Below are 57,671 nucleotides of genomic sequence, written 5' to 3'. Positions count from 1 at the left end.
GGCAAGTCGCTCTGCATCGAATTCTTGAACTTCGCCTTGCTCAAACGCAAAACGGAAAGTCGCGTGGCAAAAATCCCGAAGGAGAGCTTCGATCCGCGCACCCTCATCTGCGTCGACTTCCGGCTGCACGGGATCGGTTACACCATCAAGAGATCGCTCGAAGAGGCGGAGCACCCGCGGATCATCGTCGACGGGCGCGAGACGGTCTACGCGAAGCTCAAGGATGCGACCGATTTCCTGACGGGAAGGCTGTTCCCCGACCAGGATGAGCAGGTCGGGTTCCGGGAGATCCTGGGGCCGCTGATCCGGGACGAGCGATCCGAGTTCAAGTCGATTGTAGGCTGCTTCGACACCAAGGCCCGGATACCGGACAACTACGCGCCGCACCTCATGCTCCTCGGCATCGACCTCGGCATCTACCGTGCCGTCAAGGGCATACAGAAGGAACTCGACGCCATCGCCGTCGAGGAGGCTCGCATCAAGGACAGCGTGAGGCTCGTTCGCCAGAAGGACCTGGATGACGCCCGGTCCGACCTCAACGCCCTCGACGAGGAGGTCGAGACGATCCGGCAAGGCATCGATGCCCTGGAGAACGCCCCGGCCTACGACATCGTGAAGGGCGAGATCCTCGATATCGAAGACCGGATGTCGGACCTGCGCCGCAGCAAGGACGTGCTGGTCCAGCGCGCTGCGAACCTGGCGCCGATCGCCCTGGAACCCGGCATAGACAGCGGCGAGATCCGCGACTTCTACGACCAGCTTCGTGCCGGCCTGGGAACCAGCATCGTCCGCGAACTCACGGAGGTGATGACTTTCAAATCCAAGATCGAGCAGTTCCAGCGTCACCTGCTGGACGAGAAGTCGAGGGTGGTGGACGTCGAGATCCGGAACCTCAACAAGCAGCTCGCAGAACTCGATAGGCGGTACGCAAAGCTGGTGGCGGTTCTCGACCAGAAAGGGCAGCTGCGCAACCTACGCCAGACCTATGCCTCCTTCCAGGCGAAGAGCGATGAACTTGGACAGCTCAAGAGCTTCCTCGGCCGTTACGACCAACTGCTGATCGAACGTCAGGCCAAGAAGTCCGAGATCGAGGCCGAAAGGCTGGCATTGCAGGCCAGCATCTCTGCCGCCGGGGACCGGCTGCGGTCCTTCGAGCGGACGATCCTCACCATTCATCACTTCATCCAGGGCAACCGCAAGGCTTCCTTCGAGGTGCGAACCACCCCCAGGAAACACGTCGTCGATATCGTTCTGCGGATCGACGATGACGGCAGTCATAGCGTGGAGAGGGAAAAGGTGTTTATCTACGACATCGCGCTGCTGCTGAACGATTATACTAAATCCCGCCACCCCGGGCTGCTGGTTCACGATAACATCTTCGACGTCGACGACGACACCCTGCGCAAAAGCCTGGAGTTCATCCTCACTCGGGCAAGACTCGACGAGAACCAGCAGTACATCCTGACACTCAATGTCGACCGCATCGAGCATGCACGGGAGGAGGTATGGTATCATGAGCTTGAGCAGAGCGTCGTGGCATCTTTCACCAAAAGCAATCGCTTTCTCAAGGCGCACTACCAGGAGGTTGGCCGGGAGTGATCGTTCGGACCAGGACCCTCCTCGCCGCAAGGCCCATCGATCAGGATCCAAGCGCACGTGCGCAGGCCGATGGACATGATGCTTCAGGGTTGAGCGATGGAACCACGCCAAGCGTCGCCGCACCGGTCGAGGATGTCGAGGGTCGACCGGCTTCAGCGTCAGGACGGCCATGTCGCCTGCAGCGAACGCGCTCCAGCCTGATGCGAGGCGCTCCTCAAGCCTTGACCTTCCCACCATGGGAAGCCCCATCTGGAGGTGACGCCGTCATAGGGAGAGCGTCATGCATCGTTTCAAGGTCGACCAGATGGGCTGCGGAGGTTGCGTCAAGTCCGTGACCCGGGCCATCATCGACATCGAGCCGGAGGCCCAGGTCGCGGTGGACCTCGGGGCCAAGCTCGTGACCGTGTCCGGCGCCGTCGGGCCGGCAGGCCACATCGCACGGGCCGTCACCGCCGCCGGCTACCCGGCCGAGCAGGTACGCGCGACCGCGTGATGGGACGCGCCGGCAACCAAATGCGGATGCAGGCATTCTCGTCCAGGGTGTGACTTCGTCGCGGCATTCAAGATCGGGGTTGGCGACCGGGATGGCCTTCAAGCGGCATGTGGTGCGTTCGATGGCGGCGATGATCCTGGCGATCATCGCCTACGTCGCGCCGTCCGCTGTCGAGGCTCACGATGGCCATGTCCACTGCGGTCACAATCGGCGCGCGGCGGCAATGGTCGATGCGAAGGCACCGCTTGCTGGGCTGGCCCTCGCAACCTCGCTGCACGTCCCAGGGCTCACGGGAAGGTTTCCCGGTGCGCCGCGTTTCTTCGGGACGATGCCGGTTCGGCCGACGGCCTCGCTCAAAGCCGCCGATTCCGACGAGGGTTGCTGCCCCGGCGCCTGCAAGCGCTGCCGCTGCGGGACGGCCGTTTGTGGCACCCTCGGTATTCCCGCCGCCCCGACATCCTTGTCGGCCCCCCTCTTCAAGGCCGTCGTGATGGTCCCGGACGACGTCGCGGGGCACGAGGGCGCAGGGCCCGAGGCGCTTCGCAAGCCGCCACGAACCGTCGCGTGAGGCGTTGCGCGCCTGAGGCGCGCAACGCCTGAGATGCGCCCACGGCCACGACCTGCGCCCGCTTCCTCGCCGTCGAGACCGATCCCCTGTCGATCTGTCCAATCGCCGCCTCAAGAGCGGCGGCGCCGCTTCGGGTCGCCCCGGCGGGGCGCGCCGAACCGTGAGCTCGAAAGGGCGGCGTCCCATCGGGTCGTTCGTGATCGGGCGATCCCGGCGCGCCGGGACCGGTCCACGATGGCCGCGGGACCGTCTTTCCAAACGTGAACGTCACCGCGAAAGATTTTCGTCTTTCGCGTTGAACAAGATGTCAGTTCACCATCTTTATGACTGCGCTGTGCTGAGCAATAAAATCGCTTTTTGGCGTAAAGCTCAGTTTATCGAACAGTAAAAACTACCTGGATGGAGATTAAAAATGCATACGATTTCGAACGAGATGCAGTCCTGCGTCGATGAGTGTCTGCGCTGCTATCAGACCTGCATCGGCATGGCCTCGAACCACTGCCTTCCGGCCGGCGGCAAGCACGTCGAGCCGGCGCATTTCCGGCTGATGTTAGCCTGTGCGGAGACGTGCCGGACTTCGGCTCACTTGATGCTGATCGGCACCCCCGAGCACAAGCATACCTGCCGCGCCTGCGCAGAGGTGTGCGAGGCCTGCGCCAGGAGCTGCGAGCAGGTCGGCGACATGCGGGACTGCGTCGAGCAGTGCCGGCGATGCGCCGAGAGCTGCCGCAAGATGGCCGCCTGAGCCAATCGGGGCGGCCGGCGACGGCCGCCCCTTCCACCAGATGAGAGGAGGCAACCATGCTCGTTCGTTATCTTGTCCTTGCCGCGACCATGGCGTTCGCCGGCGCCGGAGCGGCCGTCGCGGCCGACCATGACCACGATCACGACCACGGCTCGATGCAATCCGCCGTGAGGCTGCCGGACGCGTGCAAGGCGGCCTCGGCGGGCAAGGAGGCGATGGTGAAGGACATGCAGGCGCACATGTCCCAGGCCATGCAGGGCATGGGCAGTCAGATGACCGAGACCCAGAAGGGCCTGCAGCGGGCGATGATGTCGATGAATGGCCCGATGATGCAGGGGATGATGGCGGGCGATCCCGACGTCGCGTGGGTCTGCGCGATGATCCCCCACCACCAGGGCGCCATCGACATGGCCCGAGCGGCGCTGAAGGGCGCCGACAACGCCGAGAGCAAGCGCCTCGCCGAGAAGACCATCGGCGAGCAGGAGAAGAGCATTCAGGAGCTCGTCGCCTGGCTCGACAAGAACGCGAAGAAGGAAGGCAACCGGTAAGGCGCCGCGCGCCGCCGGACCGTTCGCGGTCCGGCGGCCAGGCCCTCGGCCATACGGAAGGAGCGGTGATGAGCGACGCGTCGCAGGGACATCCTCACGCTGCGGGAGGCCACGCCCGTGCCGGCGGCCACGACCATTCCGCGCACGCGCACGGCCACGGGCACGACCACCGTGCGCACAGCCATGCCGCACCTGACTCGTCCGATGGCGCCTTCCGCGTGAGGGACCCGGTCTGCGGGATGACGGTGGACCCGCACGCGACGAAGCACCGGGCCGAGCACGACGGGCATCCGTACTATTTCTGTTCGAACGGCTGCCGGACCAAGTTCGAGGCCGACCCCGTCCGCTACGTCGACCCCGCCTCCGCCGCGGCGAAGTCCGACCCGGTGCCGGCGGGCTCGATCTACACCTGCCCGATGCACCCGGAGGTGCGCCAGGTCGGGCCAGGGGCTTGCCCGATCTGCGGGATGGCCCTGGAACCCGCGATGGTCGGTGCGGACGACGGTCCGAGCGAGGAGCTCGTCGACATGACGCGCCGGTTCTGGGCCGGGCTGGTGCTGACCGTTCCGGTGTTCGTGCTTGAGATGGGCGGCCACCTGCTCGGGTTGACCGACCGCCTCGGCCAGCAGACCTCGAACTGGATCCAGTTCGCGCTCGCCACCCCGGTCGTGGTCTGGGCCGGCTGGCCCTTCTTCGTTCGGGCCTGGCACTCCGTCCTGTCCCGGAACCTGAACATGTTCACCCTGGTCGCCCTCGGGACGGGCACGGCCTACCTCTACAGCGTGGTCGCGACGCTCGCCCCCGGGCTGTTCCCGGAGGCGCTGCGCGGGCGCGGCGGGGCGGTGCCGGCCTACTTCGAGGCGGCGGCGGTGATCACCGTGCTGGTGCTGCTCGGGCAGGTCCTGGAGCTGCGCGCCCGCGAGAGCACCGGCGGCGCGCTCCGGGCGCTCCTCGACCTCGCGCCGAAGACCGCCCGCCGCATCCGGCCGGACGGCGAGGACGAGGAGGTGCAACTCGATGCCATCGAGGTCGGCGACCGCCTGCGCGTGCGCCCCGGCGAGAAGGTCCCGGTCGACGGGACGGTGGTGGAGGGCCGCGGCTCCGTGGACGAGAGCCTCGTGACGGGGGAATCGATGCCGGTCGCCAAGGAGGCCGGCGCCCCCGTCATCGGCGGCAGCCTCAACCAGTCCGGCTCCCTCGTCGTCGAGGCGACCAAGGTCGGGCGCGATACCATGCTGGCCCGCATCGTCCAGATGGTGGCCGAGGCCCAGCGGAGCCGGGCCCCGATCCAGCGCCTCGCCGACCGGGTCGCGGGCTGGTTCGTGCCGGCGGTCATCGGCGTGGCGGTTGTCGCCTTCGCCGCCTGGATGGCCTTCGGGCCGGAGCCCCGCTTCACCTTCGCTCTGTTGGCCGCGGTCGCGGTGCTGATCATCGCCTGCCCGTGCGCGCTCGGCCTCGCCACGCCGATGTCGATCATGGTCGGCGTCGGCCGCGGCGCCGCGGCCGGGGTGCTCGTCAAGAACGCCGAGGCGCTGGAGCGGATGGAGCGGGTCACGACCCTGGTCATGGACAAGACCGGCACCCTGACCGAGGGCAAGCCGGCCGTGACCCGGATCGTGGCGGCGGCCGGCTTCGACGAGGACACGCTCCTGCGGCTCGCGGCGAGCGTCGAGCGGGCGAGCGAGCACCCGCTCGCCCTGGCCATCGTGGCGGCGGCCGGGAAGCGGGGGATCGCGACCGCCTCCGTCACGGATTTCGACAGCCCCACCGGCAAGGGCGCGCTCGGAACGGTCGAGGGCCGCCGCGTGGCGCTGGGCAACGCCGCCTTCCTTCGCGAGCAAGGGGTCGACGTATCCACCCATGACGCCGAAGCCGACGAGCTCCGGCGCGACGGCGCCACGGCGATCTTCGCCGGCGTCGACGGACGGGTCGCCGGCGTCATCGCCATCGCCGACCCGGTCAAGGCGACGACGGCCGAGGCGCTGGCGGCGCTCCGGACCGAGGGCATCCGGGTCGTGATGCTGACCGGCGACAACCGCACGACCGCCGAGGCGGTGGCGCGCCGGCTCGGCATCGAGGAGGTCGAGGCGGAGGTGTTGCCCGACCAGAAGGCCGCCGTGGTCGAGCGGCACAAGGCGGCCGGGCAGGTGGTCGCGATGGCCGGCGACGGCGTGAACGACGCCCCCGCGCTCGCCGCGGCCGACGTCGGGATCGCGATGGGGACGGGGACGGACGTGGCCATCGAGAGCGCCGGCCTGACGCTGCTCAAGGGCGACCTCGTCGGCATCGTGCGGGCGCGGCGGCTGTCGCGGGCGGTGATGGGCAACATCCGCCAGAACCTGTTCTTCGCCTTCGTCTACAACGCGGCCGGCGTGCCGGTGGCGGCCGGCGTCCTCTACCCGTTCCTCGGCATCCTGCTCTCGCCGATCGTCGCGGCGGCCGCGATGGCGCTGTCCTCGGTCAGCGTCATCGGCAATGCCCTGCGCCTGCGGGCGACCGACCTCGATCCCGCCCCGCCCCGCTAGGAGTGCCCGTGTTCCCCACTTGGCTCAACACGCTCGCGATCCTGTCCCTGCTCCTGGGGGCCGCCTGCTCGGCGCTGCTGTCGGTGCAGGTGATCCGGCACCCGCAGCACATGACGGTCATGAACGTCGTTTGGCCGGTGAGCGCGCTGTTCGGGACGCTCGTCGTCGTCTGGGCGTACTACCGCTATGGACGGCTAGCCACGATGGAGGCGCACCATCACGCCAAGGAGCGCGGCGAGAAGCCGCCGAACATGACGCAGACCCCGTTCCCGGTGATGGTCGGCAAGGGCGCGCTCCACTGCGGCAGCGGCTGCATGCTGGGCGACGTCGCCGCCGAGTGGCTCGCCTTCCTGGTGCCGGGCGTCGCCGTCTGGTTCGGATGGCACTCCCTATTCGAGGAGAAGATGTACGCGGTCTGGGTGCTGGACTTCGTCTTCGCCTACGCCCTCGGGATCGCGTTCCAATACTACGCCATCGTGCCGATGCGCGGGCTCTCGCCCGGCGAGGGCCTCGTGGCGGCGGTGAAGGCGGACACCGCATCGCTGATCGCCTGGCAGGTCGGCATGTACGGCCTCATGGCGCTGACGCAGTTCTGGCTCTACCCGCTCCTGGCGGGACGACAGGCCCCGGTGGACTCGGTCGAGTTCTGGTTCGCCATGCAGGCCGCGATGGTGGCGGGATTTCTGACCAGCTACCCGGTGAACTGGTGGCTCGTCGGCTCCGGCATCAAGGAGCGGATGTAGGCCGGGCGGCGCCTACCCGCGGATCACGAGGAGCCGGCAGAGGACGGCGCACGAGGTCGTGAGCATGCAGATCCAATAGCCGGCCTCGCTCGGGGCAGGGCGCGTTTCCGCTCCGGCGGCGGCGTGGCAGCACGGGCACCGCTTCGCGTCGGCGTGAATTGTGCGCCCGCGGCGTTCGCACCTCGATAGGAGCATGGGCTCCCTCCACTGTCCCTGGCCGAATCCCGCGCGTCGCCGCACGGCGGCGGCGCCCGTCGCGCAGGCCATCGGGAGCGCATCGCCGGTCCTGGGCACCTGCGTAGCGCGGCGGGCCCGGCCATCGAATTACGCCTTCGGTGGCCGGCGGGCTTACGTCGGTCCGGCGCCGGGGTGCGGCGACCCATCCCGGAGGTACGCGGCGCCTCCGTGGCGTAGGCGTAACGGATAACGTTAGGCGTACGCGTCACGCGACCGGGAGGGCTTCCCCCGGTTGGTTGGGGTCCTTCGGCCCGGGAGCCGGCTCCGGGATGCCGCTACACGGGTCCGGGTGACCGTTGGGCGCCTCCTCTACGCCGAACCGGGGTTCGCGGGCGGGACGCGACCGTTTGTTCACCGCTCGCGGCCATGATGCCGGTGACGGCTTGGGATGGCGGGCATGGTCACGCGAAACGGGGTCTGGAAGGCGGCGGATTGGAGACGGTCCAGGCCGGCGCCGCCCGGCGGCATCTAGGACCGGGTCTCGGTCCGGACGGTCCGGAGGGAACTCGGCTGGGGATCGTTCGGTGGGATCGGCCGCGCGCTTAGGAAGTGGAAGGACAGGGAGGATCAGGCTGTCCCGTAGATGCTGGGAAGCCGGCTGTGGCCTGCACTCAATCAGCTTAGCCGTGTGAAGGGCTGCTCAGGGGGACACGGACATCGGGCGTGCCACGAGAGCCAGGGCACGTAACCGCGCCTTTGCGGCTGTCTCGCCGTCAACGAGCTGAGAAGGCCAGCCGAACGGCGGATGGATCGAAGCGGCCGTAGCCACGGGGACCGCTCACAGACCTTTGCCGCCCCCTGGATGGTCCCCTCTGCGGTCGTTTGGCAGGCGATGATCTACCTGATGATCGAGGCACGGGATGAACTTCTCCGGGTTTCTCCATTTAATCCGGCGTACCTGCACCTGGAGAAGCGGGCCGTTGGATGAGCCTTCGCCTACAGCCGGCGCACGTCGCCACGAGCGCCAAGTCACCATCCCGGATCGGGTGGCCGACGCCTTTGCTCGCGTAGATCGGGCCGGAGAGGTGGCGCAGCTTCCGCAGGCTGTCCGATGAGGGCTGCCATTCCGTCCCACGACGTGTTCGAGGCCACTCCGAACCCGTACCTCCTGCTCGCCGCCGATAGCCCCACCTTCACGATCATCGGCGTCAACGAGGCCTACCTGCGCGCGACCATGACCGAGCGCGAGGCGATCACGGGCCGGTCGCTGTTCGAGGTCTTCCCGGACGATCCGGCCACGCCGAAGGCCTTCGGCGAACGCAACCTGCGCGCCTCGCTCGACCGTGCCATCCAGACCGGCCTGCCGGACCGCATGGCCGTGCAGCACTACAACATCCGGGGTCCGGACGGCGTGTTCGTGGAGCGGCACTGGCGACCGCTCTCCGTGCCGGTGACGGGCCCGGGTGGGGAGGTGCTGAGCCTGATCCACTACGTTGAGGATGTGACCTCAGACGTTGTAGGTACGCGCGACACCCAGACGGCGCTCACTGCCAGCGATGCCCGCTACCGCGCGATCGTGGAGAGTTCGACCGATTACGCGATGGTCGCCATGGACCTGTCCGGCACCATCACCACCTGGAACACAGGCGCCGAGCACGTCCTGGGCTGGCGTGCCGAGGAGATGGTCGGCCGCCCCAGCGAGACCTTCTTCACCGAGGAGGACCGCACCGCTGGCATCCCCGCGCAGGAAATGCGCGCGGCTCTCGAACAGGGGCGCGGCATCGACGAACGCTGGCACCTGCGCAAGGACGGCTCGCGGTTCTGGGCCAACGGCGAGCTGATGCCGCTCAAGGACGAGGCCGGCGCGGTGATCGGCTTCCTCAAGATCCTGCGTGACCGCACCAGCCAGCGTGAGGTCGAGCGGGCCCTGGCCGAGCAGACCGACATCCTGCGTTCCGTGACCGATCACGTCAGCGAAGCCGTGTTCCGGCTCGACCCTGACGGCACGATCCTGCTGGCCAACCCGCCGGCCGGTCGGCTGTTCGGCTGGCCCGCCGACGAGCTGGTGGGCCGGAACCTGCACGAGACGCTGCATCATCACCGGGAGGACGGCACCGCATTCCCGGCCGAGGAGTGCATCTTCGTGCGAGCCTTGCGGGAGGGAACGTCGATCGTCGCCGAGGAGACGGTCTTCTTCCGGCAGGATGGCACGCCGGTGCCGGTGACGTGCACCAACGCTCCCTTGCTCCGCGACGGAGAGGTGGTGGGCGCGGTCGTCACCGTCACCGACCTCACCGCGCGCAAGCGTGCCGCAGAGCAGCAGGACATCCTCAACCATGAGCTGTCGCATCGCCTGAAAAACACCCTGGCCATCGTGCAGTCCATCGCCACACAGACCCTCCGCGGGGTCACCGAACGGCACTTGGTCGAGGCGTTCGAGCGCCGGGTGCTCGCCCTGTCGCGCGCCCATGACGTGTTGGTTCAGAAGAGTTGGGCCGCCGCCCGAATGCGCAGCGTGATGGAGAGCGTGCTGGCGATGCAGGCGGACCTCGACCGCTTCGCGCTCGACGGCCCGGACCTGGACATCAGTCCGCAGGCGGCCCTGTCGCTGTCGCTGCTCCTGCACGAGATGGCGACCAACGCGCTCAAGTACGGGTCGCTGTCGGCCGGAGCCGGCAAGGTACGGATCAGCTGGCGCACCGAGACCGATCCATCGCCGACGCTGGTGTTGGACTGGGCCGAGACCGATGGGCCGCCGGTGGTACCGCCGAGCACCCGTGGCGGCTTCGGGTCGAAGCTGATCCGCATGGGCCTGCTGGGAACGCGGGTGGCCGCCCTCGATTACGCTCCTGTCGGCCTTCGCGCCGAGTTCCGCGCGCCGCTCGCTGAAGTGCTGGTTCATTAACCCCTATGGCTCAGTCCCAAGGCCCACGCCTGACTTACGTGCTTGTCGTCGAGGATGACCCGATCCTGATGATGTCGCTCGTCGACTTCGTCGAACAGGCGGGCTGCGAAGCCGTCGAGGCGACCAGCGTGACCGAGGCGCTCCAGATCCTGGAGAACCGCGCCGACATCCGCACGGTGTTCGCAGACCTGGACATGCGCGGCTCTACGATCGGCATGCAGATGGCCATGACGATCCGGGACCGCTGGCCGCCCATCGAGCTGCTCATGGTGTCCTCGCAGCCCTGGGACGCCGCTCGGATCCCGGAGCGAGGCGTGGTCCTCGGCAAGCCCTTCGACCGCCGCAGGATCGAGGCGGTGATCCGCAAGTTCGCCGCCTGAAGTGGTAGGGCGAACGTCGACTTCCCGGCCGGCCATCGCGCGGGCGGACCTACCGGAGGCCTTCGAGAGGCGGCTCGCGGTGATCGGACGGGGGTTGCTTGAGCTGGGCCGGGTCGAGGCGGACCGGGCGGGTCTGCAGGGGTTCGTCGCGGCCGAGGACCGCGGGGCCATGGCGAGGGCTACGCTCGACGAGGCCCTGGACCGGATCGACCTCCTGGAGGAGCGCGTCGCGGCGCTGCAGGCCAAGCTGGACCGCGTGCGTGTCGACGGCGCCCCGTCGACCGGGAGCGTGCCGCCCGCTTCCGCGGCGGGCGAGGCGGGCTCCGTTCCGCAAGGTCGGGCCCGCACCGGGTTCGTCGATACCGCGCACGGGCTGAAGCTGGCGCGAGCGGCGAACGACTTCCGGGGGCGTGTGCGGGACGCGGTCGCGGCGGCGGCGCGCCAACGCGGACCCATGGCGGTCCACCCCCTCCTGAGGGCTCTGCCGACCCGGCTGGAGGAGGGGGGCGAGCGGGCGGGCCACCCGCTCACGGAGGCGTTGGCTGCGCTATCCCCTCCTGCGCCTCATGGACGACCGTAAGGGCTGACCCTCGTCGGCGACCGGCTCGGGCTGGCCGAGCCCGAGCCCGACATCGCGGCGACGACCGGACCGCTTCCTGCCGATGCGGTCGCGGCGATGGCGAAACGGCCGTTCTGGCGCCGGTTCATGCGGGAGGTCCACGCCCTTCTCGTCATGGGCGGGGCGCTGTCGGCGGAGGGGATCCTCGGCGGCCTGGACGCGGAGCTGGACGCGGCGACCGGGCGGTTCCAGAGGATCACGCCCGGGCTGCTCCGGTGGAAGCTGCGCCAGCTTATAGCCGAGCGGAGGCCGTTCGCGGACCTCCCGGACGGACGCTTCGCCGTCCTCGCGGGCGAGGTACCCTGGGACGGCGAGAGCCCGGTCGGGGCCGGGCCGCGAGGTCCGGACGACGCCCCGCGGCCGCGGTTGGCGGCGAGCGGGGTCGACGCGGCGCGGCGGCCGACTGGCCCGGTTACCGTCCGGAGCAAAACGAGCGTTCCCGGCCGCCGAAGCGAGAACGGTCTCGCCGTTGCCGGTGTGTGCGCGGATTCGGCCGTGGTGGCTCGCGCCCGGCCGATCCAGTTGCGCGGGTGCGGCGTCGTCGTCCCGCCAACGTTCCGCTTCCGGGGCGGCGACGTCGGCCGGCCACTGCGATGGCGCCGGAATCGGTAGGGTCGGCTCCGTCGGACCGGTCACCGGGCTCAGCGCGGACGCCCGACGGGCTTGGCGATGGCGAGCATGCCCTTCAGGCCGCTCCCGAAACGGGCGATCGACTCCCTGTGTCCGCGCAGCTCGCTGTAGGGCAGGTAGCGCAGGTCGAGCTCGGCCACCCGCGAGAAGGCGGGCCGGGCGAACTGGGCGCGCACGTCATCCTCGCGGTTGTCGGGCGCCACCAGGAAGAAGTTGCGCGCCGCCCCGCCCTCGACCCCGAGCGCCAGGTCGAGCATCCGCACGATGCCCGAGTAGATGCTCGTCGTATGCTCGACCTCGAAGGCGGCCGCCACGTCGCCGCCCGCCTTGTCCAGCCAGATCACGTCGATGAGCCGGACCGTCTCGGCCGAGCCGTTCGCCGTCGCGCGCCCGGGCAGGCGGTCGAGGCAGCCGTCGGACAGGCGGCCCGAGCCGTAGGGGCGGTTGCCGTCGTTCGACGCGATCCAGACGTCGAAGCCGAGGGCGAGGCCGAGGTCGCGCAGCCAGCCCTGGACCTCGGTGTGGGTGTGGTCCGCCTCGCGCGCGGCCAGCGCCGCCTTGGAGGCCGTGGCGGCGGCCTCCGACCGCACGCGGTCGAGGTCCTCGCGCCAGCGGGCGAGCGCGGCGGCCCCGTCGCGCTCCGGCAGCGGGTATCGCCCGGACCCGACGTCGAACAGGAAGCCCGCGATGGCGCCGTAATCGTTGGAGAGCAGGCCGCGGTGGCCGGCGTTGAGGGCGACGATGCCCCGGCGCATCGCGAGGTACTCGTCCCACTTGCCGAGCTTCACGTTGGCGCCGGCGACGGCGTTGTAGCCCTTCACGATGGCCGTGTTGAACGGGGGCACGAGGGTGGGGTGCAGGAAGTACAGCAGGTTCGCCGCGGCCGGGCCCAGCCCCTTGATGCGGTGCCGGTCGAGCGCGTGGATGGCGGACAGCACCCCGTCCTCGGCGCTGCAGCACAGGCAGGCGTCGAGGAACCGCCCGAACGCGACCTGGTTCGTGCGGTCCTCGTAGATGTCGGGGATGCGCAGCTTCGGCTTCCAGAGGAAGGCGTGGTCGGCGCCCTTGAAGACCTGGCGCTGCTCCGCGATGGAGTGGACAACCGTCTCCAGCGACGAACCACGATAGGCGTTGCCGAATGCGTCGGCCCGGATCTCATCGATGACCGCCTGGAGGCCGCGCCGGATCGAGCGGAAGTTCTTGATGCGCTCCTCCCACAGGAACCAGGTCCGGTAGGAGGCGCCGGGGTCCTCGCGCCAATGCCGGATCAGGTTGCCGATCCAGGCGTCGTCCAAGGGGGCGCGTTCCGCGCCAGTGTCATTTATCAGGCGCATCGGCGCAGCATTCCCGAAATCCGGCTTCGGTCCGGAGCATACCATCCAAGCCACGGTTGCCGCTGTCATCGGGAAGTCTCACGGGCGCGGTTCACGCCGAGCGAAGCCGGGCGGCCTCCGCCACGGACTGGCCGTCGAGCCGATTGGATTCGAACGGCGCCTCCTTATTCGAGGTCACCGGCACCGACTGGCCGTCGAGCGTCCGCTAAAGGTCGCCGGCCATCCCACCGAACTCGTCCGCACGACCAGGGTCATGTGCCGTCGGCCTCGGCCCAATCCGCGCCGAGGAACAAGCCTGACGAAGTTGCGTGATGGTGTAGGCGCGGCTCCTGCCGCTGCGCCAACGGAGTGTGCGGGTTAAAGCGCTCGACAACAGATCGATGAGCTGCCGGCAGTATTCAGTCTCCTCCTCGGCCATGTCGCCGAACATGCGGGCACCGTCGAGCTGTTCGTTTTGCAGGTCGCGAGCGAAGTCATCGTAGCCTCGACCGTCCTCCTCCTCGTCGGCGACAGCCAACGCCAGCTCACGCCTGGTCAGGTTTGGGTTAGCGCGCATCGTATGGTGGATCTGAAACGTTCGAGTTGCCCGCGGCGTCACGGGGCAAGACTATCGACTGAGCATGGAGCGGCCACGACGAGCGAAGTGTTGTTCATCGCGGCGCCAATAAGTCCGGACGGCTAGCACATCAACGCTCACCTCAAGGCGGCACGTCCGAAGCAGCAACAGGTTGGGCCTCGCGATGATGCCAGTCCTGGGACAGATAAAGCGTGAACAACTTTTTAGTAGCATCGATCTCACGTGCGCCTATGTAGGCACGGCTGCCTTTCGCCCGTCCTTTTCAAGCTTGTGCGAGCGTCAGCCGCCGACTCGTGCGGTCTTAGCTCTGCTCGGATATGTGGATCGGATTTCCGCGCATGCTCAGTTTGCACGCCCTCCGCAATCCATATCTTTTTGGAACACCGGTCCTGTCAGAAGCCGCCGGCCTGGTCGATTGCTTCGTTCGAGAACCGCGCACATGGTCCAGGGACCTACAAGTCGCGGGCCTGTTCTTGTCTCTCGATCCCCCAATCTTCTGCGCCCAACCGCAACCGAGGCCGTTCGGGGCTGCAAGCTACCTCGCCGCGCGCTTTCCCGAGACGCCATTCGTTTTCCTTCATGCGGTCACCCACAGCCTGGAGCGGCCGACCTTCGCCTTATCAGTCGCTCAACAATACAGACGTTTTCGCAAAGCCCATCGCCGAGCGCGCCTGATCGTCATGGCGAACACGCCGGGGGAAGAAGAGTCGCTGCGCAGGTTCGGCGTCGACGTATACCTCGCGCCGCAGAACATGTTCGTTGACGAGACCATGTTCCACCCGATCGTCGACCGACCGCGGACGTACGATGCAATCTATAATGCGCAGCTCGTCCCGTTAAAGCGGCATGAATTGGCGCGGCTTGTGCCAAGCTGCGCCTATGTGACAAAACTGTTCGGTCGCTGGTCTCCAGATCTGAAGAAGGCACAGCTCCATAAATTCCTCCACGGGCTGCCCCGCGGTCACGTAATCATCAACGAAATCGAGGACGACAATGTCGTGTTCATGGATCACGTCCAAGTGAATGAAGCAATGGCGTCGGCTCACGTTGGCTTATGTCTCTCAAAGCTGGAGGGCGCCATGTACGCGAGCATCGAGTATCTTTTGGCCGGATTGCCTGTCGTTTCAACCCGCAGCAAAGGCGGACGCGATACGTTCTTTCACCCGGACACGACCTTGATCGTGGATGACAATCCTCGGGCAGTCCAAGAAGGCGTGGCTGCGATGAAGGCGCGCGCCATTCCGGCAGATTTCACGCGCTCTACAACCCTGCGCCTGATGACAATCGAACGAGAGCGCTTCAACACCTTCATCGATGGCTTGCGAGGAAAGCAGGTCGCGCGCACCGATCAACGCTGGTCTTTCAACTATTGCCCAAAACTTGCGCAACTCCGCACGATCTCCGACTTCGAAGCGCAACTTTCGCAAAAATTCACTGTCTGAAAATTGCGCTCGCCCTGACTGCAAGCCGCTTTTCACATCGGTGATACCAGTCCGTCCTAAGGGGGCGGATGACGCACGCAGACGGCCAGAGGCCTGCGGCGCATCACTATTAGCCCGACTTATTCATCGGGCATCGGCGTACGTTGCGTTTTGGGCTGATGGCGCGCGGGATCGCGCGTCTGTTCTGACGCGTGTGGATCGGGATTGTTCGGTCGGCGCTGGAGGAAGGGGAGCGGGTTCGTCGGGGCGTCGCAGCGCCGTCGTTCAGGCCGGTGCCGGGGCGAGCGCAGTCGCAAGATGGCGGATCAGGTCGGCTTCGGGACAGGCGGCGATGCGATCGCGCACGATCTCCGAACGCCCCTGACGCGTCTACGCGCGCGACTGGAACGCAGCCGAACGGGCGCGCACTCCCTGGCGGAGCTTGAGGAGGTGATCGACCAGAGCCTCGTCTGGCTCGATCAGACCCTGTCGATCATCACCGCCGTCCTGCGCATCGGCGAGATCCAGCATAAACATCGCTGTGCCGCATTTTCGCGAGTCGACGTGGCGCAAGTCCTGGCGGAGGCCGCCGAGCTTTATGAGCCGATCGCGGAGGACAAGAGCATCCGGATCTGCCTTGAGGTCACTCATCCGTTTCCGTTCCTCACCGGCGACCGCGCCCCCCTGTTCGAAGCCGTGACCAACCTCATTGACAACGCTGTCAAGTTCACACCGGCGTGCGGTTTGGTACGCCTTGAGGTGTCGCGGCGAGGCGCGATCTGCATCCTGGCCGTCGAGGATACGGGGCCCGGCATTCCTCCGGCGGAACGTGATCAGGTCTTTCGGCGGTTCTATCGCGCCGAGCCCGCACGTCACACCGTCGGCAACGGCCTCGGCCTTGGGCTCGTAGCCGCTATCGTCGAGTTGCAGGGTTCAGGCCGTCATCACCGATGCGCCCGGAGGTGGCTGCCGATTCGACATTCTCTGCCCGGCGACGATCGACCGGGGTGATCTTCCCACCGCCGCCGATATGTCCGCGTAGGTCAGCTCAGCTAAACTCTGGTTTAGTTTGGAACGGCTCTGATGTAGCGCCGGTTTTCGGCCTGTGTTGCTGCTGCCCTGGTGCGTGAGCAGAGCACAAACCTCTGCCATCAGCCGCGAGTCTTTTCATGCAATTTTTTCGCCTGCTCCCGGTCGTTCTGCTTGCCGGATCCGCCCTCTGCACGCCGGCCCTTGCACTGTCCGGAGCGACATCGGACTCCGGCGTGAGCACGGGTGCTGGCGGCCCGCGCACCGGGGTACGCTCGGCTCCCTCTTCGGCGCAGAACGCCATGACGGTGTTCTCGCGTATCGAGCTTGCACAGGCGAGCCAGACCGAACTGGGCGGCCAGAAGTCGCCAACCGAGCGACAGCAGGGGGCAGGCGGTCAGATCGGCGACATCCGTCAATCGTCGCAGACGCAGGTGACCAGCCAGCAACCGATCGGGCCCTTCCCGACGAACGAGATCAGCCAGCAGCCCTGGATCGATCTCGGGGCCGGCGAAGAGGGACACAAGAAGGACGTGGCTGCCCTGCAGCAGACCCTGACCGAGCTGCAGCAGCTCCAGCTTCAGACCAAGCAGGCGCACTGGAACGCATCCGGCACCCTATACTACCCCCTGCACCTCCTGCTGCAGGAGCACTACGAGGGCCTGTCGAAATACGCCGACACCATCGCGGAGCGGCTCCTGGCCGTCGGCGCCTCGGCGGACGGGCGGCCCAACACCATCGTGAAGACCTCCGGTGTGCCGGAGATCCCCGGCGGCTTCCTCGACGATGCCCAGATCCTGGTGTGGTTTACCAACGCCTACAAGCGGGTCGGCGAGGAGGTGAATACCGCCATCAAGGCCACCGAGAAGGTCGATCCCACCACCTCGAACCTGTTGCAAGAGGTTGAGCACGGGGTCGCCAAGTACCAGTGGCAGATGCGGGCCCAGCTCCAGCGCACGGGCACGGACCCGAATACCGGCTGGGATCTCAACAACAACAAGCCCGTCGAACTTCCGTCCCATGCCCCGGCGGGCAGCCCGAACCAGCGCTGACAAACAGGCAGCCCGGTCCTGCAAGCCAGGACCGGGCTGCCGTTCGTCACCGAACGCCTAAGCTAGGACGGCCCCATCCATGCGTGCCTTCATCGACCTGACCGAGCGCGAGTTGCTCGCCCTGGCGATCGCCAGCGAGGAGGAGGACGGCCGCATCTACGCCGACTTCGCCCATGAACTGCGAAGCGATTACCCCGACAGTGCCCAGATGTTCAGCGACATGGCCGATAAGGAGAACGAGCATCGCCGCAAACTGATCGACCTGTTCCAGTCCCGCTTCGACGCGCACATCCCGCTCGTGCGACGCCAGGACGTGCGGGGCTGGGTGCAGCGCAAGCCTGTCTGGCAGGTCCGCGCTCAAGGTATCGAGGCCGTGCGCCGCCACGTGCAGCAAATGGAGCACGACGCCGCGCGCTTCTATCAGCAGGCGGCAGCCCGCGCCTCGGATGCCGGCATACGCAAGCTGCTCGGTGACTTGGCCGCCGATGAGCTGCAGCACGAGCGAGCGGCCGAGGAGATCCAGCAAAAGCGCCTGCCCGGCGAAGTTCGGACGTCCGAGGATGAGGGCGCGCAACGCCGCTTCGTTCTGCAGGTGATCCAGCCCGGCCTTGTCGGTCTAATGGATGGCTCGGTCTCGACGCTCGCGCCGGTCTTTGCGGCGGCCTTCGCTACGCGTGATCCCTGGAACGCCTTCTTGGTCGGCTTAGCGGCTTCGCTAGGGGCGGGCATCAGTATGGGGTTTGCCGAGGCGCTGGCCGACGACGGCAAGCTGTCCGGTCGGGGCACTCCGCTGCTACGAGGTTTGGTGTGCGGCCTGATGACGATCGCTGGCGGCATCGGTCACACGCTGCCCTACCTCATCAACGATTTCGTGATGGCCACCGTCGCCGCAGGCGTCGTCGTGGTCATCGAGCTGTTGGCCATCGCCTGGGTGCAGTGGCGGTTCATGGAGACGCCGCCCTTCGCGGCTGCGGCCAAGGTCATGCTGGGAGGAACCCTCGTGCTCGCCACCGGCATCCTCATCGGCAACGCGTGAGGTTTCGCCATGCAACCTGTGAACCCTCGTGCGGACCGCTACGATGCCGTCACCATCGCGTTCCACTGGGCGACGGCTGTGTTGGTCGTGGCTCAGTGGATCGGGGCTCAGGTCATCGACCTGTTCCCGGCTGGTTCTCCCCGCGTCGACGCGCGCTCGGTGCACATCACCGGAGGATTGCTCCTGGCCGTGCTGCTCCTGATGAGGCTCGCTTGGCGCGCCACACGCGGGCGTCGCTTGCCGCTGCCGGATACCGGCGCCCTCAACCTGCTCGCAAAGGGCACGCACTGGGGACTCTATGCGCTGCTCGTGATGATGGTGCTCGTGGGCATGTTTCTCGTGTGGGTGCGCGGCGACAGCCTCTTCAACCTAGTCAGCATCCCCGCTTACGACCCTGGAAACCGCGTCCTGACCCACCAGGTGCAGGAACTGCACGGGACCATCGGCTGGATGATCTTGGCGCTGGCGGGCTTGCACGCCGCAGCGGCGCTGATTCACCGCTACGTCTGGAGAGACGCCGTGCTCGGCCGCATGCTGCCGGGGAGCTGGGCTCGCCGTCCGACGCCCGTCCTTTCCGCGGCCGGTGCGCAATCTCAGCCCGCGAGTCTTGCGACGGGCGCAGCGTCACAGGCCGGCCGAACGCCGCAGCGCCAGCCGTAGGACCGCTGACGCGAGCAGGAAAAGCCCACCTCCCTTTGCCGACGCCGATGCAGGCTTAGCCCGAAACCGGAGATCCGAATGGCTGCCGATCCAAACGCCCACAAGCTCGTACCCGCTCACATCGGTGACGCGAAGATCCTGCGCGGCCCAGGTGGTGAGACCCATCAAGTCGCCGGTGGTGACGTTCCGTTCCTGACCACGCAGCAGGGCGTTCCCGTTGCCGACGATCAGAACTCCCTGAAGGTCGGCGCCCGCGGCCCAACCCTGCTGGAGGATTTTCACCTTCGCGAGAAGCTCTTCCATTTCGACCACGAGCGCATTCCGGAGCGCGTCGTGCATGCTCGGGGCTTTGGCGCACACGGCTACTTCGAGACCACCGAGGCGCTGTCTGAGATCACGCGTGCCGATCTCTTCCAGCGTGTCGGCGAGCGTACACCTGTCTTCGTGCGCTTCTCCACGGTCGCCGGCAACAAGGGATCCTCCGACCTTGCGCGTGACGTGCGCGGCTTTGCCGTCAAGTTTTACACCAAGGAAGGCAATTGGGATCTCGTCGGCAACAACATCCCGGTCTTCTTCATCCAGGACGCGATCAGGTTCCCCGACATGGTGCATGCCGCCAAGCAGGAGCCGGACCGCGGCTTTCCGCAGGCACAGACGGCGCATGATAACTTTTGGGATTTCATCTCCTTGAGCCCGGAGGCCATGCATATGGCTCTCTGGATCATGTCCGACCGGACGATCCCGCGCTCCTTCCGCTTCATGGAAGGATTCGGGGTCCATACCTTCCAGCTGGTGGACGGGACGGGAAAATCCACGTTCGTCAAGTTCCACTGGAAACCGAAACTCGGCCTGCAGTCGGTGGTCTGGAATGAGGCCGTGAAAGTAAATGGAGCAGATCCCGACTATCACCGCCGTGATCTGTGGAATGCAATTGAGGCCGGTGATTTTCCCGAATGGGAGCTCGGCCTTCAGCTCTTCGACGAGGATTTCGCCAAGTCGTTCGATTTCGATGTCCTCGATGCCACGAAGCTCATTCCGGAAGAGCTCGTGCCAATCCAGCGCGTCGGACGGCTCGTCCTCGATCGAAACGTGGACAACTTCTTCGCCGAGACCGAGCAGGTGGCGTTCTGCACGCAGAACATCGTGCCCGGCATCGGTTTCACCAACGACCCGCTCCTACAGGGGCGTAACTTTTCTTATCTTGACACGCAGGTGAAGCGGCTGGGTGGCCCGAACTTCACGCACATCCCGATCAATGCGCCCAAGTGCCCGTTCCACACGTTCCAGCAGGATGGTCACATGGCCCTGCACAACCCGAAGGGCCGGGCAAATTACGAGCCGAATTCCTGGGGCGGGACGGCGGGCGGGCCCCGGGAGTCCCCAGATCGCGGCTTCCGCAGCGCTCCGGTCGAGGAGAGTGGCCACAAACTGCGCATCCGGGCCGAGCTGTTTGCCGACCATTACAGCCAGGCGCGGCAGTTCTACGTGAGTCAGACGCTGCCGGAGCAGACCCACATCAAGGATGCATTCGTGTTCGAACTAAGCAAGGTCGAGACACCCGCCATCCGTGCGAGGATGATCTCGCATCTACTGAATGTCGACGAGGAACTGGCCAGGAAGGTTGCCGACGGTCTTGGGCTGAAGACGCTGCCATCTGCGGCGGAACCGGCGCGTCCGGTTCGAAAGGACCTTCCGGCCTCGCCGGCCCTGAGCATCGTTCAGAACGGACCAAGGAGTCTCAAGGGACGCAAGGTGGGAGCTCTGGTCACGGACGGGGTCGATGCCGAACTGCTGAAGACCTTGCAGAAGGCTCTCGCGGCGGAGGGCGCAATGCTGGAACTCGTCGCGCCGACCGTCGGCGGTGTAACGGCGAGCGACGGTAGTACCGTTGCAACGCAGCAGAAGATCAACGGCGGTCCTTCGGTTCTGTACGATGCCGTGGCACTTCTACCCTCCGGAGCGGGCGGAACGCTGCTGGCGCAGGAGGCCACAGCGCGAGATTTCGTCAGCGATGCCTTCGCGCACGCCAAGTTCATCGCTTGGGTAGAGACCGCACAGCCGCTCTTCGAGAAGGCGGGTGTCACCGAGCTGGATGACGGTTGCATCGAGTTGAAAAGTCCCAGCGACATCACGGCGTTCGTTCTGCGGTGTGGCAAGCTGCGGTACTGGGAACGCGAGCCGGCGGTGCATGCCGGCTGTCCGTGACATCGGCAGCAGGCCCATCGGCAGCAGGCCGTCGCCCCCCCGAACCGGTCCCGTCCGTTCGTGAGACCATAGCTAGCGAGGGCCATAGCTGGGGCCGCGAGACACCCGCCCGAACGACCTTCGAAAATTGGCTACGGATCGAAACGCGAACGGGAGCACCGTAGGGTCGGACATGGCGGGCGTGGCGGGCTCGATCTGGTTTGGGGGCTTGGCGTCAGCACCCAATCCCTAAGCCCCATCAATGTCTTACGCTACGCTCGCCAACCAAGGTCCACTGCCCTCGTGAATAAGACGGGTTAGAACGACTCCAGTCTGCTCCGGAATGCGCTCAAGCTCCGCCGTGCTTGCTCACGAAGAACACAGCACGTGACCGGGGTGCACCTTGTTTGACCGGTCTGACGGTGGGGTGGAGCGATGCACTTCGGCTGAGCATCTCTCGGACAAGGGCATGCGCAGGCCGGGGTGCAGACGAATGGTGTTACAGCCTACCTTATGCCAGCCCGACGCCGCCGGGCGACACGTTCGCTCGCACCCGACGATCAAGCGACCGCGAAGGCCCGGGCCGGTAGGCGCGACATATTCGGGGAGGCGGCAACCATGCCGGCGATCTCGACCCGCAATGCATTCTTGCCCGACGCCTTCACCGCGTACATGACATGGTCGGCTGCCTTCAGCGCAAAGACCCAGTCGTGACGGCGTTCCGGTTGCAGGACCAGCGCACCGATGCTGGCCGTCGCAGGAACGGTCGCGGACCGGAGGTCATCCGTCAATCGCCGGTGCACGGCCTCAATCCTGGACTGCGCGGCCTCCAGCGTATCGGCTTCCAGCAGCAGCACGAACTCGTCGCCACCCAGCCGCCCAAGCCGTTCTCGGCCGTCGAGAGACGCTGCGGCGATGTCAGCGAACGCTCTCAGCACCGCGTCGCCCGCGGCATGCCCGCCCGTGTCGTTGACGACCTTGAAGTCGTCGATGTCAGCGAGCGCCAGTACGGTGACGCGTTGATCGCACGGCTCGGCCTCCAGAATCGTCCGCGCATGCTCCTCGAAGGCCGCCCTGTTCAGCGCACCCGTCAGTCCGTCGTGCCGGGCCGCGGTCCGCTCGCGGTCGTATGCCGAGCGCAGGGTGCAGACGGCCCAGACGACGAACGCGTTCGTGCCCAGGCGCAGGATGCCTTGGAGGACCGCAAGGACCGGCGGCAGCCCCGCGTCGCCGGCGTGCGGCGTGGACAGGTTCAGCACCGCCGCGGCGAGCGCGACGCTGCAGGCCTCGCGCGGACCGAGCCGCCAGCCCGCGAGGGTAATGAGCGGGATGAAGAGCGCCGCCGTTCCCGCCTCCGGGACGCCGCGGTCGGCGGCGGCGAGGACCAAGCAGGCCGCAACCAGCGCGGCCCACGTCCCTACCTTCCGCCACGCTTGGAGCGTGTCGAGCGGATCTCGTGTCGTCGCTTCTCTGCAGGGCATGGTTGCCGCTCCCGCTGGATCATCCTTGGCGGCACCCGCCATCGCGACACGACGATCGGAGCGAAATCTTAACGTAATCCTGGGCGCATCGGCCGAACGGCCCGGACCCGTGCCTTTTACCTGGCCTTTCGGATCCTCGCGCCGAGCCGTCCTGGAGGCCGCCCGCGACCGCCGTCCCGATTCCGGCCCGTGTTCGGGATCTCGCCTTGATCACCCGCCGGAACGGGCACGTCTCCGGCCGCGCTTGTTCGGCGGCGGGCGGCGGGCGGCTAGGCGAATGGTCGTCAAACCGCGATGCACCAACGCAGCGATGAAACGAAAGCCACGGCGTCGCTCAGGACGGATTTTGGAGCTATCCGACCGCTGACCGGCATGGTTCGCCGTTACGACTGGGCTTCGCGCTGCGAACACTGCCGGATCGCGGCGCCAGCCGGGCACTTGGAACCGCCACTGCCATCGGCTGGCTGCGCACGAGTGGGCCAAGGGCGGTTTCGTCACCGGACGGGCCCGTGACGGGCGAGCGCTTCCGCGCCTACGGGGCCGACACGCTGGTCCAGAGCCTGACGCGGCGACACACTCATCCTGGACAACCTCGGCGCTCACAAGGTCGCGGGCGTACGCGAGGCCATCGAGGCAGCCAAAGCCCGGCTCACGTACTCCCGCCATGCTCCCCTGAGTTCAAACCGATTGGATGTACCTGCGCGAAACCGGAAGCGCTCCTGCGCAGCGCGGCGGCCCATACCGACGGCGACCTCTGTGAGACGATCCACAAAGTCTTCGCTTCCAGGCGGAGAAGTACCGCAACCATTTCACGGCTGCTTCTCCGAGGATCATGCTTGTTCTTCCGGCTGATCGGGCCCTGCAGTTTCGGGCGCCTACGACATTGCGGTGTCGCTGATGATGACGATCAACACCGTCTTGGCAAGGCTGATCGCCCTGCGCTGGAGCTTGAACCCATCGTTCGTACTGGCATGCAATGGCTTCTTTCTGATTGTAAACCGAACCTTCTTCAGCGCTTGCACGCTGAAGCTATTCGAAGGCGTCCGGTTACCGCTGCCGGTGGCGGCAGGGGTGGCCTGCCTGATGCTGACCAGCCGGCACCCCACGTAGCCCCTGGTGGCGACCCGGGCCAACTACCGGCCTGGTCCAGTGGACCGCGAGGTTGTGGAAGAGCGTAGCGGTTATCATGGGCCACGACGGTTCGGGCATCGCCCGGTGGGCTATGACTACGGTCCGGTTTCATGCCCCTTCGCCTGACGTCGAGCAGTCGACTTTCCGGCTGTCGACGACTCGTTGCCTCCCGTGCCTTGAGGCCGGTTCAGGATCCACGCCGCCCTACGGCGACCCCCTGTCGGTTGACCGGTACCCGCGGAGCCAGCCCGAAATCCACCCTGTCACCCAGAACGCGGCGACCGGACATGATCCGCTGTAACGTTTGGCTGTCGGCCCCCCCCAGGCGGGCCTCGTCCTCCATGCGGCGCAGCCGCTCCACCATCAGGCCTACGGCTGCCCCGGAGACGTCTGCCTCTTCGGCCAGGGTCAGCACCAGCCACGTGATCTCGTCGTCCGCATTCTCGGTCATACGCATAACACGGGTTGAGGGAAAGGGCCGGCTGGCGGCCGGTGGCAGATAGGCATCGACGTCGCGGACCGCAGCGGGGCCACCCGGCAAGCCTGTGCGGCCAGATGCCCGGCCCGGTGGGGGGAACTCTGACCGCGAGCGAGCCGGGCCCGATGCTGCGTCCAAGGCCTACGCGGCGGACGTCTCCGCCAAGCCGAGGGACTCGACGAGGAAGGAGCGGGCACGGCTGACCCGGCTCTTCATGGTGCCGACCTGGCACCCCATCACCTCGGCCGCGGCCTCGTAGGTCATGCCCCGGGCCGCGACCAGCATCAGAGCCTCACGCTGCAACGGGGGCAATCCGCCGAGGTGCTCCCAGACAGCCCTGAGGTCGGAGCCGTGCTCCTGGGCGGCTGGCGCCGTCAGCTTCGCCGCCAGGGCACCGTCGGCATCCTCGACCTCGCGCCTGCGCTTGCGGCACTCCGTGTAGAAATGGTTGCGCAAGATGGTGCACAGCCAAGCCATCAGGTTCGTGCCGGACTGGAACCGGTGCTGGTTGGCCCACGCCTTCATCAGCGTCTCCTGCACGAGGTCCTCCGCCTGCGTCGCGTCGACCCCGAGCGATAGCGCGAAGGCCCGCAAGCCCGGAACGGCGCTCATGAGCCCGTCCCGGAAGGCGGCTCCGGCGGCCGCCGCCTCGCGCGAGAGGGCGCCGTCCAGACGGGAAAGCAGGTCGAGCATGCGGCCCGGGAGGTCGCCCGCTTCGAAGCCGGCGTAGGCTGCCCGCAACTCGGCGCCGATGTGGTCGCGCACCGACGCAGGCAAACCGCGAGCCGACCTCGCAGACGCGCCGACTTCGCCCGCGACGGGCCGGTGACAGTGTTTCCCGGAACGCATCGAAGAGCCTCCTCCTGACGCCTGCCGGCCTTTCTCGGAGCCGGCAATCGAGCCGGGACCTTCTGGCAACGCGTCGTTGAACGGAGACTGAGGCCGCCGTTCAGGTCGGCAACCGGCCGGGCGTCACGGACACGGCGCCGTGGGGATGGCTGCGCCCCCGGCTTCCGGCACGGCCGTCCCGCCGAGCGGGAAGGTGATGACGCAGAACAGGCCGGCGGCTGCGAAGTTGAGCTTGATCCCGCCCCCGAGTTCCTGCGCGAGGCCACGCTGTACCAGCCGCGGGCCGAACCCCCTCGTGTCGGCGGCGTGACGGGCGGGCCGCTGTTCTCGGCCAACTCGATCAGCAGGTGCGGCGCGCCCTCGATCCGCACCATCCTCCAGCGTACGGAGAGGCGCTTCTCCGGAACAGACGGCGCGCCATAAACCCCGTAGACGCCGAATTCGGCCGCGTGCACACGCCGGATCGCGACCACGAGCGTCGCGTCCCGCTTGACCCGAGCCGGCAGCCTGCCGGGATCGGCCCGTCGCGCGGCGTGGGCGTGGTACGTCGACGGGGCGAACGGCAGCACCCAGCAGATCGGCTCGACCCCGTAGGGCGCGCTGTGACCGTCGATGAAGGCGATCATCGCTTGGACTGGCGGTTGAGCTTCGAATGGGCAAAATACGCCGATGCCCTCCTCATGATCTCCTTAGCTTGCCGGAGTTCACGCACCTCCCGCTCCAGCACCTTGATCCGCTCGCGCTCTTCGCTCGCGGGACCGGCCCGCCTTGGTCCCTCTCGGCTTGCCGGATCCAGTTGCGCAGCGTCTCACCTGTGCAGCTGATCTTGGCGGCAATCGACCGGATCGCGAACCATCGCGAGCCGTGCTCGCTCCCGTGCTCCCGCACCAGCCGGACGGTCCGCTCGCGAACCTGAAGGGAGAAGGGCGGGGTATGCTTCGTCATGGCTATGGGCCCCACGACGGCCGGCGTGCTCGATCTGGGCGCGGACCGCTTCGGCCCCGGGATTTGCGCCCCCCGCTGCGAGCATCCCGCGCCGGTCAAGGTCCGGGCCGCCCGCCCGCGCGCAAGTGCGCGGGCCACGACGGGCCGCCGCGGTCGAACAGCGCCGTTCGAACGACGCTTCCATGCCCCGTCGTCGTCTCGTACTCATCACGTCCTCACGAAGCGGATCCGGCCGATCCCCCGCCGTGCCCTCCCTCGCCGAGGAAGCCGACCAGATCGGTCATCGCCGGATAGGCCGCCCGGCAGATCAGGGTCGTGGCTCGGCGCTCCTGGACGACCAGTCCGGTATGGATCAGACGGTGCAGATGATGGGAGAGCGTCGAGGCCGGCACGTCGACGCGCTGCTGGAGGGCACCGACCGGCAGACCGTCATGGCCCGCCCGGACGAGCGTACGGTACACCTTTAGGCGGGTCAGATTGCCGAGCGCCTCCAATTGTCGTGCCGCTAATTCGATCTCCATGGAATTAGCATGAAGAAGCGTAACGGGCCGCGCAACCCCTTACTCGATGCGTCGAGCACGACCGCACCGCTATCGGCATTCGGCGAGGCGCGTCGATGCCGGAGGGTGCGATCCTTCGCGACCGCGGCGGGGCTGCTTCGCGTTCGGAAGTCTCGCCCCATCAGCTCGGCGCGACGTCGTGAGGGTATCGGATCGACCGACATCGGCGCCGAGATCGGCCGCGAGCCGACGTGTGACCACGCCGCCCGGCTCCATACTCCGGCACGCCGGGCGGACCCGAACCGTCGCCGATTCCACCGTCTACCTCGGTCATTGGCGGCAAAGCGGCAATCCCGACGCGGCGATTCCGAGGCGCCCTCATGGGGACGGCTCGGGCCGCACACGACCGAGCGCTCTCCGCTCGCGGCCAATTTCCCCATTCCCCGGCTCTCGGATCATGCCCGGAAATCGCAACCCGTAACGGATTATGCGTAGCGATACCCGTCACAGGTGCCATACGGATTCCGGAACCCGGAAGGCTGATCCTTCGCCGGGCCGCGGCTCCCGCGGCGAAGCGGAAGCCGGCCTGTCCCGGCCCGCGTCGTCCGGACGCCGGTCGCGGGCCGCTCGGAAGAACGGTCACGTGTCGTCCCGCTCGCCGCCACCGTTCGGCGCCAGGCCGACGAGGACGCACGGGTCCAAGTCCCAGTCGTCGAACCCGGGATCGAGCAGGCCCACCCCGTCCGCCGACAAGGCGTAGAACGCCTCGTAGGCGTTCGCGTCCCGGCGCGGGGCCGCCGTCGGCGCCCGGTCGCGGGATAGGTCGCCCTGATTGATCCGGGCGTGCGAGGAGCCCGCCCCGGCGCGCACCCGGCGAGCGCTTCCGGAGCGACCGGGACGAGCGGTCCCGGGCGAGGCGACGCGCGGCCGGGGAGCCAACGAGACGCGGTTCGGCTTCGTGCGGTTGATCATCGCTCTGGTCCTTTTCGTCAGGCGCGAAGGCGGGCGGGTTGCGTGGCGCGGAGGCGAGCGGTCGCCACCGGCGTCGGGCGGGCTTTGCGGACGCGGTCGCCGGCGGCCTCGGCGGTGTCGACGGGCGCGTCCCGGAGAACCGGGTCGCCCAGGGCGGCGGCGCAGTCGAGGAGCCGCTCGTGCAGGGCACAGTCCCGGGCCGGCGCGAGCGGCGACATGAGCGCGGCCAGGTCACCCGCCTCGAAGCGCTCGGCGTCCGGATCCGCCGACACGGCGAGGAGGGTGGCGGCGAGCGCGACCGCCGCGTACCGCATGCCCTCGCCGAGATCGCCCGCGAGCAGCCGCATCTGTTCCAGCGGCGAGAGCCTCGGCAGCCGGAGCGGCAGGACGCGCGGGGCGATCCGCCAGGCCGGCTGGCCGAGCTCGCTGTCGCACCGAAGGTGCCACGCCCCCGACGCGGTCGCGTGCAGGGCCTGGGCCGCGGTCAGCCGGCACGCCGTGGCCACGACGCGCAGGTGTCCGGGTTCGCCCGGACCGCCCTCGCGAAGCAGGTCCGTCGGCAGGACGGCGATCACGTCGCGTTCCGACCGCGCCGCCAGGCCCGAGAGGATGGCCGCCGCGTCGCGGGGATCGGGGCGGAGCAGGTCGAACGAACCCGAGAGGCGTGCCAAGCCACAGGCCTGGGCGCCGTTGGCGCCGACGGCGACGACGGTCGGACGGGTGCCGGCGGCGGTCAGGCCGCCGGCCACCAGCGCTGCGGCCAGGAGGCCGGTGCGGTCGTTGGAATGGATGGTCGCGATCACGGCGTCCTCCTTTGGGCCGATGCATCGAGGGAATCCTGCCACCTTTATTTCTATAAATCTAGAAGTATCGAAATTACTGGTTATCGGATCCCTGGCCGCCCAAAGCGCACTGTCCATCGCGCCTCGCGCGGTCCCGCGCTCGTGCCGACCGCCGTCGGCGTCCCGCCCTCCTCGGGGGCCGGGTCGTGGGCACGGCGCCTTGTCGCGTCCGTCAGCGCCCGCGACATCCGCACCCGTCAATCCCTGAACGGACTGAGGCGTGGTCCCCCCTGGCGACCCGGCCGCCGGCTCGTCCCGGCATCGGTGCTGACCGGGCGACCGTCGCGCCGAACCGGCGGTCACGGCGGTCGGTCAAGGCCGGCTCTCAGGGGCGCAGCGGGTCATCTGCGCGACGACGGCATGGGGCGTGGGGATCCAAGCACCGGCCGGCTTCGACCGCAGGTCGCCGCTCGGGTCGCCGGGCGCGGTCCGGACGTGTCACACGGGGCCCCGTGCCGGTCGCGGAGAGCGGACCTCCGGCACCGTCACGCCGGTCCACCTCGCGCGTATGCGTAAGTAATCCGAGGCGCCCAAGACTGTACGCCACGACGCCGTTAACCATCCCGATAATATGGCTCTTGATGACAGGCAGAATATGCTGTTCATTTCCGCTCTTTTGCCTTAAGATTCACGGATCAATCACAACGTGTCCGACGTCGCGTGCCTGGTGGCCATTCCACCGGGCGCGCCGGCGTCCGGATTCCGTCATGGAGATTGCCCTTGATCTCTGCCTTCTTCGGTTCCGCTGGCCGGACCCATGCCGCCTACGCCGCGCTCCTCCTCGCCGACGCCTATGGCGTTCTCGGCCGCCCCGTCACGTTCCTGCGCGTCAAGTTCCCCGAGGACGCCCCGTTGCCGGGCCGGACGGTCACGGAGGAGGGCCTCACCGTCAGCGAACGCGAGGCGCGCGACGCACGGGAGGCGGGCGAGATCGCGGCCGAGGCCGTGGGGCGGGACGATGATCTCGTCCTCGACCTGCCCGCGGCGTGCCTGGGCAACCTCGGGCTGAGGGCGCGCATCGACGCGCCGGTGCTGCCGGTGGGCCCGACCCCCTTCGAGGAGCATGCCGCGGCGTCGGCGCTCGCGGGCATGAACCCGTCGGAGGATTTCGGTCTGGACGTGGTCTCGCCGCCCTGGCTCCTCGGGTGCGGGCGCAGCGGCGGCGCCGCCGCCGCCGACGCGTTCGGCCGCGTCATGCGCGGGCACGAGGCGCTCGTGCCGGGTCGAGGCCGTGTCCGGACCCTGCCGACGGTCGTGCCGGCGTTCGGCCGCGGGGAGGCACAGCGCATCGCCGAAGGGGATCGCACGAGCCGCAGCCTCGGGGCCTCCGTCACGCTGCTCGCCGCCCTGCGCGCCGCCGCCGCGAACCCGCACGCCGCCGAGGTCGACCCCGCCGCGTTCGCCGCGAATCTCGGTGTCGACGTCGAACAGTCTCGGGCGCCGGACGAGCGCGAGGCCGGTGACCGGCTGCGCGACCTCGCCGACGAGCTCCAGGGGATCCGTGACCAAGTCAAACCGACGCGGGAGGACCTGCACGGCGCCCCGCGCCTTGAGCGATGGCGGGCCTCCACCCGGTCCGTGAGGGTGCTCACCGGCGAGGTCCACGGGCATCCGAACTTCCCCGACGGCCGCCGCATCACCACGAGCGATCTGTACGCGTCCGATGGCCGGCGCTGGGCGCGCACCCTGTCGAGGTATTTCGTCCTGGGCCAACCCGACACGGGCGCCGAGCGCCTCGACCGGCACTAGCCACCGCCATCCCGTCCGACGAACCCCGCCCGCGCGCCTCGGCGCGCGGGAGCGGGGCCGTCTTGCCCGCCACGAGCCCGGAGGACGCATGCGCGCGAGCGACGATTCCCATCCCTGCGACCGGACCCTCCCGCGCCGCGAGCCGCCCACGGGAAGCCATCCGCTCGCGCTCTGGCGCACGGAACGGCTTCCGGACATCGAGCCCTCCGCGATCCGGGAGGTCCGCCGAGCCCTCGCCGGCGGCGTCTGCCTGCATCATCGGTCCTGGCCCGCGGCCCGGAGGGGCGAGGCCGCGGCCGCCATCGCCGTCACGCTCGACCTCACGCGGCGCGCCGAACCGGACCCCGCCGTCGTGGACCTCGCGCTCTCGACGGTGCTCGTCGCCGCCTGGCGGGGCGATGCTGCGGCTCGCACCGTCCTGGCCCACGTCCTCGCCGGCCTGCCGCCGGACCTGCGCGGCGGGCGTCCGGGCCGACCCGGAAGGAGGCGGCCCGGGCGCCGCCCCCCGTCGCGGCGGTGACCACCGCCGCCTCCCGAACAGCGGGACGATGCCGAGAAACCAGGAGTCGATCACGTGCGGATCTGGACCTTCAGCGACTTGCACCGCGACCTGTCGCGGGCGCCGTGGACGCCCGGGCACATCCCCGACGCCGACGTCGCCGTCGTCGCGGGCGACGTCGGGCAGGGCCTGGCGGACACCATCCTTTGGCTGGGCCAAGCCATCCGACCGATCATGCCGGTCGTGGTCGTGCCGGGAAACCATGAATTCTACGGCTCGGCCGTGGACGAGGAGCGCGCGCTCGGACGCCGGGCCGCGGAACGGCACGGCGTGACCCTGCTCGACGACGACACCGTCGAGATCGGCGGCGTCGCCTTCTCCGGCGGCACGCTCTGGACCGACTACGGGCTCGACGGCGCGGGAAACCGCCGGCGGGCCATGGCGGCCGCGCAGGCCGGCCTCAACGATCACCGTTGCATCGCGACGACGCGCAACCCGGGCTGGCGCACCTTCCGGCCGGGGGACGCGGCGGCCCTGCACGCCGCCAGCAGCGCCTTCCTGGAACGCGCGCTGCTGGAGGTCGACCCGCCGGGCGCGCGGGCGCGACCGCACGTCGTGGTCACGCACCACGCCCCCGCCCGTGCCTCGCTCGACCCGAGCTTCGCCGGCAGCGTGCTGAACCCGGCCTTCGCGAGCGACCTCGGCGGCCTCATCGCCGCCAGCCGCCCGGACCTCTGGCTTCACGGCCACGTCCACGCCAGCCGCGACCACCGGATCGGTCCGACCCGGATCCTGTGCAACCCCCTCGGCTACGACGGCGAGAACCCCGCCTTCGACCCGGCCTGCGTCGTCGAGGTGCCGTCGTAGGCCGTCGCCGGCGGATGCCTGCCGCGACCCGGGCCCGACGTGACCCGGCCCCGGACCTCGACCCATCCTCGGAGCAAGGCGACCATGCCCCACCTGACATTCCTGCGCGACGACCTGAACGAGGCGGAGACCGGGGACGTCGCCGCCGACGAGCGCCGTCCCGCGACCGAGACGCTCGCGGCCTTCGCGCTCGAAGCGGCGCTCTCGCCCGCCCAGCGCCGCCGCATCGCCGCCGACCCCGCCTTCGCCCTCGTCGTCCAGGTTCCGGCCGCAGACTGGGTCGAGCCGGTCCGCGAGGCGTGCGGGCGCCTGGCGGCGTGGGGTTACGTGGCGGCGCGCACCGGCGCTTCGAGAAGCGAGGACCGTGCGGACCGCGGAAACGACCGGGTGGCGGACCGGCTCGCCCGCGGCGACCGGGTGCTCGGCGTCTCGCAATCGCCCGCGCGCTACCTGCCTTCGGCCCTCGTCGCCGCGGCGGACCTGCACGTGCGGCTCCCGGGCGCGACCGACGCCGTGATCGCGCGGGTCGTCCGGGCCGCCACGGGGCGGCGTCCGACCCTGCCGCCCGGGATCGCGCGCGGGCTGGACTTCTTCGAGATCGCCGCCGCGGTGCGCGGGACGACGGCGCGGGCCTGCGTCGCGCGCCTCGCCGCGGCGGCGCGCTCGAAGGCCACCGCGGATCCCGCCGTCGGGTCGGCGCCCGATTTCGCGACCCTGGTCGGCTTCGGCGATGCCCACGCCTGGGGCACGCGCCTCATCGACGAGATCGCGACCTGGCGCGCCTCCGGCGGCGCGCCCGCGTTCCAGCGGCTCGATAGGCACGTCGCCCTCAGCTCCGCCCCGGGACTAGGAAAATCATCTTTCGTCCGCTCGCTCGCGAAGGCCGCGGGCCTGCCGCTGGTCGCGACCTCGGTCGGCGCCTGGTTCACCGGATCCGACGGACACCTGGGTGGCGTGCTCCGCGCCTGGGATGCCGCGTACACGCACGCGTGCGCGCTGGCGCCGAGTATTTTATTCCTAGATGAAGCTGATAGTATTCCTAATAGGGCCACGATGGACAACCACGCACGCGAGTGGTGGACCCCCTTGTGCACGAGCATTTTGCTCGGTTTCGATGCGCTCAACGCGCCCGGCGCCCCCGAGGTGTGCATCATCGCGGCGACGAACCACGGCGATAGGCTCGATCCCGCCTTGATCAGGCCCGGACGGCTGGGCCGGGTGATCGAGATCAAGCCGCCCTCGGCCGCCGACCTGGCGGTCATCTTCCGGCAACACCTCGACGACGGCGAGGTGCCCGACATGGACCTCGCGCCGCTCGGCGCGCTTGCGCTCGGCGCCAGCGGCGCCCAGGTCGCCGGGTGGGTGTCCGAGGCCCGTGCCGCCGCGCGCGCCGCCGGACGGCCGATGCGCCCGGAGGACCTGCTCGGCCGCGTCGCGCCGCCGGATCAAGGGAGCCCGGCGGACCGACGTCGGAGCGCGTACCACGAGGCGGGGCACGCCGTGGCGTTCGAGCGGATCGGCGCCCGCGTCGCCCAGGTCGACTTGGTCCCGCGCCGGGATTCGCTCGGCGCGACCTCCGTGGCGACCCGCCTCGGCCAGTCGCCGACCCGCGCGGAGATCGAGGGCCTCGCGGTCGCGCTCCTGTGCGGACGGGCCGCCGAGATCCTGTTCCTCGGGGAGCCGAGCGCCGGGGCGGGCGGCGATAGCCGCTCGGACCTCGCGCGCGTGACGACCCTGCTCGCCGGCAACCACGCCTCGCTCGGCCTCGGCGACCGGTTGGCGTATCGCGGCGCCCCCCACGAGGTCGCGGTCGCGCTGTCGCTCGACCCCGCCCTTCTCGGGGTGGTCGAGCGCGACCTCGACCGGCTGAGCGGCGAGGCCTTGGCCGTCATGGAGGCGAACCGCACCGCCGTGGCGGCCGTCGCCGAGCTGCTGATCGCGCGGCGCCTGGTCTCGGGCGACGCGCTCCGGGCGCTGATCGCCGAGGCGGACCAACACCGCGCCGCGCAGGACGGAGGACAGCCGTGACGCTCCACGTTCCCGATCCGGTGGCCCGGGCCGAGGTGCATGCACCGGTACCGACGGAAGGCCCGTCCGCCGTGCCGGCCGCCCCCGGGGCGCGGTCCGCCCCGTCGGAGCCCGTCCCGTTCCGTCTGTGGACCCTGTCCGATCTCAGGGTCGACCGCGCGCCGCACGTGCTGCCGGACCCGCTGCCGGACTTCGACGCCTTGCTCGTCCCGGGCGGGATCGCGCCCGGCCTGTGCCGGTCCGTGCGCTGGCTTGCGGACGCGCTCGGCGGCCGCCAGGGTCGGCGGCCGGTCGTCCTCGTCCCGGGACCGGCGGAGTACCTCGACGGCGAACCCGTAGGCGAGGCGCTCGCCGAGGCCGTGCCGCTCGGGGCGGCGCTGGGCATCACCGTGCTCCACGACGGCGCCGTTCGCCTCGGCGATCCGCTCCGGCCCGGCCTGATCATCCTGGGGGCGACGCTCTGGACCGACTTCGCCCTGGACGGCGTCGAGAACGCCCGGACCGCCCGCGCCCACGCCCGCAGCCGCTGGACGGTGACGGACAGGGCGGCGAGCGCGCCCGGGGTGCCCTTCTGCCCGCACGACGCGGCCGGCGCGCACGCCCGCTCGCGGGCCTTCATCGAGGACGCCCTCAACGCCGTCGCCGTCGGTGCCGGCTCGTACGGCCATATGCCGAATCCGGTCCTGCGCGACATCGGCCCGGGCGACCGGGCCGCGGTCGTCACCGCCTTCGCCCCATCACGGTCCTGCCTGCCGCCCACCCTGGCGAGGCCCGTGCTCGACCCGTGGCGGGTCTGCTGGCACGCCTCCGCCCTGGAACCCGTGATGGAGGGGTGGGGCGCCCCGGCCGTCTGGATCCACGGGAACGTGCCGCAGGCCTGCGACCTGCGGCTCGGGCGCACGCGCGTCGTGAGCAACCCCTACGACCCGGACGACCCGACGAACGGGTTCGACGCCAGCCGCACGATCCTGGTCTGACAGCCGCCCCGGAGAACCGCCCCATGCACGAGACCCGCTCCCCGTCGCCCCGGCTTCGGCTCCCCTCCATGTCCGACGCGAGCGCACCCGCAGCCGGCGCGCGCTCCGCCGTCCGCCACGGCCGTCGGCCTGCGGCGGAACCCGGCGCGGATGCGGACGCGCTCCTCGTCGTCGATATCGAGACCGTGCCGGACGAAACCCTGATGCCGCCGCCCGAGGTGTGGGCCAGGGACAGGTTTCCGAAATGCGCGTGGCACGCCGTGGTCGCCGTCAGCTTCGTGCAGGCGGAGATCCTGCGCGACGGCGATACGGGACTGGAGGAATATCGGGTCACCGCCTGCAGGAGCGGCGGCGAGGCGGGCTGGGACGAGGCCCGCATCCTGCGCGGCTTCTGGCGGCATTTCGCCTCCGGCAGGTTCCGGCTCGTCACCTGGAACGGCCGCGGCTTCGACATGCCGACGCTGCTCCACCGCACGATGCTCCACGGCATCTCGGCGGAAGCCTGGTTCCGGCGCGGCACGCGCTGGTCGGGCTACGGCAACCGGTACGGCGGCGCCCACGTCGACGTCATGGACGAGATGTCCGGGTTCGGGTGCGCCAGCCGGCTCACCCTGGAGGAGGCCGCCGCGCTGGTCGGCATGCCGGGCAAACTCGGCGAGCACGGGTCGCTGGTGGCCGACATGGTCGCCGCCGGCGAGATCGAGCGCGTCCGGGCGTATTGCGAGACCGACACGATGACGACCTTCGGCATCTACGTCCGCCATGCGTATCTCGCCGGGCGGACCGACGCCGCGGCCCACGACAGGGCGATCGCGGGCCTCCAGGATTACCTGGAGCTGGAGCGGACCCGCAGACCGCATCTCGGCGCCTACCTCGACGCCTGGCGACGCCTGTCCGACACGCGGCCGGCGTTCGTCGTCGACAGGGACCGCCGGGGCGGATGACCCTCGCCCTCGGGTCCCGGCCCCGTCTCCCGAGGGCGCGGGGCGCGGCACCCGGATCGGGCTCGGGGCCCCGGTCCAGATCGCCGCGTCTCGGGCCCGGGCCGCGCGGCGTCGCCGGCACAACGGACCGGCCGGCGGCGCCCGCGCCCGGACCGGTGACGCCCACCGCGGGCGCCGTCGTGCGACGGATGCCGAAGCGGCGCGCCGCGGTCCGGCGCCCCATGCGTTCGCGCCGGGCCGCCTGAGGCGGCCCGGTCCCCGAGAACCCCTGGATGTCGAGGCGGGACATGGCGGAACGCGCGAGCGGAACTTCACCGGGCTTGCCGTCGGGAACGTCGCGGCCGACGGCGGCGCGGCGGCACGTCCCGGCAGGGTCGGGGACGGCGTTTGTGCCTTGCCGCGCGCCTCGCACAATGGGCTGTGCGCCCGATTCCCGGGCGCCGTCCAAGGACAGGGCCGACCCGGCCCGGCCTCCGCGCACCGTCCCGGTGCGAGGCCGTGCCGTGCGCCTCGACCGGACGCCCGCGCGCCTGGGGCACCGTCCGGCCATGCATCCCGACCCCGAATTCCCGCTTTCCCCCGCCGACGTCCGCCCGATGCGGGCGGACGTGCACGAACTCGCGCGGGCGCGGCAGGCCATCTCCGCCCTGGCCCATCCCGACACGCGGCCCATCGTCGACACGGCCATGGGCACCCTGCATGCGGCGCTCTCCGGGGGCGGTCTCCAGGTCTCCAAGATCCCCGGGCTGCAGAGCGCCATCCGCAAACACGTCAGGCAGGCCTGGATGGACGGCATCGTCGCCCCCCTAGCCCGGTCGCGCCATCCGGCCGACCGCGCCGTGCTCGACGCGATCCCGAAGGATTTCGCCCTGAGGGCCCACGCCGAGGTGCTGGCCGCCCTGGAACGGATCGCCCGTTGGGTCCCCGAGGATGCCGACGGCACGCGGGCGCAGCTCGGGCGGGCCTTCGAGTACCTGCGGATGCTGCCGCTCATCCTACAGGCCCTCGCCGATCTCGAAGGCCTCGCGCCGGGCGCCACACGAACGGGCCGCCCCGCATCCGGACCCGGTTCGTCGGCCCTCGCCGACGCCGCCGCATTGGTCCAGCGCCGGCTCAAGGCGGCGCTGTCGCCGGGCCTTCCATCCTTGATCGGCGACCTGGCCGACCTGGTTCACCGCGGCGCCCCGGCCGCGGCCGACGTCCCCGCGCTGCGCTGGACGGCCGCCGCGCTCCTCGCGCCGCCCGCGCGCGGCGCCCGGACATCGGACCGGGGCGGTCCGCAATGGCGCCGGAGCCTCGCCGGCGCGCTCTCGCGCGACCTGATCGACGAGGCGCTCGCGCCGGCCGCAGGTCGACTGCTGCGCCGGCATGCCGGCCTGGAGATCGGGGACGCCCGCTATGCCCGGGGCGAGGGACACGGAGGCCGGCTGGACCTCGCCCTGTCCCGCGCCGGCGTCAGGCTGCTCCTGACGGTCCGCTTCGACGTCGCCGCCGGGCGGTTCGAGCAATCCTCCGCGGTCGTCTCGTCGGACGGCGCGCCGACGACGCTCGCGCCCGAAGACGCCGATGCGCTCCTCGATGCGTCCATCCCCGACGCGCTCGACACGCCCGCACATCGCGCGATGCGTCGCCTCTCGCGGCTGGACGGCGCATCACTCCTCCCCATGCAAGTCAACGGGACCGGCGAGCTCCAGGTCGCTCCGGAGGCCGTTCACGCGCTGGATGCCGGGCTGCTGGAGGAGCTTGTCCGCACCGCCGACGAGGAGGGGAGCGCCGTCAGGTTCGACCCGGTCCGCGACCTCGTGCTGGCGTCGGGCCTGGTCGAGATCGGCTTCGAGTGGCACGACGGGCCGGCCGGTCGGTGCCTGTTCCGCGCCCCCGTTCAACCCACCGGTCGGCCAGGCCCGTGACGACCAGGTCCGAGACGTCCCGGCCGGGTCGCCGGCCGGATCGGGGGCCCTGTCGACGGCAATGCCGCTCGGCCAATGCGAGGGTCGCGCTACCCGCCGACCCGCGAGGGCCAGCTCGATGAAATGCGGCATACGCCTTCGTCTCGGCGCCGATGCTGATCAGAATACGGAGACCGACATTTGTTACGGCGGCCTGTGCTCGAATGAATGCTTCGTCGATTTGAAGATCCACGAACGCGGACGTCGCGTTTGCGGGTGTCCTAGGGTACGTCGACGGCCGCCCGCCGTTGGAGACACGCGACACTCGGCCGGAGGATGACCCGGGGACGGGACGGACAAGGTTGGCCGGGGGCGCGACCCGGTTTTATTCAGCCACTCAACCGGGTCGACCGGGTCAGCTTCCGTTTACCACGTCCGGTGGACCTGGGCGAAAGAACTTGCGGCTGGGCGGGCACCCGGTCTATGGTCCGATCATCAGGTCGCGGAGCTCCTCCGGACCTGGATGCGGACCTGGACCTGGTCGGGGGTGTCGAATGGATGTGATCACCCAGATGTGCCAGGAGCGCGACCGGGCCCGGCAAGCCGCCGCGGACAGGACGCGGCAGCTTCAGGAGCTCGTGTTGGAACACGTGAGCGCCATCGCGGCGGAGACCGCCAAAGCGGCCCGCCTCGACCAGGTGATCGCGACCCTGCGGCAAGGGGCGGCATACGCCCCGGAACCGGCCCAGGCGGCCGACCAGGCCGAGACGAAAGCGGAGGCCCGGCCGGCGCCGGACGACGAGCCGGTACCGGACGAGGCCGAACGGATGCCGGCGCCGAAAGTCTCCGGCCTGGTCGCCCAGGTCATCGTCGACGCTCTCGCGAAGGCTGGCGCCAAGGGGTTGTCGGGGACTGAAGTCAACGACGCGGTCCGGGACGCCGGCTTCACGCTCGATGCCTCGGAGAAAAACAAGACCCGTCTTAAGAATAAAAACCTCGTTTACCATGATCGGAAGGCACAACATTGGTATCTAAAAGATCCAACGAAGTCCTCAGCATCATAAGATCAGTCTAGATCCAACAACTCATCAATCATCGAGGAGAATTCCGATGCGCAACCGATATCGCGCAGCCCTCCGCGCGCGCTCCCGCGACCCACCAGGCCAGGGAGTGATCGTCGAGGCAAAATAAAAGCGCACGGCCCGATCCGGGCCGCACGCTTTGAGCTTGCCCGCTACGCAGCCGAAAGGCTGTAGCGGATAAGGTCCGGCACGCCGGACGAGAGCTTGAGCCCTCTCGACCACGTCACCGCCGGACCTCGTGATCACGACCGCCGCATACCAGACCGGCCAACCACCGGGATCAAGGCCGACATTCGAGACCGATGACGTATGCCAGCTCTCGCCTGCGAAAGCAAGCGGGCTGCGCTCCGCCTCCTCGGGATCCGCCGGCCCAAGCCGGCCGCGCCCGGACCGTCCCCGCGACGGATCCGGACCGGCCCCGCGCGACCCCATCCGAGGAGAGCACCATGAACGAGCCGTACCGCGTCGAGCCCCTCACGGCCGACTTCCAGCCGCCCCTCGCCCCCCTGATCGACCGGGCCTTCGATGCCTGGGACGGGGACGTCGCCGCGCTGCTCGGCGTCCCGCGGGGGTCGTTCGAGCCGGAGACCGAGGCCAGCGAGCCCACCGAGTTCTGAGCCGCCGCCGAAGCCCCGGCCTCCGGGCCGGGGTCACCGCCCATCCCACCACCAAGGCCGGCCCCGTCCGCCTTTCGAGGATCCGCGCGATCATGACGCAGCTCGAACTCTTTCCCCCGACGACCGCCGACGCCGACCGGCTCCGGGCCGAGATCCAGGCCCTCGACGAGATGACGGAGCGCGAGCGCGCCGCCGCGCTGCGCCGCCACCGTTACGTGCGGGCGGTCGAGGACCTCCCGCCGGGACGGCGGGGCGACCGCCACCTGCGGGCCGCGATCCGCGCCGTCTGCGAGCTGAGCGACGACGTCGATCCGCCCACGCCGCGCCAGGTCAGGGCATGGGAAGCGCGGCTCCGGGAGGCCGGCGGGAACCCGGCCAGCCTCGTCGACCGGCGGATGGCGCGGTCGCCCCGGCAGCAGACCCACTGGGCCCCGTGGATCGGCGAGCTTGTCGACCAGGTCGTGGCCGAGGCCGACCCGCGCCGGGGCGTCACGCTGACGGCCATGGCCCGCCTCGCACAGGCGAGGTGCCTGGAAGCGTCCCATGCGCGGGAAGGCGCGGCCGCTGACGTTCCCGCTTTCCGCACCCTCGTGCGGATGGTCGGCGACCGTCTGCGTCCCCTGCAGCAGGCGTACCGGTTCCGGCACCTCTCGTGCGGGCGTCCCCTCGCCGAGGTCGTCGTCGCCCGGGAAGCCCTGCGGCTCGCCATCCCGGAACTCGGCGCCGACCGCGTTCACCTGGTCACCGCACGCGACATCTACAGCGGCGTGATCGTGGCGGCGGCGCTCGGCACCGCGCCGCCGGACGGGGAGGACCTACTCGGCCTGTTCGGGGCGCGGACCGCGACGGCGGCCCCGGAGCCGCTCGGCGCCGCCCGCCTGTGCATGGGGCTGCCGGAGGTGCTCGTGCTGGACCGGGATCCCGCCTTCCACGGCGCCACGTTCCGGCATTCCGCGGCGGCGCTCGGCATCCGGCTGCACTTCGCCGGGGTCGACCATCCGGGCGCTCCCTGCCGGGTGGCGGGCCTGCAGCGCTGGCTGACGGCCCGGGGGGAGGCGGTCGGGGACGCAGGAAGCCTGATGGCGGGGGCCCACGCCTGGCTCGCCGATCTGGACTTCCGCCGCTCCGGAGCGGACCGGCGGACCCCGCTGGATCGCTGGCAGGAGGGGGTCGCTCGCTATCCCATCCGGCTGCCGCCGGGGACCGCTTCCGCGATCCCGGCCGGCGAGGAATCGGGCGGCGCCGACGCGGCCCAGGGGCCCGACGGCCGCGACGCCCGGCGGAGGCCCTGATGGCGGCGACCCTGCGAAGCCGCCATGTCGGCAAGCCGAGCCCGTCGCGCCCGGTCGTCACCGGCCGACGGGACTGCATCACGGGCGAGGTCCCCTCCGGCAAGGCGGGGATGGGCTACCGCATGGTGGCCTACGAGGGCCTCCTCGCGCGGGACTTCATCCTGATCCTGGAGCAGGACGATGCCGTCCTGCGCTACCAGGAGGAACCCGCTCCCTTCCGGTGGCACGACGGCGTGCGGTGGCGCAGCTACACGGCCGACTTCGCCGTCGAGATCGACGACGGGCGGCGCGTCGCCGTCGAGGTCAAGCCGCGGAAGCGGGTGATCAGGCTGGGCTGGGACGGGTTCCGGCCCCGCATCGAGGCCGGCGCCAGGGCCGCCGGCTACGACGGCTTCGAGCTCTGGACCGAGGTCGAGATCGACGCGCTCCGCGTCGCGAACGCCGCGCTCGTCGCGAGCGAGCGCACCTTCGTGGCCGACGAGGCGGAGCAGCACACCATGCGCGTCGTCCTCGACCGCTTCGGCGGCCGGGGTCTCGTCCGGGAACTCCGGGCGGCGTCGGGGCTCCAGGCCCGCGCCTTCCGGGCCGTCGTGGCCCTGGTCGCGCGCGGCGAGGCCGAGCTGGCCGACCCCGGCCGGCCCTTCGACGACAACGCCGTGATCCGCCGTCCCGCGAACCCCAGGAGTGCACCTTGAACAGGCTCGACCAGCAGTTCCGCCTTCCCATCGGCGCGGTCGTCGTCGTCGACGGCGTCCCCTACGCACCCGTCGCCCGCGAGCGGGCGGGCCTCGCCCTGCGCAGGCTCGCGGGCGGTTCCGAGACCGTCGTCCTGAGCGACGCCGTCCTGGTGGACCTCCACCGCGGCGGGAGGGTGCGCATGGCGGGACCCGGCGCATGCGGGGGGCGGCGCTGACCATGGGCGCGTGCCAGATCCGTCTCCAAGCGGACGCGCTCGTCATCGTCGAGGGCGTCTACCACAAGGTGCTCTCGCGCGACGAGGCCGGCGTCACGCTGCGCACCCTCGGGGCGAGGCCGGTCACGGTCACGAAGACCCATGCCGAGTTGGCCGACCTCTACTTCGGCGAGCCCAGGCGGCTCCAACTGGTGGAGGACACCGCCGCCGGGCTCCCCCAAGGCGTCAGGGACAACCTCCTGCGCAACATCGACACCTTCGACGTTCGCCAGCAGGACGCGGCGCTGATGCGCCTCGACTACGTGCAGGCGTGCGACCGGTGCTTCGCCGAGCGGACCCACAGGAAGGTCCCGAAGGGTTACGCCGACATCGCGAGGCTCGTCGCGGCCGAGCGCCGGCAGCGGGCCATCGAGAACGAGGGCTCCCATCCCGACGACGTGCCGCTCGAACGGGTGAGCGGCTCCTCGCTGAAGGGCTGGTACGGGCGCTGGCGCAAGGGCAGCAAGTCCATCGTGGCGCTGATCCCGCTGGACGACCTGAAGGGACGGGCGGGTTTCCGCCTCGATCCCGAGGTCGAGATGATCATCGCGGAGCGCGTGCGCGAGGACTGGCTCACCCGGAACGGACCGCCGCTGAGCCATGTCATCGTCTTCATCCAGGGTAGGATCGAGCGCGAGAACAAGACGCGCACCGTGCCCTTCGACGTGCCCGACGGCATGACGATCCGGCGCTGGGTGAAGGCGAACGTCAGCCAGTTCGACGTGATCTACCATCGCGAGGGCCCCGCCGCGGCGGAGCAGGCCTTCCGGCACGTCAAGAAGGCCCCGCAGGCGACGCGGCCGCTCGAAATCGTCGAGGTCGACCACACGCCCCTCGACGTGTTGGTCCTGGAGGGCGACGGCACGCCGGCGCGCGACCGGCGCCGCAAGGACAAGCGCACGAGGCGGGTCTGGCTCACGGTCGCGATCTGCGCCGCGACCCGCATGATCGTGGGATTCCACCTCAGCGACGAGCGTCCCTCCTGGACTTCGGTGATGCACTGCCTGCGCATGGCGGTGCTGCCGAAGGACCTGACCGGCATCCGGGTCGACACGGCGTGGCCCGTGTTCGGCGTGCCGGAGGTGGTCAAGCTCGATAACGGGAAGGAATTCCACTCCCGGTCGATGAAGGCGGCCGCCGGGCAGCTGCGGTTCGAGCTCCGCTACATGCCCCGGCGCAAGCCCCACCTGAAGGGCAAGGTCGAGCGCGCCCTCGGCACCATCGCGCGTGACTTCTGCGCCTACCTTCCCGGCCGGACCTTCCGCGACGTGCGCGAGCGCGGCGACTACGACAGCGTCGGGCAAGCCGCCCTGACCCTGGCCCAGCTCGTCGAGTTCTTCACGATCTGGGTCGTCGACATCTACCACAACCGCAAGCACGGCGGGCTGCTCGGACGAACGCCCCTGCTGCGCTGGCAGGACCTGGCGGGCTACGGCACGCGCCTGCCGCCGTCGGCCGACGACCTCGACCCGCTCATCGCCCTGGTGGTCCCGCGGACCATCCAGCGGAACGGGATCACCTTCCTCGGCCTCACCTATCAATCCGACGAACTGAAGGGCGTCCGTCGCAGGAAGGGTTTCCACTTCGGCGACGAATTCCTCGTCAAGGCCGACGCGTCCGATCTCGGCCACCTCCTCGTCCTGGTGGACGAGAAGGCCGGTTGGATCAAGGTCCCCTGCGAGGACGGGTTGGCCGACGGGACGTCCCTGGCGGAGTGGCGAGACGTGGTCCGCACGGCGCGTCGGATGACGCAGGAAGGCCAGCGCGTCGCCCGCGCGACGCTCGTCCGCGCGATGGAGCTGCTGCGCGCCGAATGCCGCAAGGCCGGCGTCAAGCCGAAGCGCCTGGCCAGCGTCGACGTCGACTGGTTCCGCGACCATGCCGACGACCCGATGTTCGAGGTCGCCTGGGACGCCGCGGACGAGGGCGCCCACGAGGAAGAGCGGCTGCGGACCCGACGCCCGCGGAAGGCCGCGCCGCCGGCCGCGGCCGACGCGGCACCCGCGCCCCGGGTCGGGCAGGGTGGCCGCAAGACCGCCCCGCGCCCGGCCAGCGCCCCGCAGGACGCCGCGCCGGCGGCCCGGCCGGCCGGTCCGAGGCCCGTCGCCGCCGAGGCCGATCCGCGGAGCGTGACGGCGGACGTCGGCGCCGAGTTCGACCCCGACGATCCCGACAACTGGACTGCCGAGTGAGGGCCATCGCATGCCGCAAAGCCAGGACGGGGAGATCTTCCGCCCCGACGTCACCATCCTCCCCGGCCCCCAGGCCGCCCCGGTCCGCCGTGAGCGGTTCGCGATCCGCTTGAGCCCGCAGGACCTCGAACGGCGGGCCTGGAAGCGACGCGTCGACACCATCCACGTCAACACCGACGTCGTGATCAAGACCGTCGCGCGCTTCGACGAGATGCTCAGGGACCTCGGCGACGATGTCGAGGGGCAATGCCTCGTCATCCCGGCCGCTTCCGGGGCCGGGAAGTCGCATCTGCTCGCCCGGTTGCAGCTCCGCCCGGCGCTCGTGCCGTTCCGCGACGAGTTCGGCCCCGTGCGGCCGCTGGTCTACATCAAGGCGCCGAGCCCCTGCACGCTGAAGACGCTGGGTCTCGCGCTATACCTCGCCATGACGGAGAAGGAGCTCAGCGCCAACCTGAAGGAGCACGACATCTGGACCCGGGTGCGCCACCAGATGCACGCCCAACTCGTCTCCATCATCATGATCGACGAATTCCATCATGCCTTCCGTGGACGCACCGGTGACGAGCGGCGCACCCTGGTCGAGACGCTGAAGAACCTCGTCATCCCGGATCCGAACGACCCGCTTCGACCGCCCGGCGCGGAGTTGCGCCCCGTCTCCCTCGTGCTCTCGGGCATGCCCTGGCTCAAGAAGGTGCTGAAGGAGGATTTCCAGCTCCTCCGGCGCTGCGTCTTCAAGCCGATCAAGCCGCTGGGTCACTCGGAAGCCTGCGTGAAGAAGGCCACGAAGTTCCTGTCGCTGGTCGAGGCAAGGCTCGGCTTCCCGGCCGCGTGCGGCCTGTCGGAGCACGACATGGTGCAGCGCATGCTCAAGGCTTCGAACGGCTACACCGGTCGCATGATGCACCTCGTCAAGAAGGCGGCCTTCCGCGCCATCCAGTCGGGCAAGCCGAGCATCGAGCAGGTCGACCACCTCGGCTTCGTCTTCGAGGAGATCTTCGAGCTCGGCCCGCGCAGGAACCCGTTCCTGGTGGTCGATATCTCGACCCTGCCGAAGATGAAGGAGATCGAGTTCGAGAGGCTCACGCGCCTGACGGGGACCGCCGAGGCCGGGGTCGAGACGCAAGCCGACGACGCGTAGGGGAAAACCGATGCGGCTGACCATCATCCCGCCCGTCATCGACGGGGAATCCGCCGCGGCGCACCTGCTGCGCGCCTTCGACGTCAACGGCGAGCCGTGGAGCCGCGAACGCCTCAGGACCGCGGGCCATTCCATGAGCGACATCCTGCAGGGCCGCGCCGCCGGCCCCCTCGCGGATCGGCTCGGCCGTGGCGAGGACGCGTTCCGGGGTTGGACGCCCACCGAGATCACCAAGAAAAAGGTCGTGATCGCGGACGAGGTGGTCCACCGGGACGATTGGACGACGAACGTGCGGCGGTGGTGCCCCTGCTGTTGGCAGGACGACCTTCGCAGGACGCCGTCGGGACGACACGCGCACTGGAACATCCACCGGCGCTTCTGGTGGGACGTGGCCGCCGTCGGCACCTGTCCCCTCCATCATGTCCGCCTGGAGGCGTCCTGCCCGATTTGCCGGACGGGCGTCACCTGGGAAGCCGGCTCGCTGACCCGTTGCAGGAACGGCCATTCCCTTCTCGCCTGCGACGGCGCCAGGGTCCCGCCCGCGACGACGCTGGCGGACGCCTACGTGGTCGGCCGACTCGGCGGCATGGCCCGGACCAGCGTGCCCCTCCTCGACGGCCTGACGCTCGCCGAGGCCTGCGACGCCATGGAGCGGTTCGGCGTCGCCCTGCTCGGCGGCGCCGACGGGGCCCTCTCGAAGTTTCCGGCGGAGCGCCATCCGGAGGTGTTCTCGGCCGGTCTCGCCACCGCCCGGGACTGGCCGCACGCCTTCGACGCCCTGCTCGACGGGATGGCCCGAGCCGACCATGTCGGCCTCGGCGCCTGGGGGGCCGAGCAGGTCTACGGCTACCTGTATCTCTGGGCGAAGCGGCTGCCGACCGGAGCGAGCGGGGATGCGGTTCGGGCGGCGCTTTACGCGCATCACGCCGCCCGGGGCCCGGTTCACAAGACCTCGGTGGTGATCCGGCATGCCGACGTCCCGTTGGTCAGCCTCGCCGACATCGCCGCGGAATGCGGCCGCAGGCCGGAGCTCATCGCCGGCTACGTCAAGGCCCTGGGCGCCTGGCCGGAACGGACGCGGAGGGGCACGCCCATCGGCATCGCCCGCGAGACCGCCGCCGAGATCCGGGCTATCCTCGACCGCGCGCTCCGCGCGGAGGATCTGCCGGCGGCGCTCGGGCTGGCGAAGCGCCAGACGCGGATGTTGGTCGCGGCGCGGATCGTCCCGCCCGCCGAGATCCACGCGCGCGCCGGCATCAAGGCCGACGTCTTCGACCGGGATGCCGTGGCCGCCGTGCTATCCCGGATCCGTGGCTCGGCGCCGACCGTCGAGGCCATGCCCGCCGGCCTCCTTCCGCTCGCGCGAGCCAGCCAGCACGGCAAGGTCGACGGCGTGCGCGGCACCTGCGACATGATCCTGGCCGGCCAGCTTCGGGTCAGGGCGGTCCTGCGGGACGTACCCGGCCTCGCGGGCTTCCTGGTCGACCCGGAGGACATCAGGGTCGCGCGGCGTTCGCGCGAAGGTGGGGGTCTCACCCTCGAAGAGGTCGGCCGGCGGCTCACGGTCCCGACGGACAGCGTCGGCCTGATCGTCCGGGCAGGCCTCATGGCGGGGACAGCGATGCCGTGCGGGGAGATCCTCGTCAGGGACGATGCGCTCGCGGCTTACGAGGCCGAGTACGCCACCACGGGTGCGCTCGCCAGGGAGATGGGATCCGGCGCGCGGTGGGTGCGGGAAGCCTTGGATCGGGCCGGCGTCGGGCCAGCCTTCGCGATCACGGGCCGAAAGACCACGACGGTATGGCGCCGGATGGATGTCCCGACGGACCTTCGGCGCCGCATCGCCAGGACCCACGCGCCGCCACCCTAGGAGCACGCCGGGACCGCCGTGCCGCGCGAGCGCCGTCGGCGCAAAGCCAGGAGCGGGGCGATGAGGATCTGCGCGGGGCGTCGACCGAGGAAGGATGTGACGCCGTCTTGGTTCGGGGACCCCGTCGCCTTCCAGGGCACGTGAACGGAATGGATCATCGCCGCGACCGTGATCGCGGCGGCGGCCCATCGGTTCGGCTGGCGCGGCCTCGCGCTCGGATCCGTCCTCGGTGCGACCGACGTCGCGGTGCTGGCGGCGCTGCAGGCGGCGACCTGCCGGATCGCCCGGCATTGGCTGGATCGGATCTCGGTCCTGCCGCCGCTCGGGTTCGGCCTCCAACGCGCTTATGAAGTCACCACCGGCCTGCGAGGCCGCCCCGGTGCCGACGTCCACCCTCGCGGTCAGGCTTGCACCTGCCCATCGACGCCGGCGGGCTCGGTTCGCGCCTCGGGCATCGGCAGCGGCGGGGCTGGTGAGCCTCGTGGTCTGGCCCGGCGTGTCCCGGCGCAACAAGACGGCGACCGCGACCGCCGGAAACGGATCGGGGCTCGCCGTCCTCGTCCGCCGGGCTTGCTGCTGCGGGATGGAGCGCATCGTCCGACGCATGCCGCCCGACGTGCCGGACGCAATCGCGGTGGTGACGGTCACCGGTCACGACGCCTTTCGATTCCGGCTCGGCTACACCGGGGTGGCTTGACGGGGCGTCCGGCTGGACGAAACCCATGTCCGGGACGATCTGACCGGGGCCGCCGTTCCGCCCGGCAGATCCTGCGATCTAGGAGCGGCTCGGGGTCCTGCCGGGCTCGGCTTCGACCTGCGCGACTGCGACCTGCCGAACGCGCCGCGGCAGTTCGCGAGCGAGGGCGGCCTTCCTGTAAGGCGTCATCTTCCGCCACGCGCGTATTTCCGGGACCGTGCGGCCGCAACCGAGGCACCAGCCGGTCCGCCCATCCCACTGGCAAACCCCGATGCAGGGGTCGTCCTTCCTCATGCTAGGGCCTCCCCGCCACGCGACGCATCGGTCGCTGGACACAGATAGGGTACCCCCCTATGTATTGCGAGGACGAGGACGCCATTCATGGCTCACACGATCAAGGACAGGACCAAGCTGCTGGCGCGGGTGCGCCGGATCAAGGGACAGGCGGAGGCGGTCGAGCGGGCCCTGGAGGCCGAGCACGGCTGCGCCGACGTGCTGATGCTGGTCGCCTCGATGCGCGGGGCGATCAACGGGCTGACCGCCGAGCTGATGGAAGACCACATCCGCCACCACGTCGTGAACCCGGACGCCGAGCCGGACGCCGAGCGCGCCCGGGGCGCCGCCGAGCTGATCGAGGTGGTGCGGACCTACCTCAAATGACGAGAGCCGCCCCATGACCCCGTTCGCCGACCTGCTGCAGCAGGGGACCGCGCATGCCTGGCTGTTCGTGCCGAGCGCCATCCTGCTCGGCGCCCTGCACGGCCTGGAGCCTGGCCATTCGAAGACGATGATGGCAGCCTTCATCATCGCGGTCCGGGGCACGGTCACGCAGGCGGTCCTGCTCGGGCTGGCGGCGACGCTCTCGCACACCGCGGTCGTCTGGGTGATCGCGCTGGGCGGACAGTATCTCGGCCAGGAATGGGGTGGCGAGACGGCCGAGCCGTACTTCCAGCTGGCGTCGGCGGTGCTCATCGTCGGCATCGCGCTCTGGATGGCGTGGCGGACCTGGCGCGAGCAGCACCACGGTCACCATCATCACCATGGCGAGCACCGGCACGTCGTGACCGGCGACGGCCGGTTGACGCTGGAGGTGTACGAGGACGGCGTGCCGCCGCGCTGGCGCCTCCGGGCCGAGACGGGTCCGCTGCCCGCGCCGGGTGCGGTCACCGTCGAGACGGTCCGTCCGGACGGCGGGCGGCAGACGTTCGCCTTCGCCGATGGGGGCGAATTCCTGGAGAGCCTGGAGGAGATCCCCGAGCCGCACGCCTTCACGGCGCGACTGCGCCTTGACGGGCCCGCGGGTGCGGAAACCCACGAGGTCGCGTTCGAGGAGCAGGATCACGACCACGGTCACATGAACCTGGGCGACGAGGACGACGCCCATGCCCGGGCGCATGCGGAGGACATCCGGCGACGCTTCGCCGGGCGTCAGGTGACGACTGGACAGATCGTGCTGTTCGGGCTGACCGGCGGCCTGATCCCGTGCCCGGCCGCCATCACCGTCCTGCTCCTGTGCATCCAGCTCAAGCAGTTCAGCCTCGGCTTCGCGCTGGTCGTCTGCTTCAGCATCGGCCTCGCGCTCACGATGGTCTCGGCCGGGGTGCTGGCTGCCCTCAGCGTCAAGCACGTCGCGTCGCGGTGGTCCGGGTTCGGTGCCTTCGCCCGTCGGGCGCCCTACGCCTCGGCAGCCCTGATCGTGCTCGTCGGCCTCTACACCGGCTGGCTTGGCTGGCAGGGCATCCATCCCGACCCCGCGGCGCACGCGGTCGGGATCGTCCCATCGGTCAGCCCATCGTAAGCGCGGTCCCGGCGGGCTTGGTCGCCCCGGCGGTCCTCGCCGCGAAAGCCCACAGCCGTCGAGGCGCCGGTGCATCGGCGGATGTGGCCGAGATGGACGCGGCTGCCCGCTCGGAGCGAACCGGTCGAGCCTCCTGACGCGTGGGGCAAGTCGACGGACTGACCGGGCTGCCACCGCGAAGACCCGCATGGCGGGGTTCCGGCGGCGCATCGCGCCGCACCTTCGCCATTCGGTCGAAGCCGCGGCGCGTGGCATCCACGGCCTCGTGACGGAAGCGCCCGACGAACATCCGGCTCGGTTCAACCCGGCCGGGCCGCGGGCCAGCGTTGGTGCAGGTCGTCGATGACGAAGGCGTGGGCATGCCGGCGCGTCCCGACGCCGTCCAGGTGCGGATGGCCAGATTCGAGGTCGGGGTGCGCGTGCTCGACGACGTCCGGGTCCGAGGCCGGCCAGAGCGCCGCCGCCGCGGCGACGGCGACCAAGGTCAGCGCGCCCAGCACCGCCAGCGTGACCGGCATGCCCGCCTTCGCGCCGAGCCAGCCGGCAAGTGGATAGGTCAAGAGCCAGGCGACATGCGAGAGCGCGAACTGGGCGGCGAACACGGCCGGGCGGTCGCCGGGCGTCGCGGAGCGCCGGAGCAGCCGTCCGGTCGGGGTCTGCGCGGCGGAGTAGCCGATCCCGAGCGCCAGCCAGGCGGCCAGCAGCATAGGCCAGCCGATGACGCCGCCCCAGGTCGTGGCGGCGAAGCCGAGCAGCACGACGCCGAGGAACGCCGCCGCCGGGAGCATGACCGTGCGGTCGGGCAGCCGGTCGAGCACCCGCGGCAGCAGCAGGGCCGCCAGCATCGAGCCGCCGCCGAACAGCCCGAGCGCCACCGCGACGTCGTTCTGGGGCCGTTGCAGGAGGGCCTGCACGATCACCACCGTGTTGACGATGACCATGGAGCCGGCCGCCGCCACCGCGAGGTTCAGGGCGAGAAGCCCGCGCAGCCGCGGCGTGGCGAGGTAGATCCGCAGCCCCCGCGTGGTGCGCTCGTACACCCCCGCCCGGCGCTCGGGCGGCGTCGGGGACGGGAGCGCCACCGAGACGACCAGGGCGGCCGAACACAGGAATCCGACGACCGTGCCGCCGAACAGCCAGTGGAAGTCGATGACCGTCAGCAGCAAGGCGGCCAGTGTCGGACTGAGCAGGTTCTCCAGGTCGTAGGCGAGGCGCGAGAGCGACAGCGCCCGGGTGTAGTCACGCTCGTCCGGGAGGATGTCCGGGATGGTCGCCTGGAAGGTCGGCGTGAAGGCCGCCGAGCAGGCTTGCAGCACGAACACCAGTAGGTAGACCTGCCAGACCTGGTCGACGAAGGGCAGGATCAGGGCGACGCCGGCCCGGACGAGGTCGGTCGCAACCAGGAAAGCGCGGCGGGGCAACTGCCCGGTGAAGGCGTTCGCGATGGGCGCCACCAGCACGTAGGCCACCATCTTGATGGCGAGCGCCGTGCCCAGCACCGCCCCGGCCTCTGCCCCGGCCAACCGGTAGGCGAGCAGGCCGAGGGCCACCGTCAGCAGGCCGGTGCCGATCAGGGCGATGACCTGCGCGGCGAACAGGTGCCGGTAGGTGCGGTTGGCGAGGACGCTCAGCATCGGGGCCTTCACAGGTACTTGGCCAGCGCCTTGAACTCGGCCAGCGCCGCCTTGGCGGACTTGCCGCCGTCCGCGACGCCGTCGCCGATGCAGTGCTCCATGTGGTCCTCGATCAGCGTGCGCTTCGCGTTGGCGATGGCGCTCTCGACCGCCTGCAACTGCTGGGCGAGGTCCACGCAGGGGCGGCCCTCCTCGATCATCGCGATGACGCCGGCGAGATGGCCGTGGGCGCGCCTCAGCCGCTTGATGATCTCCGGGTGGGAGGCGTGCACGTGATCCATGTTGACATGCTATCCCCCCGGAGGGGATAAGGGAAGGGTGTTCGACGCGCCGAGATGGACGGCGCTCGCCGGGAAGAGGGTGTCGGGTGTCATTCGGACGGCGTCTCATGACGGTGGCCGTCGCGTTGCTCCTGGCGGCCGTGACGGTGATGCCGTTGCTCGCCGAGGCCCGGCACGCGGCCTCCGGTCCCGTCGCGCTCGCCATGCCGCCGGTGGCGGGACAGGACGACGCCAAGGCCCACCAGGATGCCGATGACCTGGTCCACCACGCGCAATCGCACGCGCAGGGCGTGATGCCCGTCGCCGCCAAGGCTCCCGCGAGCGTGACCACGTCGGCGGCGCGGTCGTTCGCCCGCCTGGACGACGTCTTCCGAGCCGGGGGCGGGGCGCAGGGACCGTTCGAGCCTCCGAGGACCTGAGGCTTTCCGCCTCTTCCCATCCTCGAACGACGGCGCCGTGCGCGTGCGGCCGCCCGTCCATGGCACCGACATGTCCAGACGTCTCATCCCCGTTCTGCTGGCCCTCGCCGGCGGCGTCCTGATCGCGACCTGGTGGCCCGGCGCTCCCGATGCGGTCCACACCATGCTGGCGGGCGCCAGGGGGGCCGCCGCGCCCGCCAAGCCCGAACCGCACGCGGCGGCCGGTCCGGAGCCGGAGAGATCCGGCCTCGTCAAGCTGACGGACGACCAAGTCGGCAAAGCCGGCATCCGCACGGACGGGGTTGGTGGCGGGAACCTCTCGCGCCACCTGCACGTGCCGGGCACCATCGTCCCGAACGCCAACCTGACCGCCCGCATCGCGGTGAAGACCACCGGCACGGTGGTGGAGCTGCGCAAGGGGCTCGGCGACAAGGTCGCCAAGGGCGAGGTCGTGGCGCTCCTCGACAGCCGCGAGATCGCCGACGCCAAGGGGGAATACTTGGCGGCACGCGTGTCGGCCGCCCTGCAGAAGACGCTCTACGAGCGCGACAAGGAGCTCTGGGACAGGCGCATCTCGTCCGAGCAGCAGTACCTGCGCTCGCAGGCGAGCTACCAGGACCTGAAGGTCAAGGAGGACGCGGCCCGCCGCAAGCTGACCTTCCTCGGCCTCAGCCAAGCCGAGATCCAGGCGTTGCCGAACCAGCCGGAGGCGCAGTTCGAGCGCCAGGAGATCCGATCGCCGCTCGGTGGCAAGGTCGTGGAGCGGCGCGTCGACCTCGGGGCGGCCGTCGGCCGGGACAACCTGGAGACCGAGCTCTACAGCGTCGTCGACCTGTCGACGGTCTGGGTCGATCTCGCGGTGAGCCCCGGCGACCTGCCGCTGGTCCGCGAGGGCCAGACGGTGGCCGTGCGGGCCGAGGCGACCGGCGAGGCCGCGCGCGGTCGCATCGTCATCATCGTGCCCGTCCTCGATCAGGCCACGCGCGCGGCGCGGGTCGTCGCGGAACTGGCCAACCCGGACGAGACCTGGCGGCCCGGGTCTTTCGTGGGTGCCGAGATCGTGATCTCCGACAAGCCGGTGCGGGTGCTCATCCCGGCCTCGGCCATCCAGACCTTGGAGGGCAGACCGAACGTCTTCGTGCGGGTGGCCGCGGGCTTCGAGGCGCGGCCGGTGAAGCTCGGGCGGTCGGACGACGCCGCCGTGGAGGTGACGGAGGGGCTGGAGCCCGGCGAGGCCGTGGCGGTGACCAACACCTTCACGCTGAAGTCCGAGCTCGGCAAGGCCGCGGCGGAGGACTGAACCGTGATCCGCCCGATCCTCGCCTTCTCCGTCGCCAACCGCTACGCGGTCATCCTGGTGACGCTCATCGCCACCGCCTTCGGGGCCTGGTCGCTCGCGCGGCTGCCCATCGACGCGGTGCCGGACGTCACCAACAACCAGGTCCAGGTCAACGCCATCGCGCCGGCGCTGACGCCGGTCGAGATCGAGAAGCAGGTCACGGTCCTGGTCGAAAGGGCGCTCGCCGGCACGCCGGGCCTGGAGAGCTTGCGCTCCTTCTCGCGCAACGGCTTCGCCCAGCTCACGGCCGTGTTCAGCGACAAGGTCGACGTCTACTTCGCCAGGCAACAGGTGAACGAGCGCCTGGGCGAGGTGCGCAACACCCTGCCACCCGGGGTCGAGGTCAGGCTCGGGCCGATCTCGACCGGCCTCGGCGAGATCTACTGGTGGGCGGTCGAGTACCAGGCCGCCGGCGACGGCGCCCCGGTCCGCGATGGCCTGCCGGGCTGGCAGTCGGACGGCAGCTACCTGACGCCCGAGGGCGAGCGGCTGAGGTCCGACTTCGAGCGCACGGTCTACCTGCGCACGGTCCAGGATTGGATCATCCGGCCACAGATGAAGAGCGTGCCGGGCGTGGCCGGCGCCGACGCCATCGGCGGCTTCGTCAAGGAGTACCAGGTCAAGCCCGACCCGATGAAGCTCGTCGGCTACGGCCTGGGCTTCGCCGACCTGACCCGGGCCATCGGAGCCAACAACGTGACCCGGGGCGCCAACTACGTCGAGCGCAACGGCGAGGGCTATGTCGTCCGGGCCGGAGGACTGATCGAGAACGTCGACCAGATCCGCGACGTCGTCGTGGCGACCCGGGCCGGGATACCGATCCTGGTGAGGGACGTCGCCGAGGTCGGGATCGGCCGCGAGCTCCGGACCGGCTCGGCCAGCGAGAACGGCCGCGAGGTCGTGCTGGGCACCGCCCTCATGCTCATCGGCGAGAACAGCCGAACCGTCTCGGCGGCCGCGGACGCCAAGATCAAGGAGATCAACAAGCTCCTCCCGCCGGGCATCCAGGCCCGGACGCTGCTCAGCCGGACCGACCTCGTCGACGCCACGATCCGGACGGTGTCGAGGAACCTGGCCGAGGGGGCGCTGCTGGTCGTCGCGGTGCTGTTCCTGGCGCTGGGCAACATCCGCGCGGCGATCATCACGGCCCTCGTCATCCCCGTCGCCATGATGCTGACGGCGACCGGCATGCTCGCGGGCCGCATCAGCGCCAACCTGATGAGCCTCGGCGCGCTCGACTTCGGGCTCATCGTCGACGGCGCGGTCATCATCGCCGAGAACAGCCTGCGGCACCTGGCGGAGCGGCAGCACGCGCTGGGACGGAAGCTGAGCCTGGACGAGCGGCTGGAGACCGTGCGCGTCTCGGCCGAGGAGATGATCAAGCCGAGCGTCTACGGGCAGGCCATCATCATCCTGGTCTACGTGCCGCTGCTGACCTTCACCGGCGTGGAGGGCAAGACCTTCGCACCCATGGCGCTGACGGTGCTGATCGCGCTCGTGGCGGCCTTCGTGCTGTCCCTGACCTTCGTCCCGGCGATGGTCGCGACCTTCATCACCGGGCGGGTCGGCGAGGGCGACAACCTGCTGATCCGAGGACTGAAGGCGGCCTATCGACCGGTGCTGGGCGGGGCGGTCCGGACGCCCTTGGCTTTCATAGGCGGCGCGGTGGTCGTCATCGGGCTGGCCGGGGCCCTGGCGACGCGGCTCGGCCAGGAGTTCACCCCGACGCTCGACGAGAAGAACATCGTCATGGAGGCGCGACGCATCCCCTCGACGGCCATCTCGCAGTCGCAGGCCATGCAGCTCGGCGTCGAGGACGCCATGAGCAAGTTCCCGGAGGTGGCCTTCGTCTACTCGCGCTGCGGCACGCCCGACATCGCCGCCGACCCGATGCCGCCGAACGCCTGTGACACCTACCTGATCCTGAGGCCCCAAGCGGAGTGGCCGGACCCGTCCGAGGCGAAGGAATCGTTGATCGCCCGCATGGACGCCGAGGCGAAGCTGATCCCGGGCACGCTCCTCGGGTTCTCGCAGCCCATCCAGATGCGCTTCAACGAGCTGATCGCGGGCGTTCGCGACGACCTCGCGGTGAAGGTGTTCGGCGAGGAGTTCGGCCCGATGGTCGAGGGCGCCCGCAAGATCGCGGGCATCCTGCGCGGCCTGGAGGGCGCCGCCGACGTGAAGGTCGAGGAGGCGGTCGGGCTGCCGTTCCTGGAGATCAAGGTCGACCGGCGCGAGATCGCCCGGCGCGGCTTGAGCATGGCGGACGTGCAGGACGTCATCGGCACGGCTGTCGGCGGCAAGGACGCCGGGCTGGTGTTCGAGGGCGACCGTCGCTTCGCCATCGTGGTCCGGTTGGCCGACGACGTCCGGGGCGACGTCGAGGCACTGAGGAACCTGCCGGTGCCGCTGCCGCCCTCGCAGGCCGCGCCCGCGCGGGCGGGCACCGGGGTCCCGGCCGCTCCCGGGCCGGCCGGCGGTTTGAGCGTGCCGCTGCGGCAGCTCGCCTCGTTCGCCTTCACCGAGGGGCCGAACCAGGTGAGCCGCGAGAACGGCCGCCGCCGCGTCGTGGTCACCGCGAACGTGCGCGGGCGCGACATCGGCTCGCTGGTGGCCGAGGCGCAGGCGCGCATCGCCGCCGAGGTGCGGCTGCCGCCCGGTTACGAGGTGAAGCGGGGCGGGCAGTTCGAGAACCTGACGGCCGCTCGCCAGCGCCTGACGGTGGTCGTGCCGGCCTGCTTCGCGCTGATCTTCATCCTGCTCCTCGGGGCGCTCGGGTCCGGGCGTGACGCGCTGATCGTGTTCAGCGCCGTGCCGATGGCCCTGACCGGCGGCGTGGCGGCCCTGTGGCTGCGCGACATGCCCTTCTCGGTCTCGGCGGCGGTCGGGTTCATCGCGCTCTCGGGCGTCGCGGTCCTGAACGGCTTGGTGCTGCTGAACCACATCCGCGCGCTCGTGGCGGAGGGAACGGCGATTCCGGATGCCGTCCGCGAGGGCGCCCTGACCCGGCTGCGGCCGGTGGCGATGACGGCCTTGGTCGCCGCCCTCGGCTTCGTGCCGATGGCCCTGGCGACGGGCACGGGTGCGGAGGTGCAGCGGCCGCTGGCGACCGTCGTCATCGGCGGCTTGGCCAGCGCGACCGTCCTGACGCTGCTGGTCCTTCCGGCGCTCTACGTCCGGTTCGGCAAGGCCAAGGCGTCCTTCCGGTCCGCTCCACGAGGCCATGTCGTGGCGTGGACCGACCCACGAACGCCTTAGCCGGACGGCCTCGCGAGCGGTCGGATCAGGGCGACCGCATCACGGCGGGACAAGGTTCCGGGTAAATCGGGACAAGCTGTGTTGAGAGCGTCGCTGTCGCTGAGCCGAAAACGGGACACGCTTTCATGAGAGCGTGTCCTGCGCAGCCGCGCGCATGGATCGGCATCACCGAGGCAGCCCCGGACCGAACGAGGCGGCGCCCACGCGGCGGGAGGGCGTAACCCGACGCGTGCCGCCGCCATCCAACGCCTTCGGGAACGCCCTGTCTCGGATCGCGTGCCGCCGCCGCGTCTCGACGGATCGAGGCCAGATCCAGGGCCACGAACGGCTGTCCGCCCGGACTTCCAGCCGGACCGGATGAAAGGTCGCCGCCCGCCGCCTCTACTCAAGGGCCTCTGGGCATCGCACGGGGCACGGCGGCGGTAGAGGCCTCTGAGCCAGGCTCATTCCGACAGGCGCTGCGCCTTCCGAGGCGAGCCGCCCGTCGGGGACAGCCGGCGCGCGGCGTCGATGTCGCCGAAGGACCGGGGCGAGGCCGCCTCTCCGCGGGTCACGCCCACGGCCTCGCGACCGGGTCCGCGGGCCGTCCTCGCCGGCGATGGGGGCGCCGGGGCGCTCGGCTCTCAGGCTGGCCAGTTCGCCGGCCGACCCAGGAAGCCGCGGCCCGGCATGCCGCGGAGCCATGTCACGAAAGCGCTCACCCGCTCGGGCGTGAACTGGTTCCGATGGCCCTGCGTGCTGTGCACGAGATCGCGCAGTCCCTGGGGGACCAGCGGGCCCGACCCGCCCCAGTAGGCGTACTCGCGCCCGAGAAGCACCCGGTCCGTCCGACCGGTGTCGCGCACCAGATTCGGCAGGCTGGTGACGCCCCCGGGCTCGCTATGGAAGGAATCGGCCTGGACGAAGGTGCCGTCGGCCGAGCGGCGGTAGATGTTGTCGCCGTAGATCTGCATGCGGCTGCCGGACATCACGGGTCGCTTGGCGCCGAAGCGAGCGTCGTCCCAGTACCGGTCGAAGGTGAGGATCTCGTCGACCCGCATCCAATAGACGACACGGTCCTTGATCCCGTTCGGGATCGAGCCGGTCCCGACCACGAAGTCCCCGACGCTCGCGTGCTGCCGGATCAGGGGTTTGCACGCGCTCAGCGTGCACACCCGGTGAAACGGATTGGGCGCGAACCCGAGGTCGTGGTCGATCACGTAGGAGTGGACGCGCACGCCGGCCTCAGCACTTGTTCCGCTTGGTCGGGCGCTCCGCCCGCGGCTGGGCGTCGGGCTTCAACCACTCGGGCTTCGCGTTCCTCCGCGGTAAGGCGCCCCGCAGGCTGCCCGCATCCCAGGGGACGGTATCGCCGCCGTAATCCTCGAACGCGCGCGGCAGCGTCTCGTCCTGGGTTCTAGGAGGCCAGATCCCGATGACGCGACGACCCTGGGCGGCGGCCCGTTGCATCACGCGCCCCAGCTCCTCGTCCGCGAGGCAATCGGGAGACAGCACGATCACCCCCAAGTCCTCGTCGGGCGTCTCGGCGTGACCGGCCCGGACCTCGTCATCCGCGGGCTCGCCGTCTTCCGTCGCAACGGGATCCTCGACGTGCTCGTCGTCTTCCCCTTCCTCGTCGTCCCCTTCGTCGGGCTCGACGGCGGCGACCTCCTCGTCCACGACCTCGCAGCCCGCCTCGGCCAAGAGCTTGAGCAGGGCCGTGCGTTCCTCGTCATCGACAGGACCG

The 57,671-nt window shown here is 70.0% G+C and carries 50 protein-coding genes, 3 pseudogenes and 1 other annotated feature (2 of these 54 cut by a window edge); of the genes and pseudogenes, 39 read left to right on the top strand and 14 right to left on the bottom strand.

Annotated elements, in window-relative coordinates:
* The 10 genes from FVE89_RS11540 to FVE89_RS11495 all read left to right on the top strand — a co-directional run.
* Positions 1 to 1,599, top strand: partial view of a DUF2326 domain-containing protein gene (locus FVE89_RS11540; protein WP_116655335.1) — the 3' portion only. Its footprint begins 117 nt before the window's first position; only the last 1,599 of its 1,716 coding nucleotides appear in the window; the start codon falls outside the window, past its left edge; the stop codon is at positions 1,597 to 1,599.
* Between the two features lie 280 nt (positions 1,600 to 1,879).
* Complete coding sequence (locus FVE89_RS11535; RefSeq protein ID WP_116655334.1) at positions 1,880 to 2,092, top strand: heavy-metal-associated domain-containing protein; 213 nt, start codon at positions 1,880 to 1,882, stop codon at positions 2,090 to 2,092.
* Positions 2,093 to 2,183: 91 nt separating this feature from the next.
* Positions 2,184 to 2,660: a hypothetical protein gene (locus FVE89_RS11530; protein WP_116655333.1), complete on the top strand. Its 477-nt coding sequence runs from the start codon at positions 2,184 to 2,186 to the stop codon at positions 2,658 to 2,660.
* Between the two features lie 412 nt (positions 2,661 to 3,072).
* Positions 3,073 to 3,405, top strand: coding sequence for a four-helix bundle copper-binding protein (locus FVE89_RS11525; protein ID WP_116655332.1), 333 nt, complete (start codon positions 3,073 to 3,075; stop codon positions 3,403 to 3,405).
* Positions 3,406 to 3,461: 56 nt separating this feature from the next.
* Positions 3,462 to 3,953: a DUF305 domain-containing protein gene (locus tag FVE89_RS11520; RefSeq protein WP_116655331.1), complete on the top strand. Its 492-nt coding sequence runs from the start codon at positions 3,462 to 3,464 to the stop codon at positions 3,951 to 3,953.
* 68 nt (positions 3,954 to 4,021) lie between these two features.
* Positions 4,022 to 6,478 (top strand): heavy metal translocating P-type ATPase, encoded by a 2,457-nt coding sequence (locus FVE89_RS11515; RefSeq protein WP_116655330.1) that lies wholly within the window; start codon positions 4,022 to 4,024, stop codon positions 6,476 to 6,478.
* An 8-nt stretch (positions 6,479 to 6,486) separates the two neighbouring features.
* The gene (locus tag FVE89_RS11510; protein ID WP_116655493.1) at positions 6,487 to 7,221 is read left to right on the top strand and encodes a DUF4396 domain-containing protein; all 735 of its coding nucleotides are present in this window, start codon (positions 6,487 to 6,489) and stop codon (positions 7,219 to 7,221) included.
* Positions 7,222 to 8,509: 1,288 nt separating this feature from the next.
* On the top strand, positions 8,510 to 10,303 hold the full coding sequence (locus tag FVE89_RS11505; protein ID WP_116655327.1) for a PAS domain S-box protein: 1,794 nt from the start codon (positions 8,510 to 8,512) through the stop codon (positions 10,301 to 10,303).
* Between the two features lie 5 nt (positions 10,304 to 10,308).
* Positions 10,309 to 10,683 carry a response regulator gene (locus tag FVE89_RS11500; RefSeq protein ID WP_116655326.1) on the top strand — a complete coding sequence of 125 codons (375 nt, stop codon included), beginning with the start codon at positions 10,309 to 10,311 and terminating at the stop codon, positions 10,681 to 10,683.
* Positions 10,684 to 10,777: 94 nt separating this feature from the next.
* The gene (locus FVE89_RS11495) at positions 10,778 to 11,263 is read left to right on the top strand and encodes a hypothetical protein (RefSeq protein ID WP_160534121.1); all 486 of its coding nucleotides are present in this window, start codon (positions 10,778 to 10,780) and stop codon (positions 11,261 to 11,263) included.
* A 680-nt stretch (positions 11,264 to 11,943) separates the two neighbouring features.
* Here FVE89_RS11495 and FVE89_RS11490 read toward each other — a convergent pair.
* Together FVE89_RS11490 and FVE89_RS11485 are read right to left on the bottom strand one after the other, a co-directional pair.
* Positions 11,944 to 13,266 carry a type II restriction endonuclease gene (locus tag FVE89_RS11490; RefSeq protein ID WP_116655324.1) on the bottom strand — a complete coding sequence of 441 codons (1,323 nt, stop codon included), beginning with the start codon at positions 13,264 to 13,266 and terminating at the stop codon, positions 11,944 to 11,946.
* Between the two features lie 205 nt (positions 13,267 to 13,471).
* Positions 13,472 to 13,783 (bottom strand): hypothetical protein, encoded by a 312-nt coding sequence (locus FVE89_RS11485; protein WP_133250861.1) that lies wholly within the window; start codon positions 13,781 to 13,783, stop codon positions 13,472 to 13,474.
* Positions 13,784 to 14,181: 398 nt separating this feature from the next.
* On the opposite strand from FVE89_RS11485, the gene FVE89_RS11480 reads away from it, so the two are divergent.
* From FVE89_RS11480 to FVE89_RS11455, 6 genes are all read left to right on the top strand, one after another.
* Positions 14,182 to 15,285, top strand: coding sequence for a glycosyltransferase (locus FVE89_RS11480; RefSeq protein ID WP_160534120.1), 1,104 nt, complete (start codon positions 14,182 to 14,184; stop codon positions 15,283 to 15,285).
* 297 nt (positions 15,286 to 15,582) lie between these two features.
* Positions 15,583 to 16,275 carry an ATP-binding protein gene (locus FVE89_RS11475; RefSeq protein WP_116655321.1) on the top strand — a complete coding sequence of 231 codons (693 nt, stop codon included), beginning with the start codon at positions 15,583 to 15,585 and terminating at the stop codon, positions 16,273 to 16,275.
* 158 nt (positions 16,276 to 16,433) lie between these two features.
* Positions 16,434 to 17,345, top strand: coding sequence for a DNA starvation/stationary phase protection protein (locus FVE89_RS11470; RefSeq protein ID WP_160534119.1), 912 nt, complete (start codon positions 16,434 to 16,436; stop codon positions 17,343 to 17,345).
* A 79-nt stretch (positions 17,346 to 17,424) separates the two neighbouring features.
* Entirely contained in the window at positions 17,425 to 18,381 is a 957-nt protein-coding gene (gene mbfA, locus FVE89_RS11465) for an iron exporter MbfA (protein WP_116655319.1), read from the top strand.
* Between the two features lie 9 nt (positions 18,382 to 18,390).
* Positions 18,391 to 19,041: a cytochrome b/b6 domain-containing protein gene (locus FVE89_RS11460; protein ID WP_116655318.1), complete on the top strand. Its 651-nt coding sequence runs from the start codon at positions 18,391 to 18,393 to the stop codon at positions 19,039 to 19,041.
* Positions 19,042 to 19,119: 78 nt separating this feature from the next.
* A complete protein-coding gene (locus FVE89_RS11455) occupies positions 19,120 to 21,246 on the top strand; it encodes a catalase (protein WP_160534118.1) in 2,127 nt (708 codons plus the stop codon).
* Between the two features lie 539 nt (positions 21,247 to 21,785).
* On the opposite strand, the gene FVE89_RS11450 is transcribed toward FVE89_RS11455, so the two are convergent.
* Complete coding sequence (locus tag FVE89_RS11450) at positions 21,786 to 22,613, bottom strand: GGDEF domain-containing protein (RefSeq protein ID WP_160534117.1); 828 nt, start codon at positions 22,611 to 22,613, stop codon at positions 21,786 to 21,788.
* Between the two features lie 459 nt (positions 22,614 to 23,072).
* On the opposite strand from FVE89_RS11450, the pseudogene FVE89_RS31100 reads away from it, so the two are divergent.
* Both FVE89_RS31100 and FVE89_RS11445 read left to right on the top strand, forming a co-directional pair.
* Positions 23,073 to 23,604: pseudogene (locus FVE89_RS31100) on the top strand (transposase); the annotation flags it as partial.
* Positions 23,580 to 23,816: pseudogene (locus FVE89_RS11445) on the top strand (KUP/HAK/KT family potassium transporter); the annotation flags it as partial. The pseudogenes FVE89_RS31100 and FVE89_RS11445, both read left to right, overlap by 25 nt.
* Positions 23,817 to 24,024: 208 nt before the next feature.
* Here FVE89_RS11445 and FVE89_RS11440 read toward each other — a convergent pair.
* From FVE89_RS11440 to FVE89_RS11415, 6 genes and pseudogenes are all read right to left on the bottom strand, one after another.
* Positions 24,025 to 24,288, bottom strand: coding sequence for a hypothetical protein (locus FVE89_RS11440; protein ID WP_160534116.1), 264 nt, complete (start codon positions 24,286 to 24,288; stop codon positions 24,025 to 24,027).
* Positions 24,289 to 24,456: 168 nt separating this feature from the next.
* Positions 24,457 to 25,080 carry a sigma-70 family RNA polymerase sigma factor gene (locus FVE89_RS11435; RefSeq protein WP_342389903.1) on the bottom strand — a complete coding sequence of 208 codons (624 nt, stop codon included), beginning with the start codon at positions 25,078 to 25,080 and terminating at the stop codon, positions 24,457 to 24,459.
* Positions 25,081 to 25,586: 506 nt separating this feature from the next.
* Positions 25,587 to 26,109: pseudogene (locus FVE89_RS11430) on the bottom strand (IS3 family transposase); the annotation flags it as partial.
* Positions 25,716 to 25,832 (bottom strand) — a sequence feature (AL1L pseudoknot). Its footprint overlaps the pseudogene before it by 117 nt.
* A 215-nt stretch (positions 26,110 to 26,324) precedes the next feature.
* Positions 26,325 to 26,630 carry a metalloregulator ArsR/SmtB family transcription factor gene (locus FVE89_RS11425; protein WP_122160821.1) on the bottom strand — a complete coding sequence of 102 codons (306 nt, stop codon included), beginning with the start codon at positions 26,628 to 26,630 and terminating at the stop codon, positions 26,325 to 26,327.
* A gap of 618 nt (positions 26,631 to 27,248) precedes the next feature.
* The gene (locus FVE89_RS11420; RefSeq protein ID WP_160534114.1) at positions 27,249 to 27,581 is read right to left on the bottom strand and encodes a hypothetical protein; all 333 of its coding nucleotides are present in this window, start codon (positions 27,579 to 27,581) and stop codon (positions 27,249 to 27,251) included.
* A gap of 17 nt (positions 27,582 to 27,598) precedes the next feature.
* Positions 27,599 to 28,384 (bottom strand): hypothetical protein, encoded by a 786-nt coding sequence (locus FVE89_RS11415; protein ID WP_160534113.1) that lies wholly within the window; start codon positions 28,382 to 28,384, stop codon positions 27,599 to 27,601.
* A gap of 759 nt (positions 28,385 to 29,143) precedes the next feature.
* On the opposite strand from FVE89_RS11415, the gene FVE89_RS11410 reads away from it, so the two are divergent.
* The 16 genes from FVE89_RS11410 (at position 29,144) to FVE89_RS11335 (ending at position 47,216) form a co-directional block, all read left to right on the top strand.
* Positions 29,144 to 30,172 carry a hypothetical protein gene (locus tag FVE89_RS11410; protein WP_160534112.1) on the top strand — a complete coding sequence of 343 codons (1,029 nt, stop codon included), beginning with the start codon at positions 29,144 to 29,146 and terminating at the stop codon, positions 30,170 to 30,172.
* Between the two features lie 88 nt (positions 30,173 to 30,260).
* The gene (locus tag FVE89_RS11405) at positions 30,261 to 30,692 is read left to right on the top strand and encodes a hypothetical protein (RefSeq protein WP_160534111.1); all 432 of its coding nucleotides are present in this window, start codon (positions 30,261 to 30,263) and stop codon (positions 30,690 to 30,692) included.
* A gap of 54 nt (positions 30,693 to 30,746) precedes the next feature.
* Positions 30,747 to 31,538: a metallophosphoesterase gene (locus tag FVE89_RS11400; protein ID WP_160534110.1), complete on the top strand. Its 792-nt coding sequence runs from the start codon at positions 30,747 to 30,749 to the stop codon at positions 31,536 to 31,538.
* 84 nt (positions 31,539 to 31,622) lie between these two features.
* Positions 31,623 to 33,566: an AAA family ATPase gene (locus FVE89_RS11395; RefSeq protein WP_160534109.1), complete on the top strand. Its 1,944-nt coding sequence runs from the start codon at positions 31,623 to 31,625 to the stop codon at positions 33,564 to 33,566.
* Positions 33,563 to 34,543 (top strand): hypothetical protein, encoded by a 981-nt coding sequence (locus FVE89_RS11390; RefSeq protein WP_160534108.1) that lies wholly within the window; start codon positions 33,563 to 33,565, stop codon positions 34,541 to 34,543. The genes FVE89_RS11395 and FVE89_RS11390 overlap by 4 nt, the downstream gene beginning before the upstream one ends.
* Before the next feature lie 23 nt (positions 34,544 to 34,566).
* Positions 34,567 to 35,487 carry a 3'-5' exonuclease gene (locus FVE89_RS11385; RefSeq protein WP_160534107.1) on the top strand — a complete coding sequence of 307 codons (921 nt, stop codon included), beginning with the start codon at positions 34,567 to 34,569 and terminating at the stop codon, positions 35,485 to 35,487.
* 503 nt (positions 35,488 to 35,990) lie between these two features.
* Entirely contained in the window at positions 35,991 to 37,397 is a 1,407-nt protein-coding gene (locus FVE89_RS11380; protein WP_160534106.1) for a hypothetical protein, read from the top strand.
* A 533-nt stretch (positions 37,398 to 37,930) separates the two neighbouring features.
* Positions 37,931 to 38,440, top strand: a complete 510-nt coding sequence (locus tag FVE89_RS11375) for a hypothetical protein (protein ID WP_116655307.1) — start codon at positions 37,931 to 37,933, stop codon at positions 38,438 to 38,440.
* A 464-nt stretch (positions 38,441 to 38,904) separates the two neighbouring features.
* Entirely contained in the window at positions 38,905 to 39,075 is a 171-nt protein-coding gene (locus tag FVE89_RS11370; protein ID WP_160534105.1) for a hypothetical protein, read from the top strand.
* 92 nt (positions 39,076 to 39,167) lie between these two features.
* Positions 39,168 to 40,367 (top strand): hypothetical protein, encoded by a 1,200-nt coding sequence (locus tag FVE89_RS11365; RefSeq protein WP_116655306.1) that lies wholly within the window; start codon positions 39,168 to 39,170, stop codon positions 40,365 to 40,367.
* Complete coding sequence (locus tag FVE89_RS11360) at positions 40,367 to 41,062, top strand: TnsA endonuclease N-terminal domain-containing protein (protein WP_116655305.1); 696 nt, start codon at positions 40,367 to 40,369, stop codon at positions 41,060 to 41,062. The genes FVE89_RS11365 and FVE89_RS11360 overlap by 1 nt, the downstream gene beginning before the upstream one ends.
* Entirely contained in the window at positions 41,059 to 41,280 is a 222-nt protein-coding gene (locus FVE89_RS11355; RefSeq protein WP_116655304.1) for a hypothetical protein, read from the top strand. The genes FVE89_RS11360 and FVE89_RS11355 overlap by 4 nt, the downstream gene beginning before the upstream one ends.
* Entirely contained in the window at positions 41,262 to 43,511 is a 2,250-nt protein-coding gene (locus FVE89_RS11350) for a DDE-type integrase/transposase/recombinase (protein ID WP_160534104.1), read from the top strand. Before FVE89_RS11355 ends, FVE89_RS11350 begins: the two co-directional genes overlap by 19 nt.
* Positions 43,512 to 43,521: 10 nt before the next feature.
* Positions 43,522 to 44,649: an AAA family ATPase gene (locus FVE89_RS11345; protein ID WP_160534103.1), complete on the top strand. Its 1,128-nt coding sequence runs from the start codon at positions 43,522 to 43,524 to the stop codon at positions 44,647 to 44,649.
* Positions 44,650 to 44,659: 10 nt separating this feature from the next.
* On the top strand, positions 44,660 to 46,519 hold the full coding sequence (locus FVE89_RS11340; protein WP_116655301.1) for a TniQ family protein: 1,860 nt from the start codon (positions 44,660 to 44,662) through the stop codon (positions 46,517 to 46,519).
* 472 nt (positions 46,520 to 46,991) lie between these two features.
* Entirely contained in the window at positions 46,992 to 47,216 is a 225-nt protein-coding gene (locus FVE89_RS11335) for a hypothetical protein (protein WP_133250860.1), read from the top strand.
* 78 nt (positions 47,217 to 47,294) lie between these two features.
* Here FVE89_RS11335 and FVE89_RS11330 read toward each other — a convergent pair whose 3' ends face one another.
* Positions 47,295 to 47,510: a DUF1289 domain-containing protein gene (locus FVE89_RS11330; protein ID WP_050735139.1), complete on the bottom strand. Its 216-nt coding sequence runs from the start codon at positions 47,508 to 47,510 to the stop codon at positions 47,295 to 47,297.
* 87 nt (positions 47,511 to 47,597) lie between these two features.
* On the opposite strand from FVE89_RS11330, the gene FVE89_RS11325 reads away from it, so the two are divergent.
* Both FVE89_RS11325 and FVE89_RS11320 read left to right on the top strand, forming a co-directional pair.
* The gene (locus FVE89_RS11325; protein ID WP_050735140.1) at positions 47,598 to 47,876 is read left to right on the top strand and encodes a metal/formaldehyde-sensitive transcriptional repressor; all 279 of its coding nucleotides are present in this window, start codon (positions 47,598 to 47,600) and stop codon (positions 47,874 to 47,876) included.
* 13 nt (positions 47,877 to 47,889) lie between these two features.
* Positions 47,890 to 49,014 (top strand): nickel/cobalt efflux transporter, encoded by a 1,125-nt coding sequence (locus tag FVE89_RS11320; RefSeq protein WP_116655299.1) that lies wholly within the window; start codon positions 47,890 to 47,892, stop codon positions 49,012 to 49,014.
* Between the two features lie 299 nt (positions 49,015 to 49,313).
* Here the strand turns inward: FVE89_RS11320 and FVE89_RS11315 are convergent, their stop codons facing one another.
* Positions 49,314 to 50,648, bottom strand: a complete 1,335-nt coding sequence (locus tag FVE89_RS11315) for an MFS transporter (RefSeq protein ID WP_053620388.1) — start codon at positions 50,646 to 50,648, stop codon at positions 49,314 to 49,316.
* An 8-nt stretch (positions 50,649 to 50,656) separates the two neighbouring features.
* On the bottom strand, positions 50,657 to 50,929 hold the full coding sequence (locus FVE89_RS11310; RefSeq protein WP_050735142.1) for a metal-sensing transcriptional repressor: 273 nt from the start codon (positions 50,927 to 50,929) through the stop codon (positions 50,657 to 50,659).
* Positions 50,930 to 51,036: 107 nt separating this feature from the next.
* Between FVE89_RS11310 and FVE89_RS11305 the strand changes: the two genes are divergently transcribed.
* The 3 genes from FVE89_RS11305 (at position 51,037) to FVE89_RS11295 (ending at position 55,945) form a co-directional block, all read left to right on the top strand.
* Positions 51,037 to 51,348, top strand: a complete 312-nt coding sequence (locus tag FVE89_RS11305; RefSeq protein ID WP_053620323.1) for a hypothetical protein — start codon at positions 51,037 to 51,039, stop codon at positions 51,346 to 51,348.
* A gap of 70 nt (positions 51,349 to 51,418) precedes the next feature.
* Complete coding sequence (locus FVE89_RS11300; RefSeq protein ID WP_116655491.1) at positions 51,419 to 52,648, top strand: efflux RND transporter periplasmic adaptor subunit; 1,230 nt, start codon at positions 51,419 to 51,421, stop codon at positions 52,646 to 52,648.
* Between the two features lie 3 nt (positions 52,649 to 52,651).
* Positions 52,652 to 55,945 (top strand): CusA/CzcA family heavy metal efflux RND transporter, encoded by a 3,294-nt coding sequence (locus FVE89_RS11295; RefSeq protein WP_160534102.1) that lies wholly within the window; start codon positions 52,652 to 52,654, stop codon positions 55,943 to 55,945.
* 623 nt (positions 55,946 to 56,568) lie between these two features.
* On the opposite strand, the gene FVE89_RS11290 is transcribed toward FVE89_RS11295, so the two are convergent.
* Both FVE89_RS11290 and FVE89_RS11285 read right to left on the bottom strand, forming a co-directional pair.
* Positions 56,569 to 57,162 carry a hypothetical protein gene (locus FVE89_RS11290; protein ID WP_116655297.1) on the bottom strand — a complete coding sequence of 198 codons (594 nt, stop codon included), beginning with the start codon at positions 57,160 to 57,162 and terminating at the stop codon, positions 56,569 to 56,571.
* A 7-nt stretch (positions 57,163 to 57,169) separates the two neighbouring features.
* On the bottom strand, positions 57,170 to 57,671 hold the 3' portion of the coding sequence (locus tag FVE89_RS11285; RefSeq protein WP_116655296.1) for a hypothetical protein. 20 nt of this gene lie beyond the right edge of the window; 502 of the gene's 522 nt are visible here — the last part of the coding sequence; its start codon lies beyond the right edge, outside the window — the gene reads right to left on this strand; it ends in the stop codon at positions 57,170 to 57,172.

The sequence above is a fragment of the Methylobacterium sp. 2A genome, from assembly GCF_009806555.1.
Classification (GTDB): Bacteria; Pseudomonadota; Alphaproteobacteria; order Rhizobiales; family Beijerinckiaceae; genus Methylobacterium.
Note: the sequence above shows the minus strand (reverse complement) of the source record. Positions and strands in the feature narration are given on the sequence as shown.

Coding starts and splice junctions, on each gene's coding strand:
- FVE89_RS11310 (WP_050735142.1), bottom strand. CDS start 50,929: ATGGATCACGTGCACGCCTCCCACCCGGAGATCATCAAGCGGCTGAGG.
- FVE89_RS11440 (WP_160534116.1), bottom strand. CDS start 24,288: ATGACCGAGAATGCGGACGACGAGATCACGTGGCTGGTGCTGACCCTG.
- FVE89_RS11475 (WP_116655321.1), top strand. CDS start 15,583: ATGGCGGATCAGGTCGGCTTCGGGACAGGCGGCGATGCGATCGCGCAC.
- FVE89_RS11470 (WP_160534119.1), top strand. CDS start 16,434: ATGCAATTTTTTCGCCTGCTCCCGGTCGTTCTGCTTGCCGGATCCGCC.
- FVE89_RS11405 (WP_160534111.1), top strand. CDS start 30,261: ATGCGCGCGAGCGACGATTCCCATCCCTGCGACCGGACCCTCCCGCGC.
- FVE89_RS11330 (WP_050735139.1), bottom strand. CDS start 47,510: ATGAGGAAGGACGACCCCTGCATCGGGGTTTGCCAGTGGGATGGGCGG.
- FVE89_RS11515 (WP_116655330.1), top strand. CDS start 4,022: ATGAGCGACGCGTCGCAGGGACATCCTCACGCTGCGGGAGGCCACGCC.
- FVE89_RS11455 (WP_160534118.1), top strand. CDS start 19,120: ATGGCTGCCGATCCAAACGCCCACAAGCTCGTACCCGCTCACATCGGT.
- FVE89_RS11315 (WP_053620388.1), bottom strand. CDS start 50,648: ATGCTGAGCGTCCTCGCCAACCGCACCTACCGGCACCTGTTCGCCGCG.
- FVE89_RS11305 (WP_053620323.1), top strand. CDS start 51,037: ATGACGGTGGCCGTCGCGTTGCTCCTGGCGGCCGTGACGGTGATGCCG.
- FVE89_RS11360 (WP_116655305.1), top strand. CDS start 40,367: ATGGCGGCGACCCTGCGAAGCCGCCATGTCGGCAAGCCGAGCCCGTCG.
- FVE89_RS11500 (WP_116655326.1), top strand. CDS start 10,309: ATGGCTCAGTCCCAAGGCCCACGCCTGACTTACGTGCTTGTCGTCGAG.
- FVE89_RS11340 (WP_116655301.1), top strand. CDS start 44,660: ATGCGGCTGACCATCATCCCGCCCGTCATCGACGGGGAATCCGCCGCG.
- FVE89_RS11520 (WP_116655331.1), top strand. CDS start 3,462: ATGCTCGTTCGTTATCTTGTCCTTGCCGCGACCATGGCGTTCGCCGGC.
- FVE89_RS11530 (WP_116655333.1), top strand. CDS start 2,184: ATGGCCTTCAAGCGGCATGTGGTGCGTTCGATGGCGGCGATGATCCTG.
- FVE89_RS11365 (WP_116655306.1), top strand. CDS start 39,168: ATGACGCAGCTCGAACTCTTTCCCCCGACGACCGCCGACGCCGACCGG.
- FVE89_RS11350 (WP_160534104.1), top strand. CDS start 41,262: ATGCGGGGGGCGGCGCTGACCATGGGCGCGTGCCAGATCCGTCTCCAA.
- FVE89_RS11525 (WP_116655332.1), top strand. CDS start 3,073: ATGCATACGATTTCGAACGAGATGCAGTCCTGCGTCGATGAGTGTCTG.
- mbfA (WP_116655319.1), top strand. CDS start 17,425: ATGCGTGCCTTCATCGACCTGACCGAGCGCGAGTTGCTCGCCCTGGCG.
- FVE89_RS11480 (WP_160534120.1), top strand. CDS start 14,182: ATGCTCAGTTTGCACGCCCTCCGCAATCCATATCTTTTTGGAACACCG.
- FVE89_RS11370 (WP_160534105.1), top strand. CDS start 38,905: ATGAACGAGCCGTACCGCGTCGAGCCCCTCACGGCCGACTTCCAGCCG.
- FVE89_RS11490 (WP_116655324.1), bottom strand. CDS start 13,266: ATGCGCCTGATAAATGACACTGGCGCGGAACGCGCCCCCTTGGACGAC.
- FVE89_RS11325 (WP_050735140.1), top strand. CDS start 47,598: ATGGCTCACACGATCAAGGACAGGACCAAGCTGCTGGCGCGGGTGCGC.
- FVE89_RS11320 (WP_116655299.1), top strand. CDS start 47,890: ATGACCCCGTTCGCCGACCTGCTGCAGCAGGGGACCGCGCATGCCTGG.
- FVE89_RS11395 (WP_160534109.1), top strand. CDS start 31,623: ATGCCCCACCTGACATTCCTGCGCGACGACCTGAACGAGGCGGAGACC.
- FVE89_RS11385 (WP_160534107.1), top strand. CDS start 34,567: ATGCACGAGACCCGCTCCCCGTCGCCCCGGCTTCGGCTCCCCTCCATG.
- FVE89_RS11300 (WP_116655491.1), top strand. CDS start 51,419: ATGTCCAGACGTCTCATCCCCGTTCTGCTGGCCCTCGCCGGCGGCGTC.
- FVE89_RS11505 (WP_116655327.1), top strand. CDS start 8,510: ATGAGGGCTGCCATTCCGTCCCACGACGTGTTCGAGGCCACTCCGAAC.
- FVE89_RS11535 (WP_116655334.1), top strand. CDS start 1,880: ATGCATCGTTTCAAGGTCGACCAGATGGGCTGCGGAGGTTGCGTCAAG.
- FVE89_RS11420 (WP_160534114.1), bottom strand. CDS start 27,581: ATGATCAACCGCACGAAGCCGAACCGCGTCTCGTTGGCTCCCCGGCCG.
- FVE89_RS11460 (WP_116655318.1), top strand. CDS start 18,391: ATGCAACCTGTGAACCCTCGTGCGGACCGCTACGATGCCGTCACCATC.
- FVE89_RS11375 (WP_116655307.1), top strand. CDS start 37,931: ATGGATGTGATCACCCAGATGTGCCAGGAGCGCGACCGGGCCCGGCAA.
- FVE89_RS11345 (WP_160534103.1), top strand. CDS start 43,522: ATGCCGCAAAGCCAGGACGGGGAGATCTTCCGCCCCGACGTCACCATC.
- FVE89_RS11425 (WP_122160821.1), bottom strand. CDS start 26,630: ATGGAGATCGAATTAGCGGCACGACAATTGGAGGCGCTCGGCAATCTG.